Here is a 48,370-nt window from a genome sequence, read left to right on the forward strand (position 1 = left end):
ACATGGCGCTTTTGTCGACGGCTCCGGCTGGAAACCTGTATACGATATCCTGCAGCAAAAGGGCTACCATGTAAGCATCGTGCAGAACCCGCTGAGCTCGCTCGGCGATGATGTAACGGCCACCAATAGCGTACTGGATGCGCAGGATGGCCCGGCTATACTCGTAGGCCATTCCTGGGGCGGCATGGTCATTACCGAAGCAGGCCTACACCCCAAAGTGGCGGCACTCGTGTATATAGCGGCATTCGTTCCGGACAAAGGCGAATCGGCGGGACAATGGGTCAGCGCACGACCGGCCGCACCGGAAGCGGGGTTTACCCCACCCGATCGCTTTGGCTATCTCTATTTCGAACCGGCCAAATTTCACGGCGGCTTTGCTGCCGATCTCAGCCAGGCGCAAAGTGACTTTCTTAGTGCTGCACAGGCGCCGGTTAAAGCCACCTGCTTTACCCAAACAACGCAGCAGGTAGCCTGGAAAAGCAAACCCAGCTATGGCATTATAGCTACAGAGGACAAGGCACTGAACCCGCAAACCGAGCGCGAGATGTACCTAAGGGCCGGCGCGAAGATCACGGAGGTGCAGGCAAGTCACGCCCTGTTCCAGTCGCAACCCGAGGCAGTAGCCCGGGTGATTATAGAAGCCGCGGAAAATAACTGACCATACCTAACAACAAGTGCTCAATCTTAAAACATATAAAAATGGAAAACACCCAGGAACAACTGGTAACAGACAGCCAGGTTATTAGCATCGAAAAAGTACTTTATACCGGTAAAGTACACGTTACCGGCGGACGTGAAGGCAATGCCAGCAGCGACGACGGGCGCCTGCAAACCGCCCTTACCCCGCCCGGCGGCAAGGGTACCGGCACCAATCCCGAACAACTGTTTGCCGCCGGATGGTCGGCCTGCTTTATCGGCGCCATCAAACATAACGCGGCCACGCTGGGTCTGCGCGTACCGGATACCGCTTCGGTAGATGCCGAAGTAGACCTCGCCACCAACCAGGATGGCTTCCTGTTACAGGCCAGGTTACGGGTAGCCCTGCCCGGCCTTGAGCCGGAAGCGGCCCGTCAACTGGTTGTGGCAGCACACGATACCTGTCCCTATTCTAAAGCCACCCGTGGCAATATTAATGTACACATACAGGTTGCGGTATAAAACAAGCCGGCTTTATAACAGGAGTATCCCCATCGGGATACTCCTGTTTTGTTTAAAACAAAGCGTATCATTTCCCGGATATCCCTGTCTGCTTCAGCCCCCCGTTTGTCCGGTTAGCCTAATCCCTGCTATGCCGCGCCCTCACCGCCCGGTACCTTTACATTATATAACAGTTTATGAAACGATCTCAAAAGCGGCTCTGGATCTGGGCTACGCCCATCGTACTCTTTGCGGGCCTGCAATTTTTCCAACCCGGGCAAACCAACCCGCCGGTAACACATCCCATACAAGCACCGGCCGCGGTAACCAGCATCCTGAAACGGGCCTGTTACGATTGCCACTCCAACGAAACCAGGCTACACTGGTACAACCAGGTGGCGCCCGTATCCTGGCTGGTATCGGAACACGTCAATACGGGACGTTCCCGCTTCAACTTTTCCACCTGGGATACCCTGAGCCCTGTGCAGCAACAGGGCCTGTTATGGGAAATGGTCAATATGGTACTGGATGGTAAAATGCCTTTACCCTCCTACACGGCCATACACCCGGCCGCCAAACTATCGCAAGAAGACATCGCCGTATTAAAGGCTTATGTAAACGGGCTGAGCCCGGCACAATACCACGATACAACAATGATCAGACAGGCCGCACAACAATATACAACCGCCGGCGCCACCGCGCCAGGACAATCAAAACCTATCCCCGTTGCCGCCAATGGTGTGGCTTACCAGCCCGGTTTCCGCAGTTGGCAGGTGATCAGCACTACTAACCGGTTCGACAACAACCGCAGCATAAGGGTGCTGTATGGCAATGCTATAGCGGCTGCAGCCGTAAAAGACAACAAGATCAACCCCTGGCCGCAGGGCAGTGTCCTGGTTAAAGTGGTCTGGGATATCGTACAGGAAAAGAACGGCGATATACTGCCGGGCGCTTTCAACAATGTGCAGATCATGATCAAGGACAACAAAAAGTTTGGCGCAAGCGGCGGCTGGGGCTTTGCCAAATTCAACGGACTGGAGTTAAAACCCTATGGCAAGACCGCAGCTTTTAACACGGCCTGTTACAATTGCCACAAAGCGGCCAGTGACTACGACTATGTATTTAACCTGCCGGCCACCCAATAGCCTGCCGGTTAATTGCCGGGCAAAATTCTGCATTAGGATCAAATCCTTTTTTATAAAAATATATCATGAGAAAAATAATCCTGGCTTTACTGGTATCCACAACCACTGCGGGCTGCGTACCGGGGCCGCAACCGCAACACCGCACCTTATTCGATGCCGGCGGCATGCAGGTGATCAGTGTATTCGCCAACCGGACCGATAAAACCTTATCGATACTTTATGGCGACAGCGCCGCCCTGATCGCAGCCCGTTCGGAGTACAGGCAAAGCGATAAGGAAGGGCAACTGACCCTGGTTACCTATCACCAGGCCGACAACAGGTTCTGGTATGGCAGCCTGGTTAACGGGGCTATTAAAAGCGTGGAACACATCGGCATTACCCCCGAAGCTGGCGCCACACCGGCTTTTGCATACCGGCTCAGCCAGGGCCAGCCAACTGCCGATGCTTCCGGCCATATGATCAACGCAGACGAACGCGTCCGGCAAATCCTGGCCCACAGGCCGGTAGTATTTCCTTAAATCCATTAACTTGCCCCCATGAAAACAAGCGACCTGAAGATCTCCCCGGTTGTCATCTGGACCAGTTCCATTATCCTGGGCGTTCTATCGTCGGTGCCGCAGCTTGCCCAGCACAGCTTCAACCTGCCCGAAGCCATTGTCAACGCCGTACTCACTTCCTGTTTTGCCATTGTAATGTGGTATGTGAACCTCTACATGCTCTCCTGGTACGCACGTAAGACGCCCCGGCAAAGGCTTTCCTACCGCAGGTTGTTTATCACGCTGGCGGTAGGTATCGTGGTTATGTTTGCCCTCGCCTGGGTACAGCAACTCATCCTGTCGCATATCAACTTCGGACCGGTGATGCTGATGATCGAAGTACGGGGCTTGCTGATCAACCTGGTTTGTTATATGTTCCTGCACCTGTTGCAGCAGAACTACGAAAACCGGCATGTTACCATGCAACTCGAACAGTTAAAAAACGACAACCTCGCCGCCCAGTACGAATTGCTGAAACAACAGGTAAACCCGCATTTCCTCTTCAACAGTCTCAATACGCTCAAAGCCATGGTAGAGAGCGGGGAAAAGGAAGCCGTAGACTTTATCCTGAAATTATCCAACTTTTACCGTTATACCCTGGAAAGCCGGAAAGCAGACCTGATCAAGGTTTCAGAAGAAATGGAAATCGTAAAGGCCTATTTGTTCCTGCAACATGCCCGCTTCGAAGGCGGTTTTACCTTTAACGATAACCTGGACGCAGCTGTTTTACAGACCTTCATCCCGCCCTTCACCCTGCAGCTGCTTATCGAAAACTGTCTCAAACACAATATCGTTTCCCAGGACAAGCCTTTACATATCCGGCTGTATACGGAGCAGGACCGGCTCGTACTGGAGAACCCCATCCAGCTCAAAAGCGGCGATCATCATTCCATGGGCGTGGGCCTGGAAAACATCAACCTGCGGTACCGCCACCTGCTCGACAAACAAATAGACATTTCGGACCACCAAAACATCTTTACCATCAAACTGCCACTGATCTATGAATATACTCATCATTGAAGATGAACCCAGGACCGCCAAATCGCTGGAGAAAATAATTACCGAAGTGCGCACCGATGCGGCCATTACCGGCCTTTACCAGAGCGTTGAAAGTTCAGTTAAGGCGCTGGCGCAAAACCCGCCGGTAGACCTCATCTTTATGGATATACAGCTGGCAGATGGCCTGTCGTTCGAAATCTTCAAACAGGTTACCGTCAGTTGCCCGGTTATCTTTTGCACGGCCTTCGACGAATATGCCATAGAGGCTTTCCGGCAGAACGGTATCGATTATATCCTTAAACCGTTTTCGCAGCAGGATATCGCGGAAGCCTTCAGGAAGGCCGATGCGCTTAAAAGCTTCTACCAGCAAAAGGCTGCACCCGCACCCGACTTCAGCGAGCTGATCAGCCGCCTGGGCGGTCCTGCCGGCAAAACGAGCTTCCTGGTTTTCCACGACCAGAAATATATGACCGTTGCCACCGAAGAGATCGCCTTCTTTTATGTAAGCTACAATGCAACCTGTATCAAATGCTTCGATAAAAAAGAATATGTGATCAGCCAGTCGCTGGACCAGATTGCGGCACAGGTATCTGCAAAGCAGTTCTTCCGGGTCAACAGGCAATACCTGGTCAACTTTAAAGCCATTAAGGAAATAGAACATTACTTTATGCGTAAGCTCTATATAAAACTCGTGATCGATACCAAAGAAAAGTTACTGGTTAATAAAGAAAAGGCGCCGCGCTTCTTTGCCTGGATGGAAGACCGCTAGCCTGCAGCATGCTTTAGCGGGGTATGGAGTAAAATATATTCGGAGCGCCGGAGCAAGGGATCAGCACCCTTGCCCCGGCGCTTTCATTTTACACATGGATAAATACATATACTGTCGTAGCATCCCGCCACGAACAAAAACCCACCCACACTGTGTGTAGCGTCGCGCTACGAACAAACATAAAAGTGTTTATGGTTTTACATTGTTATGTGCAGTGGCGCTACGGTCCGGCGAAAGTATTCAAACAACGGTCGTAGCGGGCCCCCTACGACCAGACCATGGAAGCAGCGAAAATAGCTACCCAACTGTTCGTAGCGTTCTGATACGAACAAACATCAAAAGTATTTATGGTTTTACATTGTTGTGTCCAGTGTCACAACGGTCCGGCTAAAACATTCAAACAACGGTCGTAGCGTTCCGCTACGAACAAACATGCACCATAAAAAACAAATACAAAAAAACTGGCCGTAGTTGATAACTACGGCCAGGCAATCATTTCGACAGCATACAACATCAGATCATGATATAACATGCCGGCATGCAGTTTTACTATATCCTATTGTACCATATGATCCGCTTCTACAATTGCATCAGCAAAGGCTTCCGGCGCTTCTGCAGGCAGGTTATGCCCAATACCACCGTTTAAGGTATGATGACGATAAGGCCCGGTAAACTTACCGGCATAAGCAGCCGGATCGGGATGCGGGGCGCCGTTGGCATCGCCTTCCAGGGTGACAGAGGGCACCGTGATCACGGGAGCCGCTTCCAGCTTACGTTCCAGGTCCTGGTACTGTTTTTCGCCCTTTGCCAGCCCGATACGCCAGCGATAATTGCTGATAACGATCGCTACATGATCGGGATTATCGAGTGCAGCAGCCGCAGTAGCAAACTCCGCGTCACTAAAAGTCCACCTGGGTGAGGCGGTTTGCCAGATCAGCCGGGCAAAGTCGCGGGTATACGCTGCGTATCCCTGCCTGCCGCGTTCCGTAGCAAAGTAATACTGGTACCACCAGCCTTGTTCTGCCCGGGGAGACAAGGGCTTACGATTGGCCTGCTGGCTACCGACCAGGTACCCGCTTACCGATACCAGCGCCGTACTGCGCTCCGGCCATAAAGCCGCTACGATAGCGGCCGTACGGGCGCCCCAGTCAAAACCGCTGAGTAGGGCCTTTTGTATGTTCAGGGCGTCCATAAAGGCAATGACATCGACCGCAAATACTACCTGTTCCCCATTCCTGGGTGTAGCCGGCGACAGGAAACGCGTGCTGCCATAACCCCGCAGGTAAGGAACGAATACATGGTAACCTTTGGCGGCCAGTAAAGGTAATACCCGGTCATAACTATGGATATCATAAGGCCAGCCATGCAACAGGATTACGGGCTGCCCGGTTACCGGGCCTGCTTCGATATAACCGATATCCAATACGCCGGCTTTCACTTGTTTTACAGTACCGGCGACTGTGATACCGGGTTGCGGCGGAGCCGCAAAGACCGGCAGGTTACCGGCTAACAAGGCGGCTATAGCCAGGAGGAAAATCATAAAATAGCGTCCGTATTTTTTATATAATGCCTGGTTTTTCATAAGTCTGGATATTGATGTGTTGTTGGATAGAGGGAGTAAAATGCAGTGGTAGCCGACCGCTGTTTAGCTTAAGCCGGCAGCTTCACGATGGAAGCTGGCCGGGTAAAGTTTGCGGTACATCACATAGGTAACCGAGATAATACCGAGAGCAATGATCGCATCGACGGTAGCTGCAAAGCCCAGTACTGCCACCTTGGAGCAGAAGGCAAAAAGAATATCGAAGAAGATACCGGCGAATACCCATTCTTTAAGCCTCAGCAGGCGGTTGGGCAGTAAGAGCACGGCTACGCCCGAAAGTTTGGCCACACCCAGGATATAGATAAAATGCGGCGGGTAGCCCAGTTGCCGAGTAATACCCCATACCACCGGGTTGCCGGTGAGTTCGAAAATGCCGCTCGCGCCAAACCATAAGGAGATCAGTACAGCGCCGGTCCAGTAAATTGCTTTTGATGTTTTCAAGTTCATAATGTTTGTGTTTTTTGCGTTTATTAATGACCCAAAATTGCGGCAGTAAGCGCCCCCGGCCTAGCGGCAATAGGCCGGAGCAGACAGAATAGACCCGGAACCGGACAGGCGCATGCCCGACCGTTTTTTATGGCGATCGGCTGATAAGGCCTTACCACCGGTACCAGGCGGTTCCATACACGCACAAAACAATAACCTTCAATATAACAGGAAGACCTTGCAAGGGCAGTGCATACCCGGAAAGAATAATTTTGATTACCTGATACGTCCTTACCGGTATCGACAACAACTATGAAAAGAGATGAATTGAAAGGGTAAGGCGAAGCAAAAGCCGGCAGGCGCCGGCCAGGATCAGCACTAGTTCCTGTTTTCATACAAAAGCCATGCAGTAAACTGCATGGCTTTTGTTATACCCTCCAACTGTATGGGATCAGCAACAGATGCCGCCGGCTCTTGTTATCGTATAACAAGGTAATACCTCCGTAGCACATAAAGCCTGTGTCTGGCAAACGGCACCGCAACTGGGCGTATTGGAATGACAGGCGATACAAACCGATACCTCTACCGTAGCGCCACCCAGTACCCCGCCCTGCTGGGCGTTGTTCAGTTCAGAAATAATTGTTTTGCCCAGGAATAATTTTCTACCGAGATCGATCTTTTTCTTTTTCATGATAAAAATTATTTGGTGAAAGCCAAAGTTCCGATAGCAGGGGCGCAAAGAATGCGTCTGAATGCATAAAACAAGCACTCTATCAAACAAGACATAAGCTCCACTATTTCAGGCTGCTGGTGGCTTAGTTATTCACAGGCCATTTTTTTGCATATACAAAGCGCAATAAACAAAATGCAAAAGTTTAGCCGGCATGTGGGAAAAGGCTTTTGATTTGGGTAAATTCGTAGATCATCAAAATTTAAGCTCTTATGGAAATGAAATTTTTCGGCCCCCGGCTCAGGGCGACCCAAGAAGATCGGCTCGCAAAATTGCTTAATTTATCCCGTGATGAATACGCAGAGCTGAGCCATAGCGGTATCCGGAAGGTCAACGACCTTAATGGCGATCCCTTGTATTATTACATTAAGATCAGCCCCCTTAACCCGGAATACCTGCTGACCAAGATTAACATGGACCGGAAGAAAATGGTTTATTTTTCTCCGGACGCATTTGATCAACAGCGACAGCCCTTACCACCGCGTACCCACGCATTGCCACGAAGGTGATGCCGGTAGTAATAGAACGGCCTTCCACGCAGGAAGGCCGTTCTTTATAACGCTGGTACGCTGCAAGCATTACCCGCTTAATTAGGATCAAGCGTAAAAGTTGGGGTCAGATAAAGATGCCTTGTATTTCATCTTGTTTCTTCTATAAGGGAAGCTTTATACATTTGAGCCTTAAAGAATAGAATAGCCGATGACCTACGGCGACAGTGAACAAATATGTTGCGGGGAAGAAAGAGACAAAGAAGCATATGGGCCCCGATAATGTGATTCGGTTAATCTAACTATATTTTTTTCTCGCCGCGGCGCAGCGCTCGCTGCGAGAAAAAATGAAATTCGCAGCATCACATTCGCCGGCAAGGAACTGGTATTACGGTATATTTATCTATCCTGAATAACTAAAGCGCTCCCTATTAATTTCCCTTGAATAAAATAACATACGAACAGATCTGCAGACTTGATCTTTAATCCCCCCAGAAATTCCGTCTGATCCCTTAATTAAACGATTGCCGGTATTGTAAAGGCGACAGGTTGGTTTTGCGTTTAAACAATTTGTTGAACGATTGCGGATGTTCGAAACCCAACTGGTAGGCCACTTCCGCCACCGATAGTTTACTCACCGACAGGATCTCCTTCGCTTTATCGATAAGTTGATTATGAATATGCTGCTGGGCATTCTGCCCGGTCAGGGTACGCAGCATATCGCTCAGGTAATGCGGCGATACGCAAAGTTCGTCCGCCACATACTGTACTGTGGGCAAGCCTTTCATCAGCCCGCGTTCTTCTTTAAAATACTGGTCCAGCACGGTTTCCAGGCGTACCAGCAAATCGTGATGAGCCGCCTTGCGCGTATTGAACTGTCGCCGGTAAAAGCGGTTGCTGTAGTTCAGGATCAGCTCCGTTTGCGTTACGATCACATCCTGGCTAAAGTCGTCGATAGGCATTTGCAGTTCCTCGTCTATATTTTTAAAGATGCCGAGTATGATCGTTTTTTCGCGATCCGACAAGTGCAGCGCCTCATTGATGGCATAGGAAAAGAAGCCATAGTTGCGGATCTGCTTACCTAAGGGATAATTGCGGATAAAGTCGGGATGGATCAGCAGGGTATACCCCCTGTATTCGGTATCGTCTTCGGTGGCCAGGACCTGGTTGGGCGAAGTAAAGGTCATACCGCCCTCTTCGAAGTCGTAATAGCTTTGCCCGTACCGGATCTTACCCCGCAACCCTGTTTTATAGGAGATCTTATAGAAGTCCATCAGGAAGGAGGATGGCAGCTGTTCTTTACCCACCGATATCTTCGTATTGTCTACCAGGCTTACAAGCGGGTGTACCGGTGCGGGCAGGCCCAGCATACGATGCAGGTCGGTTATGGTATGAAATGCGTGTGGTGCTTGCTCTTCCTTTTTCATCTTACTAAGTTACGTAATTTAATTACCCAGGAAGGCCTGGCCGATCTGCCTGCGGAAGGCTTCGTCGCCCAGTTCCAGGCGTTGGGCATACAGGTGTTGCGCATCGGCCCCCGCTACATACCGCAACTGATCCTTGCCATCCGTAGCGGCTTCATAAACCACCTCGGCAATCTGTTCGGCTGTAGAAAAGTCGTCTTCACTAAAACCGGCGAACAGTTGCTGCATCCAGGGTTCATAAACCGGATGTGTGTTCACTTCGGCCGAGCGGCTTAGGAAATCGGTTTTTATACCGCCAGGGGAAACCGTTTTAATGCCCACCCCGATCTTGCCCAGTTCGAAGGCCATGCTTTCGCTCCAGCCTTCCAGCGCCCATTTGGTGGCATGATAAACCGAGGAGAAGGGAAAGGTGATCAGTCCGCCAATAGAGGTTGTGGCAATAAAAAGCCCTTTACCTTTTTCACGAAAATAAGGAATGAAAGCCTGTGTTACCCGGATAACACCCAGCAGGTTGGTTTCCATCTGCCGGGTAAGCTGCTCGTCGTTGATCGCCTCCAGCGGTCCCATCAGGCCGTAACCGGCATTGTTGAATACCACGTCGACGTCGTGCCCATCCAGCGCTGCTTGTACGGCTGCTGCAATCTGGCCGGGTTGCGTAACATCCAGGGGCAGCAGGGTAATATTATCGATCGTGTTCAGCTCCTGCTCTGCTTCGGGTTTGCGCATCGTGGCAATTACCTGCCAGCCTTTGGATGCAAACAGGCCGGCGGCGGCTTTTCCCAAACCGGTAGAGGCGCCCGTAATGAAAATTGTGTTCATTGTTTCTTTAGATTTTATACTGCAAATTTCCGCCGGGCATACCGTTTGCTTGTTGCCAAAACGGACCTTGCTGTAGCCAAAATGGAAAGGAGGGAAAATACCCTATATTAAATCTTGGATAATTATTTCCCCATACCCCGTTACGCGTAAAAGAGTGGCTACCTTTATTTTTGGTTTTGCCGGCATGCCCGGGAAACCGGGCCAGTCCTGGTGTATGCCATCAACATAACCGGGCAGTCTACTCCAATCAGCTATTAAAATTTCAACCGCATCCTGCCGGTTTACAGCCGGCGCCGTTGCGTGCTTCAAGTATGCTTAAAAGATCATTGCCCCTACTGCTCTTCTTTTGCCTGTTTTCTTTTATCTGTCCTGCCCAGGAAGACCGTGAACTCCGCATAGAGCGGCTGGAAAACAATCCCTATCCCGATCCTACCAATGCCTTTATCAGTCTTAAGGAACAACTGAAAGGCGAACTGATGCAGAAAGACCAGTTGAAAGCCGGCATTACCCTGCAGAAAATGGGTAATATGTGTTACCGGCTTGGGCATTTCGATCAATCGTTCGAATATTACCTGCAGGCGCAAAAAATATTCGAGGCTGAAAAGGCCTACCGGCACAGCGCTTCACTGGCCAATGAAATGGGCATTCTCTACTATTATAATAAAGATATAAAAGGCGCCAGGCAGCAATACGAACAGGCCCTCGACCTCTTTACCCGGCTTAAAGACCAGGCAGGCATTGCCGATACTTATGGACGCATGGGCCACCTTTTCGAAAAACAGCGCCAATACGACAGCGCCGCCCTTTACCAGAAGACCGCCCTGCAAGCCTACCAACGTATCAACGATGTACAGGGCATCGCCAAGATTTATGAGAACCTGGGCAGCATTAACGAAGACCTGGAGCAATATGACTCGGCCAGCTATTATTTCAAACAGGCCGATATACTGTACCAAAAGGCCGGCGTAGACATCGATCGCATCGAGGTTTTAAATAATATCGGCGATATCTACCGTAAAACAGGTTTTTACAGGGAGGGCCTTACCTATACCTTCCGCGCCATCGAACTGGCACAAAAGTACAGGGAACACTACCAGCTCTGTTCGGCTTACCGCGATGTGGGTAAAAGTTATAACCTGATGCACATGAACGACAGCGCGTTTTACTACCTGGAGCTCAGCCGTAAAAACCTGCTCGAGATTTACTCGGAAGAAAGCAACAAACAGATCGCCTTTTTACAGGTGCAATACGAGATCAATAAAAAAAACCAGGAAATAAGCCGGCTGCAGGTCGAAAAACGCGTCAACATCATTATCGGCATCTCCGTATTTATCGTTATCCTGCTCCTGGTCACTTTGGGCATTACCGTAATCAGCCGGCAAAAACTAAAGATCCGCAATGAACAGATCCAGCACGAAAACGAAAAACAAGTACTGGAAACACAGAACAAACTGGCTGAAGCGGAACTGAAAAGCCGCAGCCTGGAAGAAGAAAAACTCAAGACCGAGATCAAAAACAGGCAGCTCGAACAGGAAAAACTTTCAGCCGAGCTAAAATCGAGACACCTGGAGGAGGCTTCTCTAAAACAGGAAATCGAGATCAAGGCCAAAGAACTGAGCACCCATACCCTGCATATTATCCAGAAAAACCACCTGCTCGAAAACATGAGAGGCCGGCTCGAGTTTCTGGTAAAAGACGATAAAAGGGACCAGAAAAAACAGCTCAAAGAATTGATCCTGCAGATCAACCAGAGCTTCAATAACGATAAATACTGGGAAGAATTCCGGAATACCTTCGAACAGATACATGCTTCTTTTTTCAATAACCTGAAGCAGTATGCTTCCGATTTTACCGCCTCCGAAATGCGGCTGATCTCCCTGTTAAAGATGAACCTGAACTCGGGCGATATCGCCACGATCCTGGGTATCTCGCAGGATAGCCTGCGGGTAGCGCGGTACCGCCTGCGTAAAAAACTGAACCTGGAACAAGGCGAAAACTTAAGCGCCTTTTTCCAGTCGCTCGACTAGGTAACATACAGGCAATGTTATGGTCACAATTTCTTAATGAAGATTTCGTTACACTCATTACAATTGATTATCAATAATTTAAAACGTTAAAATTGCTATTGTTCACGCCTGGTTCACGGTTGATGTAACGCTGCTTCCTTTTTGTTCGCCCTCAAAATTTGCAAGCTGAGCGACGGCGGGCCACCTTTGCATCGTTAATCGAAACCAGCATACGATGCGCATTTTATTACTTCTTTTTATCGGCCTCCTGCCTACCGGTACCATCGCCCTGGCAGGCACTATTAAAGGCCGGGTTACTGAAAGCGAAAGCGGCGAAACAGCAGTAGGCGCCAGCATCAGCATTAAAGAAAATGCTATTTATAATACTGTTGCGGGGCTCGACGGTTCTTTCGAAATCAAAGGCATCCCGGCGGGTACTTATACCCTTCAGATCGCCTACCTGGGCACGCAACCTGCCGAACGCTCCATTACCCTTACCGAAGCCGGGCCACTGTCCCTTAACGTTACGATATCTCAACGCCAGGGCCAGCAGTTGAGCGAAGTAGTGATCGGCGATAAAAAAGACGGGGGTAGCGAAAATACCGCACGCAACCTGGAGCAGAAGGCCGACCAGGTTATGAATATCGTATCGGCCAAAGCCATCCAGATCTCTCCCGACATCACCGTGGCCAACGTGATCCAGCGCGTATCGGGTGTATCGATAGAACGCAACAGCAACGGCGATGGCCAGTTTGCGATCCTGCGCGGTATGGATAAACGCTATAACTATACGATGGTGAACGGCGTAAAAATTCCCAGTCCCGACGATAAGTACCGTTATGTACCACTCGATATCTTTCCCGCCGAGCTGCTGGACCGGCTCGAAGTCTATAAATCATTAACACCCGATATGGAAGGCGATGCCGTAGGCGGCGCCGTAAATATGGTGATGAAAGACGCCCCGGGACACCTTACCCTCAGCGCCAACCTTGCTACCGGTTACAGCGAGCTCTTTATGAACAGGGATTTCCAGGGTTATGCCTCCGGCAAAGTGAATAAAGAAAGCCCCTGGGAGGCCAATGGCAAAGCTTATAAAGCCACCATGAAGGATTTCCCGGCCACCACGCTCGACTATTCCAATAAAAAACCGATGCCCAATATCATCGGTGGCCTGGCCATCGGCAACCGCTTCTTCCGGAATAAACTGGGGGTGATCGTTGCGGGCAGCTACCAGAATACCTACCGCGGCGCCAACAGCACCCTGTTCGACCAGGAAACGGTGGGCACCTATTCGGTAGTAAGCCTTACGAAGAAAAAAGATCGCTTTTATTCAGAACAACAGGTACGCAGCGGCGTACACGTAAAATTGGATTACAACATAAACAGCCGGCACCAGATCCGCTGGTACAATGCCTATCTCGGTTTGAACAACGTACAGGTAAGAGACGAGGCGGGTAAAGCCCTGAACTACGGCCAAAGCGGCGATACGGCTACCCTCTCGCTCAGCACCAGGTCCAGGCTTACCCAACAGCGTATCTATAACAGTACCCTGCAGGGCAAACACCAGCTGGGCGAGCGTTTCAAGGCCGACTGGTCGGCGGTATATTCCAAAGCCACCAATGCAAGACCGGAGAACAACCTGGTAAGCCTGAATGGCTTCGAGGTATACGGCCGGCAATACACGACTTTCCCGAGCGGCATGTCGCGGCGCTGGGAGCACAATTCCGACCGGGACCTTGCCGGTTACCTCAACCTTACCTATAGCCATAACCTGGGCGGCCTGTCGCTGGAATGGAAGGCCGGCGGTCTTTATCGCGACAAAGCACGCGACAACTTCAGCATCAATTACGACTTTAAACCGGTTAATACTTTCGACCGGTACGGTACCGACTTCAACACCTATGATGAAATACAGTGGAATGCAGGCTCCTCGGCCGTGAACCCCGCTGCCACCTATACCGCTTACGAACGGGTAGCCGCCGGTTACCTGCAGTTCAGGATCAACAGCGACCGCATGGAACTGACCGGTGGCGCCAGGGCCGAACATACCAACCAGGGCTATCATATGACTTATCCGGTAATTACCGAACCGCATCCCGACGGCGAACAGCAGTATACCAACCTGCTGCCTTCGCTGAGTTTCAAATACAAGGCCGGCAGCAAAACCAATGTGCGCGCCTCTTATTTCAGGAGCATCAACCGTCCCGGCTTTTCGGAGATCGTACCTTATAAAATCGTAAACGAAGATTACCAGGAGCGCGGTAATTATTACCTGCAACATGCCGTAGCAGATAACGCAGATGTGCGGTACGAATGGTTTCCGCATGCAGGCGAATCGTTTATGGCCGGCGCCTTTTACAAACGTATCCAGAACCCGATTGAGTTTACCCTGCAACAGGACTCCACCCGCGGCCAGGATGTATACTATGGTCCACGCAACTGGGGCACTGCGCATAACTTCGGTATAGAGCTCGACTTTATAAAATACTTCAATAAGATCGGTATTAAGGGTAATTATACCTATACCCATTCCGCCATCACTACGCCCAAGGCGCAACGGGTAAACAATACAGACGGTTCGCCGGGCACCCATCTCGAATACCCCGACCAGACACGCCCGCTTTATGGACAGGCGGCGCATATCGCCAACCTGTCACTGTTGTACAAGGATGTGAAGCAAGGCTGGGATGCCCAGCTGGCGGGCAATTATACCGGAAAACGCATCGTGACTGTATCGCAGTTCCTCGACCGTGACATCTGGCAAAAGGCTTTTGTACAGCTCGATTTTTCAATAGAGAAAAAATTCAAACAACATTTCAGCGTGTTTGCCAAAGTGAACAATATCCTAAACACACCGATGGAAACATTCATCATCGGTAAAACCAACTACGATCCTGCCAAATCCAATATCAATACCGAAGGGCAGGACCTGAACAGCAATACCCTGATCCAACGTGACTATTTCCAGCGGTCCTACCTGCTGGGCGTACGATATGCTCTTTAAAAAATCCAATCCTTTACTTATTCTTTAAAAACCGACAAATGAAACCGTTACATTTCGTGCTGACTACTGCAACCGCAGCCACTTTACTGTTTGCAAGCTGCAGCAACAAAGACAAGACCCCAACGCCGGAGCCCGGCGTAAACCCGGTAGACACCGCACTTTCGGGCAGTGTGTCCGGAACATGGACCAAAAACGGCACCTACCACGTTACCGGCGATATCATTATCCCCGAAGGTAAAAGCCTGACCATCGAAGCCGGCGCCAAAGTAATTTTCGATGCCAATACCAAACCTGAATTCCTGGTAAAAGGCAACCTGTACGCCGTGGGAACCGATGCTGCACCTATCCAGTTTACCGTAGAAGACAACAAAAAAGCTGCCTTCGGTATGAACTGGGGTGGTATTATGGGCGGTCCTACCTGCGGCGAGATCATCCTGGACCATTGTATTATCGAGCAGGGCGGTAACGCCACCACTGAAGGTTCGGCCTCTGTAGCCGCCGGTTTCTACAAAGCCGCTGCGGGCAACCGCGTACCGGTATTATGGTATGGCAACCCTTCGGGCAAACTGGTCGTTACGCATTGCACCATACGCAATTTCGGCGAAGACGGGTTCTATATCGAGGGTGGTAACGTAATCGTAGATCATAACATGATCTATACGACCGGCGTGGATAACGGCGATGCGATCAATATCAAATCCGGTGTACATGCGGATGTGGCGTTCAATACCATATTCAGCCCCAATACCAATGCGCTGAAGCTGTCCAATTCCGGCGACCGTGCCGTTACCGCTTATGTATATGGTTATAACAATACCATTATCAATTGCGGCTGGAGAAGGGCTACCACCAAAGGCGGTTCTATCTGGGTAGAGAAAGGCGTTATCGTGGAACTGTATAACAACCTGCTGGTGAACGACCGCTTCGGTATCAAAAGAGATAAGACCAACACCGAAAACACGGCTTCTAAATTTGGTCATACGCTTTACTTCGGCTACAACCAGACCACAGTAACGCAGTTCCAGCCTTCCGACGAAATCATTGCCGGCGCCAACGATGTGATCTCCGCTGCCGTAGGTGCTAACGATCCTAAATTTGTAAACTTCCCGTTGAGTACCGACATGGCCAGCGCTACCTTCAACACCGCCTGGGACTTCCATATCCAGGCCGGATCGCCTGCCCAGAACCATGGCAAAACCGACTTCAACAGCCACTTCATGACCAATGCGATCAGCTTTGGCAACGGTGCATCGTATAAATCACCTGCAGCTGGCAGCTATATCGGCGCCTGGGATGTAAAATAATTTTTCGCGTACCCGCCCTGTTCCCGGCGCCTGCAAACCGGGAACAGGGTTCCTGAACAAATTCAATTGTAATTATGAAACATATTGTGACACTCTGTGTTGCGGCATCGATAGGGTTTACAGCCTGCAACAGCAGTCATGCCGAAAAAACAGGCAAGGACAAACTACAGCCTGTTGCACCGGATGCCCTGAAACCCGCGGTGGTGACCGAAGCGATAAACTATGATACCGATGATCCCTGTATCTGGATCAACAGTAAAGACACGGCACAAAGCCTGGTGATCGGCACCGACAAGGACTCGGACGGCGGCCTTTTTGTCTTCAACCTGCAAGGCAAGATCGTGAATAAAGTAACCGGCCTGAAACGGCCCAATAACGTAGACCTGGCTTATGGCCTGCAACTTGGCGGTACGGCTACCGACTTTGTAGCCACTACCGAACGGGAAACGAACAAGCTGCGCCTGTTCCGTGTACCTGATATGACTCCGATCGATAACGGTGGCATCCCTGTGTTTGACGACAGCGAAGAAAAAGCGCCGATGGGCATATCGCTGTATACCCGTGCTGCAGACCATGTTATATTCGCCATTGTGGGCCGCAAAACAGGACCTGCAGAAGGTTATCTCTACCAATACCGTCTGGAAGACGATGGCACCAGTCATGTAAAAGGCACGCTGGTACGTAAATTCGGCCGCTACAGCGGCAAGAAGGAGATCGAATCGATAGCGGTGGATAACGAACTGGGTTATGTTTATTATTCAGACGAAACCTATGGCGTGCATAAATACTATGCCGATCCTGCTAAAGGCAATGAAGAACTGGCCTTGTTTGCCCGTACCGGCTTTATTTCAGACCATGAAGGAATTTCGATCTATAAAACGGGCCCTGCTACCGGTTATATCCTGGTATCCAACCAACAGAAGAATACCTTTATGGTCTATTCGCGCGAAGGCAGCACCGACAACGCCCAGGACCATCCGCTCCTGGCGGAAGTACCGGTAAGCACTATCGAATCCGACGGATCGGATGTAACGAATGTGGCGCTGGGCGCGCGGTTTCCCAAGGGTATGTTTGTAGCCATGAGTAACGGTAAAGTATTCCATTATTACGATTGGCGCGACATACAACGGATCATTGACCGTAAACATTAATACAGTTACCAGGACCAACAACCATAACCAAATACCCGGGGCTTTAACAAGCCCCTTTTTCTATGCAGTTAAAAGTGCAGCAACCGTGGCTATAAAGTAACGACAAACAGGCGTCGTTACTGCTTTTTAGCGATAAAACTGATGCGACCATTCGTTTCGAGTATAACTTTGTCTATACCCTCGAACGACTCCTGTTTCATTTCCAGGTGCAGGCTCTCCAGTAGGTCCGACTTACTGAGGTTTACCTGTTTCATCGCCTCATCCAGTAGCTTACCGTTTTCGAATAAGACCACCGCATTGCCTTTCAGCAAGCGGTTCAGCTCGTTATTACGCTCGGAAGCCCAGGCCAGCAGGCGGTTTACAACCACCATGACCCCGGAGGCTGCTATCGCCGAAAACAAAGGCGAAGCGCCTACCACGCCCCTCGCGAGCACCGCACCCAGCATGATAACGATCACGTTATCGAGCGCCGACTTCTGCCCGAATATACGAATGCCACCGACACGCAGCAGGAGCAATGCCGCAAAAAAAACCAGGAGCGCCCTTAACATCATGGGTAAAGGGGCCAGCTGTTCGTCGGTATCCAGCAGTTGCGTAATAGTCATATAGTTTGTTTACGGATTTTCTTCATGGCCTGTTTCGCGGTGAGGTAGGCGTGGGGTTCGAATACCTTGCCTTCCGCTGCATTGTAGTTGATAAAAAAGTATTCCAACTCCTGTAACATCTTGGGAGGAACCTGTTTCCAGTCGCCCAGGCCGCGAAATACATCCGAGACCAGGGGAACGGCGACATAACGATCGTTTTCTTCCAAAGCCTGTCCCTTTTTACCCTGCCTCGCAGTAAAGCCGCCGATCAACCGGCATTGCATGGCAACACCCGGGAAACCAGGAAACTCGGATAGTACCAGGATATCCAGCGGATCGCCATCCTCGCCCCTGGTACCGGGTATAAAGCCAAAGTCATAAGGAAAGACCATACCGGCGGGCAGGATCTTTTTAATAAGAAAAAAACCGGTATCCTGCTGGTAAGCATATTTTTCACTGCTTCCCTTAGGTGTTTCGATCACCACATCGACCGGGTATAACTTATCGTTTTGTTTCATAGTATTATACTTTAAGAGAGAGATAACAGGTAGCCTGTCGCCCTGACCGGTACTCCGGCAAACACTTATGAGCATAACAAAAGACGATTGCCAAGGGGTCAGGCGTTACCATAGAGATAAACGCTCATCTCATCCATGGCCAGTACGCCATTAACACATAACTGCATGATTACCGAACGGATCCTGTCATGAGCAAAACCGAGCCGGGCAAGTTCTTCCTCCAGCGCAGCAATAGGCATGCTGACTTCATACTCCTGCGCAACACGCATCCCTTTGGCTTTAAGGATATCCAGTATGATTGTTTCTATTTCCATAATTCATTTTATTACTTGCAACAGCGCAGGTATGGTTATCGCGAATCACAATGCCGGGGACAGGCTACAGGGATATACACAAAAAGCATGCCCCTGCCCTATGCCTACTGGTAATCAAACCACTGAAAGGAAGTTGAAATGATTGCGTGTGCTGCATTACACGAAACAGGTATTTTTTTACACAAACAGCCACCTCATTACAGCAATGGTTCGGCACCCGGCACGCCGGGTTGAGCCGGGGAGAAAAATACGGATAGTGGGTAATATTCAGGATAGCATTACACACAGGGATTGTGGTACCCAACTGAAGATCAGCAACCATAGCGTACGGCACGTATTTTGGATGGTAACCATTATTGTTCATTTTCAAAATCTATAGTTATGCCAAGCAACAATCAGCACACACGTTCGCAAAGCCGCAATGCCGGCCGTTCGGGAAACAGCCGTAACCGCTCCGCCCAGTATGAATGGGACGAGCGCCAGGACAATGACTACGAAGAAGGTTACCGGGCCGGGTATGAGCAGGGCTACGAAGACGGGGATTCGGGTTACGATTATGACGACCAGTACGACGATGATTACGATAACGACGAGGACTATGACAACGACTATGACGAAGAGGACGAGGACGAGGACGACTATGAGGATCGCGGTGACCGCGGACGGTCCGGTGGCCGTGGATTTGCAAGTATGAGCCGGGAAGAACGGAGCCGCATTGCGCGTATGGGCGGCCAGGCCTCGCACGGCGGCAGAGGCAATTCCGGGAACAGGGACAGCGGTGATAACCGCTCCCGTCGCGGATCTTCCGGCCAGGGATCTTCCATGCGCAATACATCTTCGGGAAGCCGCAGCAACTCCTCCGGCAACAGGGGCTCGTCCGGCAGATCGTCCGCTAATAGCGGCAATGGCGGGCGTACGGCTAAAAGGGGGTTTGCAGCCATGAGTAAAGAACAGCGTACCCGGATCGCCCGTATGGGCGGCCAGGCTTCGCATGGAGGCGGTCGTTCCTCCGGCAGCGGAAACCGTTAACGATAATGGCAAAAACAACAGAACAGCGGAAGGCATTCCGCTGTTCTTTTTATTCTATACCGTAATAAAATGGGAGCTCTTTACCAGGCATCGCCATTGACTTTCAGATAACCCGACAGCAGGCCTAGGACCAGGTGCACCGTCTGCAGGATTATCTCCTCAGGCGTACCGCTAAACGTGCGCCTTTCGGCAAACACCGGCGTTGCGCCTTTAACTATGCCCTGTACAAACATAGTACCGACGGGCTTTTCTGGTGTTTCGCTGCCACCCGGCGTCGTCAGTCCCGTAATACCGATATGAATATCGGCAGGTATGATCCGGCTTAAGCCCCGTGTTATCGCCTCAGTTACCTCGGCCGACTCGGGCGTATAGGTATCAATCAGTCCGGCCGGCACACCCAGCACATCTTCTTTGATACAGGCATCGTAACACACGAGCCCGCCTTTGAGGAAACTGCCGGAATCGGGCGCCAGTGCAAACTCCGACATAATACGGCCGGCCGTAGCGCTCTCCGCAAAGGCTATCGTTACCTGCTGCTCCCGGAGCAATTGCGCACAATGTAAAAGATCTATATCCGCCATAATAATTTTATTTTATTGTCGATAAATGGTCCTGCCCGTTTACAAAAGCCGGGCCTGCTTCAGCCGCTCCAGCAATCGTTCCTGCAGCAGAAGTTTTACATCCTGGAAACCGTGGGCATTAACCCATACATTGATATGCACCATATAACTGTCGCCCTGTAACTCACCGATACCAATACGCTTCTTCGGTTCTCCCAGGGTACCTTCGGCCTGGTCTATGGTCTCTTCAATAATTGCCTTAACCTTGCTGAAATCAGCGCTGTTCGGGAATTTCAGGTTGATATCCAGCCGCCGGTCCCCTACCCGGCTGATGTTAACAATAACCTCGTTCGAGAGTTTGCTGTTGGGTAGAATAACCGTACGGTTATCGAACGTGGTAACTATGGTATAAAAGATCTGGATAGAAGTAACCGTGCCTTCAAAGCCCTGGGCAACAATATTGTCGCCTACTTCGAAAGGTTTCAGCAACAGGATCAGAATACCGCTGGCAAAGTTCTGCAGGGTGCCCGATAAGGCGAGGCCCGCAGCTACACCCATGGCTGCGACCAGGGCGGTAAAGAGGGTGATCGGTATACCTACAATCTGCATAACGGCGAGGATAAGCAATACCCTCAATACCGTGGAAAGCAGGCTGATGAGAAAAGGCCGCACCGAAGGATTGACATTATGTTTACTGATACGACGGCTCATGGACCGCGAAAGCAGGCCGATCAGCCAGAAGCCGGCAACCAGCACCAGTGCGCCCACAAGCATCCGCGGACCGTAATGCATTACCCAGGCATATAATTTATCATACCATAACTCCAAATTCATAAGCAGCTTATTTATCCGTATAACCAGCACGCAAAAGCGACCGATAATCTAACAACTAAGCCCGCAAAGAATTGTTCTGCAACCGGCCCTCTTTTAGGTTTTTTTTAAAGCTATGCGCAAGGGTAAATATTGCAGGAAAGCGTGCCTGAAGCTGCCCCGGCTATACGACAAAATAAAAAACGGACCCGTACAGCAAGCGCAACACTGTAACGGGCCCGTACCGGATATTCACCAATCCGAAGTTATTTTACGATCTTACGGATACTTTCGACATGTTCCAGGTGTTGTTTCAGTGCAGGCAGCGTTTTATCGATAAAAGCTTTCAGGTCGGCATCGGTAACCTTGCCGCTGGCATCCTCGAACATTTTGATGGTTCTTTTATGTTCATCCGTCATCAGTGCGATATATGCCTTGTCAAAATCGGCTCCCATACGTTTTTCCAGGCCGTTCCGGGTGTCCTTTTGTCCATCGGTCAGGTCGGCCGGCAGTACGATGTTTTTGCGTTGCGCGATAGCTTTCAGCTCATCATTGGCTTTGGTATGATCGGTAATCATCATGGTGGCAAAGTCCCGGACCTGCGTATTAGCGCCTTTCTGTTTGGCCAATTCTGCAAAATTCACTTCCGCCATACCGCCAGAAGCAGCGTCTACAGCGAATTTCGCATCATCCTCGCTCACCGGGGATGCCGGTGTACTGGGCGTAGCGGGCGGGTTATCCGTTCGCGCTTCGTTGATACTGTCTGCTGTTTCTTTACTGTCTTTACCGGTATCGCCGGCATTACCGCAGCTTTGTAATACCGCCAGCAGTAAACCCGAAACGATCAGAAAACGTAGCTTTTTCATAGTTGTGTTGTTTATGTGTTATATAAATACCAGGTGTTAAAAGAAAATTGAGTGCTGAAAAATCAGCCAGACAGCGCATTCAGACAGCAGTAGCACCGCCTTTGCGCAGTCGCTTTAAAAACAGCGTATTCTTGGTACCCGCTTTCTGCGGTTGTTCCGGCCTTATTACCTGCCGTTTTCTGAAAATGTACCTGAGCCTGCCCGTAAGGAGCATGTTTGCGGAAATAGGATGCATATTGTTTACCATTTTACGGCAACACCAACAGCATCCGGGTTAAAAAGTTGACGAAAGACAGTGTGGAACTTTCTCCACAATAACACTAAACGGAAAGGAGCTGATCGCTGAAACCCTTTACCCTAAGCGTTTACAGCGCATCCAAACACAACTAATGCTGAGGAACGGCTTTTACAATAAGCCCTGAGAAAGGCCTGCAGCTATTTTTTGCAAACTCTTTGTAAAGATAATGTGTTATGCTCGCGGCTGTCTGCCCTTGCCAGCCTGTTTATAACCTGTAAAGCAGTATTTATGTCGCTCAGTCAATACAAACATAAACGCAACAGCAAGACTACGCCGGAACCGTTTGGAGGCGCTACAGGCAAAGATGCCCTGCACTTCGTTATCCAAAAACACGCCGCATCACATCTGCATTATGACTTCCGGCTGGAAATGAACGGCGTGCTAAAAAGCTGGGCAGTGCCTAAAGGACCTTCGCTGAACCCGGCGGATAAACGGCTGGCCATGATGGTAGAAGACCATCCCTATGACTACAAAGACTTTGAAGGCATTATTCCCAAAGGCAATTATGGCGCAGGTACCGTGATCGTCTGGGATGAAGGTACTTATATCCCGATCGATGAATCGAAAGGCAAAAAGGCGCAGGAACGTTCACTGATGAAACAGTTAAAAGCGGGTTCGCTCAAGGTGCGCCTCTCGGGCAGTAAATTGAAGGGTGAATTTGCCCTTGTAAAAACAGGCATGGCAGAAAATTCCTGGTTACTGATCAAGCATAAGGATCAGCATGCCGCCACTACCGACGTTACACGCAAAGCCCGGTCGGTACTGAGCAATAAAACACTGGAAGAAATAAAACCGGGCACTCCGAAAGCCAAAGCAACCAAAGCCGCAGAGCCGGAGGCCGCAAATAAAAACCCGGCGCAGGCCAGGAAGGCTGCGAAAAAAACAAAGCGGGATGCAATACCTACGCAAAAAAAAGAAGAGCCGCCGGACAGTATCACTGCTACGCTGAAAGGCTTGCCCCACAAGCCTTTCCCACGACAGTTATCACCGATGCTGGCGACACTGGTTGATGCGCCTTTTGATGATGAAGACTGGGCATACGAAATAAAATGGGATGGGTACCGGGCGCTGGCTTTCCGGAAAGGGAAGACAGCAACAATACGGTCAAGGAATGATAAAGTGTTTGATGAAAAATTCTACCCGGTGCTCGATGCGCTTGAAGCCTGGGATGTGGAGGCCGTGATCGACGGGGAGATCGTAGCTGTGGATGAAAAAGGTATGGCCCGCTTTAACCAGCTGCAAAACTGGCGCAGCGAGGCCGACGGCCAGTTACAATATTATGTTTTCGATGTGCTCTGGTATACAGGCAAACAAACTACCGGTCTGCCCCTGAGCCAACGCATGGCATTGCTGAAAGCGATCGTACCGCCGGGCGACGGCATCATCAGGTTGGGTCTTTCGGTGACCGGCCGGGGACAGGATCTTTTTAAGGCGGCCCGGGATATGGGCCTCGAAGGCATTATGGCCAAGCGGCTCGACAGCCCGTACCTGCCCGGTATACGTACGCAGGATTGGCTTAAGATCAAAGTACAAAAACGGCAGGAGGTCGTTATCGCCGGTTATACCCGCAACACAGGTTCCCCCAAGCTATTCAGCGCATTGCTGCTGGGCGTATACGAACAAGGCAAGTTACAGTACGCGGGAAAAGTGGGGACGGGCTTCGATCAACAACAACAGGAAGCGCTGATGAAACGGTTTCGCCCGCTGGTATTGAAGAAGAGCCCATTTAAAGAGATACCGGACTATAACAAGCCATCACGCTTCAGACCCAAACCGCCTGATGCGACCGCAACCTGGCTGAAACCCCAACTGGTCTGCGAGATCACCTTTACCGAAATAACGGAAGACGGCGTATTCCGGCACCCTTCATTCCTGGCCCTACGCGAAGACAAAAAAGCAACCGGCGTTACCCGAGAAAAAGAAGCACCGGTGGCAGTAGCAGTAAAGCAACCGGCAGGCAACCGCACTGCCACAAAGAAAAGCAGCCCGGGCAAAGCGAAAACGGCCGCCAGGAAAGAAAAACAATCCATTATACGCCCTCCCGTAAAGCAACCTTATATGACACTGCTCAATCCCACAGACAAAACGCAGGTGCGGAAAATAGGCCGCAAAGAACTAACCTTCACCAACCTGGACAAACGCTTCTGGCCCCGTGAAAAGATTACCAAACGGGACCTGGTCAACTATTACCACCAGGTAGCGGATTATATTTTACCCTATATCAAAGATCGCCCGCAGTCGCTCAACCGCTACCCCGACGGTTATAAAGGCAAAAGCTTTTATCAGAAAGATGTTACCGGCAAGGTGCCCGGTTGGGCCACCACATACGGTTACCGTAGCGAAGGCGATAAAACAGATAAACACTTCCTGGTGGCCAAAGATGAAGCCAGCCTGCTCTATATGGTGAATGCGGGCTGCATCGAGATCAACCCCTGGAACAGTACGATAAAAAAACCCGATCACCCCGACTGGTGCCTGCTGGACCTGGATCCGGGTACCAGGACCACATTCAACCAGGTAATCGATGTCGCACAGGTTATTCATGACCTGCTCCAAAGCCTGGGTGTCGACTCCTACCCCAAGACCTCCGGTTCTACGGGGTTGCACATCTATATCCCGCTGGGCAGGAAGTACACCTATGAACAATCCAAAGAGTTTGCCCGCGTAATCGTAACCCTGGTACAGCAACAGACATCCGCTTATACCAGCCTGGAGCGCCAGGTACGGGCCCGGAAGGGTAAACTGTATCTCGATTTCCTGCAGAACCGGCCACAGGCAACACTTGCAGCGCCTTACTCCGTACGGCCCAAGCCCGGCGCAACAGTATCGATGCCCCTGCATTGGAACGAGGTAAAACATGGCTTGAAGATGAGCGACTTTACGCTCAGCAATGTACCCGCCTTGCTTAACGAACGGGGCGACCTGTTTAAAGGCGTACTCGGCAAAGGCATACTCATGAGCAGTATCTTAAAGAAGATAAAACAGGCAACAGCATCCTAATTTCTACTCCATACTAAAACCAGGAACGATATGCGATCAATATGGACGGGCTCTGTAGCCTTCGGGCTGGTCAACATTCCCATCAAGTTATATTCGGCAGTGCAGGACAGGGCACTCGATTTCGATATGCTGGATAAAAAAGACATGGCCAATATTCATTTCAAACGCGTAAATGCCAATACCGGGAAAGAAGTAGCCTGGGGTAATATCGTAAAAGGATATAACCTCGATGGCAAATACGTGGTGCTTACCGATAAAGACTTCGAGAGCGCCGCCCCGGAAAAAACGAAAACCATCGACCTGCACCTCTTTGTAGACGTAACAGAAGTGGATGTGATCCTGTACGACAGCGCCTACTACCTGGCGCCTGCAAAAGGCGGCGAACGGGCCTTTGGCCTGCTGGAAGAAGCACTGAACAAGACCGGCATGGCCGGTGTCGGCACTTTCGTATTAAGAAATAAAGAAAAGCCGGTACTGGTGCGCTCAGCACATGGTTTGCTGATCCTGCATACCCTGCGTTTCCTGAACGAGATCCGTGATCCTTCTGACTTTACGGTAAAAACACCCGCGCCCAAAAAGAACGAACTGACGATGGCCAAATCGTTGGTGACCTCGATGCAGTCCACGTTCAACATAGCCGACTTTAAAGATGGTTACACCGCTAAACTGATGAAAGTGATCCGGGCAAAGGCCAGCGGTAAAAAACTGCCGGCGCCTAAGGTAAGCGTTCCCAAATTTGCCGACGACCTCATCGAACAACTGCAACAAAGCCTTACCCGGCCTGCAAAAGCCACGAAGACGGTAAAGAAAAGCGCGAAGAAGGCCGCACCGAAAAAGAGAACGAAGTAACGTATGCGCAGACCTGGACTGCGTTTTAACAATATATAAAACCGGGAAGGACCTGGGGAAAAATACAGCAACATTGTACAGGCTATTCCCCAACAGTATACCTGGTATTTACTTTAATACACTCATAATAAGGGCAGTGAATTTTACGGTACATTATTTGGCATAGATAAAGGAAACTATAGGGCACTATTCATTTTTCAAAAAGAGCAATCATGAAGAACAGACAAAAAGCATTCCTTGCCACGATCGTCATCGGTATAGCTGTAATGGGCGCCTCCTGCAACAATACAACAGATCCTCATGAAATGAATGCCGCCGACACGATGACGATCCTGCCTCCCGGACCGCCGGCGCATATCGACACCGGCACACCGGCAATGCCACCCGCCGTGGTGGATACCAGCAAACATATGCGTGATACGCTACCTGCGCATTAGTACACAGCACACAAATCCCGCATGATTTTTTAACCTTCTAAATTGAATACTATGAACCGTTATATTTTCGGAGCATTCCTGGCCGGTTCGATGGCCTTTGCGACCTTGCTCCCCGCACAGGATATGAGACAAGACACCCAACGCAATAAGAGCGAGATGAACCAGCAAAAAAAGAAAAAGAAAGATCGCGATAAAAGCGATACGACATCCAACCGCAGGATGCATGACTACCACGCGCCCAATGGTGTAGACACACTACCGATGCACAGGCAAGCGCCCACCCCGATACCCGACACAATTCATAACATGCATTAAAAAATTTAACCAAAAAAACATCAGCTATGCAAGATCAAACCATGGATCATGTGAATAAGATCATCCAGACCAATTTAGACCGCCGTGAAGGCTATGACAAAGCCATAGAACAGACCGAGGATCCACAACTCAAGGACTTATTCCAGGACTGTAAAAATCAAAGCGAAGGTTACCTGAGCGAATTACGGGAAATTGCCGGCAGGAACGGCGAAGAACCGGTTTCCGATACTTCGGCCGCGGGCGACCTGTACCGCGTGTGGATGGATATCAAACAGGCCCTGTCGGTGAACAATACCAAAGCGGTATTGCAAAGCTGCGAACGTGGCGAAGACGTGGCCCTGAACGCCTATCGTAAAGCGACAGATCCGGAAGAAAGCGATGCTGTGACCGATGGCCCGGTACTCAGCACGCTCAACAAACAAAAAGACGGTATCCTTACCATGCATAACCGCGTGAAAGCACTACGCGACATGCAATAACACCTTAGTTTACATCCCGTACCCGTTGTGCGACACCAGTGATCCGCAGCAAAGCCTTCCTGGGCCCGGGCCCCGGCCTTTGGGCTACAGGAGCGCTTTAGCGTTTTAAAAAAACTGATCTTAGGCTGTGCCGTGACTATTGTTTGATTATTAGTACTGCCTCCGTGAACTCTTATCCCCCTAATGCTGTTTTACTGGACTAAGCGGCGTCGAAAGAAGCGATCCTGAACTTTACCACAAACCGGGTACAAGAAGGCAGTTATATCCCCGGTGCTACCTAAGCGGTAACCGGTGGTAAAATAGCCATGGAACGTGAAGAAGCGAAAAGCAATGATTGGAGCCGATAACCAGATAGTCTAAAACCGAACAGCATGTTACCCTACGAGCCCCCCGTTTCTATTATGATCACAGGCGCTTCTGCCCCTGAACTGGCCGATATCCGTACCTGGCTGTCCGATTATAAGATCCATACAACACCAGGACAGCACGCAGACCTCATCATTGCTTTCACCACTGACCCAGCAGCGGGAACACGGCATTTACAAATAAGCGCGGGTGGCGGCTCGGGTGACGATGAAACCGGCAAACATACGGCCGGCAATACCCACAACCTGCCCATACAAAGTTTCAACCAAGATACTTTACGCCTGGTGCTTGAGCTCCTGGCCCGCAAAGGACAGGAAATTTATAAAAACCGCTATTACGAATATGCCTTCCTCCATGCCAACGATGCCTTCCTGATCGCAGACTGCGATCACCGCATACTCAATGTCAATCCCACGGCAGTGAATAAGTTTGGCTATAAGCCCGAAGACTTTTTAAGTATGGACATCCGCAACCTTTTTCTCCACGAAAAAGACAGCAAAGACCTGCTCAAAAACATCTGCGGTGATGATGAATACAAAAACGACTATGTGCTGCAAAAGAAGAATGGTGACGAATTTCCGGCCACGGTAGCGGCGTTCATGATGAATGAAGACCAGGGACTGTTCCTGGTGGTGATCCGGGACATTTCGAAACGCAGGGAGCTGGAACATATAAAAGGCAAACAAAACCAGTTGACCGCAACGGGTAAGATGGCAAGGATCATAGCCCACGAATTACGCAATCCGCTCTACAACATCGTCCTGGCCTCGCAATTGCTACATGACACCGAAGCCGGTCTGGCAAGCGAAGAACAGGCGATCATACAACGTAACTGTCAGCGTATCGACGATCTGATCCGGCAATTGCTTGAACCCGGGCAGTGGAACCAACTGTCCGTTGCGCCCGTACGGGTTGCCGGGATTGTCGACCAGGCGCTCAAACAGGTGCAGGACCGGCAACAGCTGAAGCAGGTAGCTATAATGGCCAGTATCGACCCGGAACTGACGATTATGGCCGATACGCAAAAAATGGAAACGGCATTGGTCAACCTGGTTGTCAATGCGATCGAAGCGATAGAGGGGGAAGAACGCGGCGAGATTGCCATAGAGGCTGGTGTAACCGGCGACAGCGCTTTTATCAGGGTTAGCGACAATGGCCGGGGAATGAGCATCGGTGCGCAACAGGAACTCTTTTCGCCCTATTACACCACAAAACCCCAGGGCATGGGGCTCGGATTGGTGAATACCCTGCAGATCATAGAAGCACACGGAGGCTCATTAAAATTCGAAAGCCGCGAGGGGCACGGATCCGTGTTCTCTATAACGTTTCCGCACCAGTAACCGCGCTTGCAGCGGGTCAGGCTTCTATCAGTTTCAGTTTATTGTACAGTGTCTTACGGTCGATGTTCAACAACAGCGCCGCTTTTGTTTTATTGTATTTTACTTTTTTGAGCACCTCTAATATCTTCACATATTCGGCACGCAGGGCTACATTCTTCAGATCGTAGTCTCCTGTTGTTCCATCCGCCACCATATCACCCAGTAAGCCTTCCATACCGGAGTAGTTAAGGATTTCGGGTGGCAATGTCTTCCGGGATATCATATGGCCGGGCGCTGTCAGCAGGCAGGCACGGCGCATCACATTCTTCATCTCGCGGATATTACCCGGCCAGTTGTACTGGAGCAACAGCGCCATCGCCTGGTCCTCTACACCCGGTATGTTTCGCTTCAACTCGGCAGCAGACGTTTGTAAAAAGTGATCGATAAATACGGGAAGGTCGCCTTCTCTTTCCCGTAGGGGTGGTACAAAAAGCTCGAATTCGTTGAGCCGGTGATAGAGGTCTTCGCGGAAATGGCCGTCCTTAACCGCTTCCGCAAGGTTTTCGTTGGAAGCAACAACGATACGTGTATTCACTTCGATCTCTTTGGTACCGCCCAGGCGGCGGATCACCTTTTGCTGCAGGGCACGCAACAGGAATGTCTGTACCTCGTAGTTAAGGTTACCTATTTCGTCGAGGAACAAAGTACCATTGTGCGCCAGTTCGAAAGCACCTGCCTGGCCTTGCAAAGCCCCGGTATAGGCGCCTTTCTCATGGCCGAACAGTTCACTTACGGCCAACTCTTTCGAAAGGCAGCCGCAGTCTATAGCAATAAAGGCGCCATCGCGGTATGCACTGCCTTCGTGGAGCAGCCTGGCCAGCGACTCTTTGCCTGTACCGGTTTCGCCGTAGATAATTACGCTGAAATTGGTAGGCGCCACGATCGTCACATTATCATAAAGTTCTTTAGCGTATTTACTGGTCCCCATTACATAGGCCTTGTTCGCAGCAATTGCTTTTACAGGAGTTGCGGGTTCTACAACGGCATCCTGCAGGTCAAATATCTCTCCCATCAACTCCAGCAGCCGCTCGGGGTAAAGCGGTTTGCTCAGGTAATTGTAGGCGCCGGCCTTCACCAGGTCTACGGCAATCTGCAACTCTGCATTGCCGGTTATAAAAACAACCGGGACTCCCGGTTGCAGAATCTTGATCTTCTCGAGCAATTCTGCCCCGTTCATATCTCCCAGCCGGTAGTCACAAAAAATAAGATTAAAGGGTTCATTTCGTAAAAGTGCAATAGCCGCAGTCCCGGAGGTACAACTTTTTGCGTCATAGTGATGCCTGTCCAGGAACTTCGTCAACAGGGAGCAGACAGCAACTTCATCGTCTATAATCAGGATTTTTTTCATAAAAAGTATAAAGCGGATTGGTTCAGTGTGTGAGTAGCTTGTAAGTTAAGCATAAAAAAGGACAAAAGGTTCGATACCCGCTATGTTAATTCCTGGGGATTTAACGCGATATTAAATCCAACCCTAAAAACTATTAACAACTATTCTCGTATTATATGCGCGGTTAAATAACGGGCGTCTGCCGCAACTTTTGCAGACTAGGAGGCTGTTACTGTTGATTTCACAAAGTACCTGTATGTACAAGGCCGGCAAGTACTTGTTTACATGCCGGCAGGTATTCGAAATATGTAGCCATGAATTATTAGCGTTTACTACCGATGATTTAACAGCCGCCCAATTTATTGTTAAAGACAGCAATATAACCGGAATCCGTATTAGAGCCAGCCGTAAACGCTCAACATTTTTACCCCCTGAACTGTAATTGAATAAAGACCAAAATTGTTCCCTATGAGAAAAGTAACCATAGTAATCACAGCTTTATTGCTTGGCGCAGGTATAACCGGTTGTAAGGGTAACAGCGAAGAGCAGGTACCCGAACAACCCCGCAGTACCAATGTAGACAGCACCAATATTTACGGCACTGCGCCGGCACAATATGGTCATGATAACCCGGCAGACACTACCCCCCGTTTCCCCGAAGAGGATGATACAGGCCGCAGGGCCAATACGGATCAACGCTAATGGCTTAGCTAAAGTGTTGTAATTACCCGGTAAAGCAGGGGAACAGGGTATAAAGCACCGGGTTCCCTGCATATCCCCCCATCCCGTTCCATGCCTGTGAGTTCGTCATTGGGGAATTGCAGATACAGTTCGTGTACATAAATATCCACAGCCGGAGCCTGGTGTGCTGTCAAGCTATTGGTTATGAAGATGCAGCAAGATTGGTACCGCTTTTGTACCCGTACCGGTAAAGCACAATGCTCATTTCATTTTAACCCTCCTCAAAAAAACTGTATGAAAAACACAACAGGCACAACTGCCAGGACCGGGAATACACAAGGTACCAGCAACAGCAAAGCAGCAGGCAACACCAATAAAACTGCAAAGGGATCGTTGCTCGCAAAGTTTTTTACCGATATGCTCAAGGATATCTACTGGGCCGAAAATCATCTTGTAGAAAAACTCCAGGTCATGATGAAAGCAGCGACTACCGACGAACTGCAGGAAGCATTCGAGGATCATATGCATGCTACGCAAAAACATAAAAGGCGCCTGCAAAAGGTATTCGAGATGATCGGGGAGAAAGCAGAAGCCAAGAAATGCGAAGCCATGGACGGGCTGACCAAAGAAGCGGAAACCATTATCAAAGAAACGGAAGAAGGCACGATGACCCGCGACGCAGCGCTGATCATTGCCGCCCAGAAAATCGAACATTACGAGATCGCATCCTATGGCAGCCTGGTACAGGTAGCCCGCACCCTGGGTTATGACCGCGCTGCCACCCTGCTCGAAAAAACGCTTTGGGAAGAAGAAGATACCGATCAGTTGCTTACTGATATTGCAGAATCGGATATCAACCCTATGGCCGATGAAGAAGAGGAAGAAGACGAAGCTAAAGCCGGCAAAGAGCCGGAAACATCAGGCATGGAAGCATAAGTTCCATAAAAAAGCCGCGTATCCATAACCAACATAAGTTGCAGAACCAACTCAGCTATGGAGCACCGGAGTGAGACAGTATAGGCAACTATGCTGTCTTTTTTTATTGAAGTTGTTCCCCCTGGCATCTCCAGGACAGCAAAAAGCCTCATGTTCTTACGGGAACATGAGGCTCGGATATAAGCAGGGTGTTACTTATCCCCGGTTTCTGCCGCCGTTATTGCGGTGTGCGGCGCGACCGCCTTTAGCCGCGTTACGGCGCACTTCTGTTTTATCCATAGCGGCAAAACCACGGCGGCTTCTCCTGCCGTTCGTCGCATACCGGTCGGTATCATATTCCTGGCCGTTATATTCGCGGTCCCGGTTGCTGTACTCGCGGTCATTGCCTTCGTTATTACGATAGCTACGATCGTTACCATAGTTACGATTACCCCATCCTGAAGTATTGTAGTCATCATCGTTGCGCCGGGTACGCCGCTCTGTGCCGGTATTAGCACCCTGGCTCGTCCTGCTCCTGTCGGAGAAAGCCTGCTGGCCATAACGGCGATTACGGTTTTCGCCATCGTTATAGTCATTGCGTTCATTACGACGGTCTTCATCCCCGCGGTAGTTACGACGGTTGTTGTCCTGGTTGCGCCATTGCTCCGAATCCTGTCCCCAGCCTGTATCCTGGTTCATGCCGGTATTCCTGCGTTGACGCTCGTTATTCCTGCTGCCGTATTCGGCGTAGCCGTAGCGGGTATCCTTATTGCGGCTGCCATAGTCGTCGTCATCATAATCGTCGTCATAGTCGTCCATATCTTCCTGTTGGTATCGGTTCGACGCATAACCACGGCTTCCGCGGTCTTCGTCATAATCATCTTCATCATCATAACCCGCGTCGTAGTTGCCATAGCGGTCACGGTCGTAACCATAGTTTTCATTATAGGTGTCCTGGCCGTATTGCTGGCCGTATTCATTCTGGCCGTACTGCTGCCCGTATTCATTACGGCGGTTCTCATTGGCCGTATTATAGCGACGTTCCTCTTCCATAGATGAGGAGCCGCGGCGTTGCCGGCCACCGGTCCTGTAGTCTGTGTTGTAATCATCATCGTAGCGTCGTTCGCGACGGTTGCCACTGTTACTATACTTTTGGTTCTGTGCACACATAGCTGAGGTTTTTTTAAAGTTGAGAGAATAGTAGTAAACACGCAAAGGCCATGCCAGCGGGCATTGGCGGCGGCATGCACTTCCAGGCCCAAAAGGCAATCCACTCATGTTGAAATGCTTACCCCGGTAATCGGTAATGTGTGGCCCGCCGCCGCACTGCCCGCAATGCAAACAGCCGGGTACTCTTTTGCGGAAAGAGGGTATACAAATCCCCGAACCGGTGCAGCAGCAAAGCACAACAGGTCAACCGCATATCCAGGTGCAGTTAATGTACAGCCGGCAGGGCAATGTTTCCGGCACAGGAATGCCTTGCAGGAAAAGCAATAGGAGGGTTGGGCATAACTTTATAAAATCCTTATAAACATTAGGGCTTCAAAGCAGTTTAAACTGCAGGAACCACAAGGTTAAACACCCTGGCTACAGGCATTTTAAACCGCAAAAAACAGGAATCATGAAAAAGTTCAAAGTATTGATCGGGAGAAACTATGAATTACTCTCCCTTACAGAAACCGACAATAGTATGCCCGATGACAAAGACCTGTATTACGACTGGGGATCGGACATGAAAATGCCCGACTTCGTACTGATACGGGCAGCTGATAAAGAAGAGGCCTATAATAAAGGACTCGCCTTTATTGAAGAATGGAAAGCCAAACACCAAAGCGAACGCAATGCCGGCGCCGCATAAGCACCGTGCGGATACGCGTGTCACAACCATTCCCCGCATACCTTCTTAAAGCCGGCAGCAGCCGGCTCCGCCCTGAACGTAACCTTTGCCTGGTCCTGACCCGGTAAAGGTTATTTTGTTTTACCCCCTACCCCATTGCAGTCCCGCTCTGGAATTTTTTTTTGTTAAATCCCGGAAAAAATTTTGTGTAGTCAAATAACTACACTTAAATTTGTAGTCAAATAGCTACACAATGAATCTGAGAAGAGATGTATTCCAGGCCCTGGCCGATCCGACCCGCAGAGCAATACTGCTGCTGGTGGCCTCGCAATCGATGACTGCAGGCGCCATCGCCGCCAATTTCGATACTGCCCGTCCCACGGTATCCAAACACCTGCAGATCCTTACCGAATGCGATCTGCTGCAACAGGAACAAAACGGCCGGGAAATATATTATCACTTTAATCCGCAAAAAATGAAAGAAGTAGCAGACTTTATCGAACCCTTCCGCAAACTCTGGGACGACCGCTTTAATAAGCTGGAAGCGATTATGAAACAACGCATGAATAAATCGTCCGATAAAAAACAGTAACTCCGTTCTCATTATTTTTTCAACACAACAAACCAATTGATATGGAACAGAAAACCAGGATACATGCCGAAGACGGCAAACAGGAAATGATCATTACCCGCAGCTTCGACCTGCCGGTAGACCTGCTCTTTAAGGCCTATGAAGAAGCAGAGATCATAGAACAATGGATGGGCACCAAAGTACGGAAGCTCGAGAACCGGAAATACGGCGGTTACCTGTTCGAGACCCACGATCCCAAAGGCAACCTGGCATTTGAAGCCAGTGGCACCATCCACGATTTTGTGCCCGATAAGCGCATCGTACGCACCTTCGAGATGAGCAATGCCCCTTTTGATGTACAACTGGAATTCCTGGATTTCGAACCGCTTTCCGATACCACCAGCAAACTAACCATGCACGTTGTATACCGTTCCGCCACCATCCGGGACCAGGTATTGAAACTGCCTTTTGCCCAGGGCATCAATATGGCGCATAACCGGCTGCAGGACATTGTCAACAAATTAAAATAGCCCATCATGAGCAAAAGAAACAAGATCATCTATTGGATCGCAACAGCCTGGCTGTCGCTGGGTATGGTATCGACCGGCATCGTACAGCTGCTGCACCACGAAGCGGAAGTCAACATGATGGCGCACCTGGGCTACCCGGCCTACCTGCTTACCCTCTTGGGTATCTGGAAGATGCTGGGTGTTATCGCCATACTCGTACCCAGGGCCGCGCTGCTTAAGGAATGGGCCTATGCCGGTTTCTTCTTCGCAATGTCTGGCGCCGTATTTTCGCACCTGGCCATCGGCGACAGCGCCAAAGAGCTGTTCGGACCGGTATTGCTGCTCGTGCTGACCGCCTTATCCTGGTACTACAGGCCTGCCGACCGCAAGAAAATTTCCGCTAATTTCACCGCGTAAAACAGGACCGCAACCCTGCGGATCCGGCAACTAAAAAAACTTGTTATGAACGGCGCTAATCCTAAAGCAGACTGGTACTTCGAAAAAGAAGAACAATGGAAGGACGAGATCGCGGAGCTACGCAAAATCGTACTGGACTGCGGTCTTACCGAAGAACTCAAATGGGGTTGTCCCTGTTATACCCACGGGCAGGGCAACATCGTATTGATCCATGTGTTTAAAACCTATTGTGCCTTATTGTTCTTTAAAGGCGCCCTGTTGCAGGATGGCAAACAGATCCTGATACAACAGACCGCTAATGTACAATCGGCGCGCCAGGCGCGGTTTACCAGTGTTCGTGAAGTAACCGGTAAAGCTGCCGTACTTAAAAAGTATATTTATGAAGCCATTGCTGTTGAAGAGGCCGGTCTGAAAGTGGCCCTGAAAAAGACCGAAGATTACCCGGTACCCGAAGAGTTTCAGCAAGCCCTGCAGGAGCATGCCGGTTTGAAAACAGCATTTGAAGCCCTGACGCCCGGCCGGCAGAAAGCTTACCTGTTTTATTTTGCACAGGCCAAACAAGCCAAGACAAGAATGGCCAGGATCGAAAAGTACCTGCCCCTGATCCTGGCCGGCAAAGGACTGAATGATTAAACCCCTTGCTGCATTTGTTCCGGATCATACCTTGCCCAAAGGACTACCAATAACCAGTCCTGCATACCCACCTTTCCCTGTCATTGCTAAAAATTACCGCGCTATTTTTCCGGCGTAACGGATTTTCGTATATTTATGGATCAACACGAATATGGAACAGCAGGTACCCGGTACAGAAGGATATGCAGCGGCAGGACAAAGATTTGTCGCTGCCACGCTTGCCCTGGACTTCCGGGAGCTGCACCAGGACTTCATGCCTTTCTTTCCGCAGACACCGGGTTATATCCTGGATATCGGAGCCGGTATCGGCAGGGATGCAGCCACCTTTGCCGGTATGGGACATTCGGTAATCGCGGTTGAACCGCTGGTCAGTTTCCGTCATACCGGAATGAACATGTACCCCGCTTCGGGTGTTGAATGGATAGATGATGCCCTGCCCGCATTGCGTATGCTCGAGGGCATGGAAGACCGGTTCGACTTTATCCTGGTCTCCGGCGTATGGCATCATATCTGCCCGGAAGAGCAGCAGGCCGCAGTAGCAAGAACGGCGACGCTGCTGAAACCCGGCGGTATATTGGCACTGTCGTTGCGCAACGGGCCGGCCGGTGTAGGCGGCCATGTGTTTCCGACCAATGGCAGGCAAACGATTGCCACTGCAGGCCAATACGGGTTGACGCCCCTGTTGTGGCTGGAACACCAACCCAGTATGATGCCTGGCAAACAGGCTGTATACTGGACCAAACTGGTTTTAAAGAAACAGGGCGATAAGGAATGAATACCTAACCGAACATTCAATCAAGGAGCGCATATGAACACCGTAAACCATGACCTTGCCGGCAGGACACTGCACATTACGAAAACGCTGGACGCTACCCCCGAAATGGTATGGACTGCATGGTCCAAGCCGGAACATTTGGTACATTGGTGGGGTCCCGAAGGCTTTACCTGTACCATACAATCGATGGACTTCAACCCCGGCGGCGAATGGCTGCTTACCCTGCAGGGACCCGATGGCAAAAGATACCCGAACAAAAGTATCTTCCGCGAGATCATCCCCCTGCAGCAGATCAGCTTCCGGCACTATAACCCGGCCTATATGGCCACTGTCCTTTTCCAGCCAGAAGCGCAGGGCACGCGTATCGACTGGACAGTAGCGTTCGAAACTGCGGCACTTTTCGACACCATCGTGAAAACGTTTAAGGCAGACGAAGGCCTGGTGCAGAACATACACAAGCTAGAACGTTACCTGGAGCGTAGCCGCTGATCCGCAGACAAGCCGGCTGGTACCTATTCTTCAATCCCCCGAACTTATGACGGTAACAGAAACTCTCGAACAACTTAAGGCGCTAAGCAATGAGAAAATGCTGGCACACAACCGCAAACACGGAGCCGGCGATAACCAGTTTGGCGTTAAGCTGGGTGATATCCGCAACCTCGCCAAAAAGATAAAAACAAACCATGAGCTGGGCCTTGAACTCTGGAATACCGGCATCGCAGACGCCAGGCTGCTGGCCACCCTGATCCTGCAACCCACGCTATTGCCTTATAAGCAACTCGACAATATGGTAAAGGCCGAAACCTTTGTACCCGTAGCCGACTGGTTATACAGCAATGTGATCAAAAACCACCCGAACAAGGAACAACTGCGTAAGGACTGGATGACGACGAAAGATCCGATGCGTGCGCGTGCCGGCTGGAGCCTTACAGCCGGCTGCGTGGTCAGAACACCGGAACTGCTCGACCTGCCAGCCCTGCTGGACAGGATCGAAAAAGAAATGCCCGTTGCAAAACCTGAGGTACAATGGACCATGAACACAACCCTGGCCCAGATCGGCATTCATCATCCCGAATACCGCGACCGCGCTGTCGCCATCGGCCAAGCCCTGGGTATCTATCGCGACTACCCGGTATCCAAAGATTGTACCTCGCCCTTTGCCCCGGTTTGGATCGCAGAAATGGTACGCAGGCAGGGATAAGCTTACCTACAAATAATAATTACCACACATGACTAAAAGCAAACTTTCATCCGCACAACAGGAAGAACTGATCGGCATATTGAAAACCCGCTTCAGCAAACATACCCCACGCCACAAAGGTATAGACTGGGACAAAGTAGAGACCAGGCTGCAAGCCGCACCTGCAGTGCTCTGGAGCTTAAACGAAATGGAACTGACCGGTGGCGAGCCCGATGTAACCGGCTTCGATAAAAAGACCGGCACCTACATCTTCTGCGATTGCTCGGCCGAGAGCCCCAAAGGCCGGCGCAGCGTATGTTACGACCATGAAGCACTGGCCTCGCGCAAAGAACATAAACCCCAGGACAGCGCCGTTAATATGGCCGGGGAAATGGGTATTGAATTACTGACCGAAGCCCAATACCGCGAGTTGCAGCAATTGTTCCCTTTCGACCTCAAAACATCGAGCTGGATCGTTACCCCCGATGCCGTCCGCGAACGGGGAGGCGCACTTTTCTGCGATCGCCGTTACGATCATGTATTCACCTATCACAACGGTGCAGAATCCTATTATGCCGCCCGTGGTTTCCGCGGCACGCTCCGGGTATAACCGGGACTAAAGCCCGGGAACAAAACAGGTTTTTTTACGGTAAATAAAATTTCCATAAAAGTTCACCATAATGCATCGGCGAACAAAGCAGAGCTTTGTTCCCATAAAAACAAATGTATTATGGCACGTAACGATGTAAAAGGTAAAACAGTTTTAATTACCGGGGGCGCCAAGAACCTGGGCGGCCTGCTGAGCCGCGACTTCGCGGCTAATGGAGCTAAACTGGCGATTCACTACAACAGCGAAAGCGCAGGTGACGAAGCCCGGAAAACCCTGGAAGAGGTTCAGGCCGCGGGCGCAGAAGCCTTTTTGTTCCAGGCCGACCTGACCGATATCCGGAATATCGCCCGGCTGTTCGATGAGACCAAAGCCCGCTTCGGCGGTATCGATATTGCCATCAATACCGTAGGCAAGGTTTTAAAGAAACCCTTTACCGATACCACCGAAGCAGAGTACGACAGCATGAGCGATATCAATGCCAAGATTGCTTACTTCTTTATCCAGGAAGCGGGCAGGAAGCTGAACGATAACGGCAAGATCTGTACCATCGTAACCTCGCTGCTGGCTGCATACACCGGTCTGTACTCTACTTACGAAGGTTTGAAAGCGCCCGTAGAACACTTTACCCGTGCGGCCTCTAAAGAATTCGGGCCTAGAGGTATTTCGGTAACGGCAGTAGCCCCCGGCCCTATGGATACCCCGTTCTTCTATGGCCAGGAAAGCCCCGATGCCGTGGCCTATCATAAGTCGGCAGCGGCCCTGGGCGGCCTGACCAATATCGCCGACATCGCGCCATTGGTCAGCTTCCTGGTAACCGACGGCTGGTGGATAACCGGACAAACCATTTTTGCCAACGGCGGTTATACAACCCGCTAACACAGCAACAGGCTGTGCAGTAGCTGCACAGCCTGTTCTTTTTCCCACGCTCGTATTATGCTAAATATGTACTAGCTTTACGGCATTAAAATTGTTTTATAAATACGGCTACCCACTGCAGAAGCGATCGAAAGCTTTTGCCCCGGCGCCCGGAATTCCGGGTGTTGTGTTATAGTATTATCCTTATTTTATAAAACAAGATCCCATGGCATCTTTTCCTAAAATCGCTGTAATCGGCGGAACCGGTAAATCCGGGCAATTCCTGACCCGCGAACTGATCAGGCAACAAATTCCCTTCCGCATCCTGTTGCGTCACCCAGAACGTTTTACTATCAACGACCCGCTTATCGAAATCGTACCCGGCGATGCCCGGGACGGTAGTGCCGTACAACGGCTATTGCAAGGCTGCCATGCCGTAATCAGCATGCTGGGCCAACCTGCCGGCGAATCGCCGGTCTTTAGCCAGGCTACCCGGAACATACTGGCGGCTATGGCATTTTATGATATCCGGCGTTATATCGTTACCACGGGTTTAAGTGTCGATGCACCTGGCGATAAAAAAAGCGAACGCGTTAAAGCCGGTACCGAATGGATGAAAAGCCATTACCCGCAAACTACCGCCGATAAACAGGTTGAGTATGAGACCCTGCGCAGCAGCAGCATCGACTGGACCATGATACGCTTGCCCATGATCGGGCAAAGCGACGAAGAAGGAGCATTACAGGTAAGTCTTACCGATTGCTCGGGCGACAAGATCAGCGCTGGCCGCCTGGCCCGTTTTGCTATCGGTTGTCTTACCGGCAACCAATACCTGCAACAGGCTCCCTTTATTGCTAATGGCTGAACCCGCGGCATAAAAAAATAAATTTCGTGTACATTAAAAAGCCCGGCTATACTATAGCCGGGTTTCTCTTTCGGAACCAGCTTACATTGTAGCTCGTCGGGCCCAAACCGGCTATGGCAAATACTTCCAGGCGCCACCTTCTTATTCCTGTCAATAGCTAAGCGCCCGACAACCTGCGCATTAACAGCTCCAGGGGCCCGTTTCCAAACCTGCGGCCCCATACCTTACTGAACCAGCAACTCAATACAAAGTAAACCGTGGAAAACGCCAGGATAACCCAGGGACTTAAGAGCGAAGGGTAGCTATGTGCATCGATATAAGAGCGACCGGTAATCCAGGCCAGCAGCAGCATACCCAGGGTCAGGTGCGCCACATAATGGGTCAGGGTCATACGGCCGGTACCGGCAAGCGCCTCTAAAAAAGGAAGACCGGTAAAACGCCGGCTCAGCGCCACTGATGCAGCGATCAGCATCAAACCGAAACCCGTTGTAGACAGGATAAAGGGCAGGAAAGGCGGCAGGTAATCGGCCTGCATAAAAAAGAGCAGGTCTGCATTCCCGGAATAATGGCTAACCAGGGTTTCGGCCAGGTTTATGGAGAGGAACAGGCATAACCCTGTGATGCCCACCTGGAGCAGGGTACGGCGTTCTGTCCAGTTCAGCCGTCCCAGGTACATACCCGTTGCAAAATACGCAAACCAGGGCAGTACGGCATTCCAGCCATTGTAGAACAGGTTACGTAAAAAGCCGGTTATCGTCCAGAAGTCCTGGTACACCAGCGTTTCAAAATGCCAACCCTTTTCAAAAGGCAATAAGGGCAACAAGGCATGAAAACATACGACGCTCAACACCGCTACCCATATATAATACCGGCGGGGCATAAATAACATTACTATTGCCAGCAGCATATACACTGCGTAGAAATGCAGAATATCGGCCGGCCACCACAGCGACAGCAATAACCCGAGCACAAAAAGAAAAGCCGCTCTTTTAAGGATCACGGACCGCAATTTTAGCCGCGCGGTTATATCGTATCCCGCTGCCCTACCCGACATCAATGCAACGCCCAGCCCGGCAAGCATAACAAATACTGTACTGGAATTACCGCTGAATAAAGCGAGTAGTTTACCCGCGGTGCTGGTATCGGTATAACTGCCCATTACCATATTGAAGTTAACGATGAACATACCGAATATCGCGTATGCCCTTGCCAGGTCGAAACCTTGGATCCTTGTTTTCATATTGTTACGAATTGGATCCAAAATTCCGGCAAGCGTTAACAACAATATTTGACCTGGATCAAATATTATATCCGGGCTCTTATGCGGCTCAGGGTTTCGAGCGAAATGCCAAGATAGGAGGCGATGTATTTCAACGGCACCTGCAATACGATATGCGGGTCTTTATCCAGCAATGTGCGGTAACGCTGTTCGGCGTTGCAGGTATGAAATTCAAACAGCCGCTCTTCAAGCCATACCGCGTATAGTTCGGTAAGCAAGAGATCGAAACGCAGCAGGTCGGGGTATTTTTGCTTAGCGGCTTCGAAGGCCTGGTAATCGGTAACTGATGCCGTAACTTCGGTGATGCACTGTACAAATTCGCGGCCGGGCCGTTGCAGGATATAACTATCAAAAGCGAGTGCGAGGTCATCGGCAAAAAAGAAGGCGGTGGTAATTTCCCGGTCGCCATCGAGGTAGTATCTGCGGGCAATCCCATCAAGGATATGATAACTCTTGCGGGCCGTCTCGTCCTGGCGCAACAGGAAGCTGCCTTTAGCAAAGGTGCGGGTAACGGAAATGTTTTCCAGGGCGGCCAGGGCGCCGGGCGCCATATGTGCGATCAGTTCATCTACTTTATCGGAGCCAGGGATCATCATCAGGAATTTATGTAGTCTGCAAAATTAAGTTGTGTGGTTTAATCTTCCTACCGGGTAAAGTATACCTGTAACGCATCCGGGATTTGTGGATCGGGGCATGCTGTGCCGTCCCGGCTAAAGCGGCAGACATCGCCTGCTTACTGCTAATCCACCCTAAAGCCTGATAAAACCTGTCTCCTGTTTATAACCGCTCCTGCTACGGCTGGTCTTATACCCTTGTTCTAAAGTTGTAGACCGGCGTTCTGCACTGAGCCGGCCAGCAGGCTCCAGGTATCCGGGTACGCGCGCGCTATCCAGTTTTACAGGGGCATTTTATACCCCTACGACGCTGGATCTTTGAGTCTCACAAAACCAAACCCAATGAAAAAATTTTTGCTTTCGCTGAGTCTCGTAGCCGGGACGTTTTTTGCACAGGCTAATTCGCTGACCGTCCAAAGTCTTATACCCGGCAATGTGACGCTCCGGTTTTATGGCGTAAACCCCGATGGATCGGGTTTTACCACGCTGCCTATAACCTTTTCGACCGGCTCTCATCCTTATGCCAACCCGACCTTGCTTCCCGGCGTTATAGGCGCGCAGGCTGCCGGACGGGTAACCGAAGCGTTCGGCGTTTGTAATCCCTACGATCTCGCCCTGGGTTCTCCTAATATCGGGACGGTACAATCCTCACAAGTGGTGGGTTCGCTTAATGACTGCAATAATCATAGCGTCTTTACCATGAGCTGGAATGAACAAGCCGCTTCGCCCTACAACGCGGTAATCCTGATCTTTTAAATAGTACGGTGCTTTGTATCGTAACAACTGTCTTGCCGGTGTACGGCAAGACAGTTGTTTTTCCGGCATACCTAAAACACCACTGTTCGTAACGAGACGCCACGAACAGTGTCTTAGCAACAGGAATAATAATCAAAGCCAAGCCTGTATCCCTTGCCCGGCTGTCACCGGTACAACGTTATCGGCAGTATCAGTTCCTTTTGATGTCCCCGTCTTCAGTTAATATTGTTTTACCATCTTTTAGCACCTCTAATATAGCGTCGGGAGTATCCGTAGATCCAATTTCGATAATAGAAACTGCGTATGTGTAAGCATTGTTTTTAAAAGTTATCGTATGATTGCCGCCGCTTCCATGAAATTCTAAAACTCCATTTTCTACTATTATGTCCGGCTCACTTTTGGCCTGCCGTATTTTCCATGCCGCATACCTGTAAATGCCATCCGCCTTTTTGTCGATTCTTATTTTATAGTGCTTTGTAAAAATTAAATAAAGCGGCTTATTAAACTGCTGCAATGATTTTGGCAATTGGTTTCTATTATCCTGAATTGCATGAACAAGCAACTGTTTTTCCCGAGGAGATTGATAGTTAACGGTCATGATTTTTCCTTCATCGCTAATCCAAAGTATTCCATTCTCTAACATAATTCCTCGCCAACCCACTTCAGACCAGTCGTCTATTTTTGATTTCGCAACAAGGTCTATCAACGCTCTATCAAAGATGTCGTCAAAGCGCCGGATAAAATCATTTTTATGCTTCACATCCTTTAAAGGATACTCCCTCCTTAAGGGATAATAAACCAGGTCAGCGATTTTTCTTTTGCTTTTTGTTTTAAATACCCTGATCAGTTTTTCGATAGATTGTATTTGTTCTTCTTTCAGTGTGCTATCCTGTCCAAATACAGTTGTACCCGTTATGATCAAAATTGATAATAAAACAAGAATTGACTTCATGGTCATAGTGATACAATATTAGAATTACAGCCAACCCGAATATAGATACAAGTGTTCAGGTTTCAAAATCCTCACATTAAGTCATGAAAAATTATTCATCAATCAATTGCAATAATAGCGCGCTTTAGGTGTTTGAGGTATGCCGTGTAGCTAGGCCAGGGATCGCACCGGGGTGATGGCTACAAAAGCGGCTACTATTTAAGTGCGTCCCCAGGCCTGCACTCCTATGAGTATTAATAATACACGAATGAATTCGCACGTCACCAAACAATACTCCAATAGATTATCTTACGATTCTTTCTACTTATAGCAACTCCTTTAGAAAAACCATTTTTCCAGTTTTCAGGCATTTGAATGAAAGGCTTAAGAGATTTGTATTCGTCAAAAAATTGCCCAGCTTTGGCTTCTAGGACAAAGAGATCGAAAGTACTATCCAAGCCGCAGTCCGTGAGATTATGACCTTTATATTTGATGAAATTCGGTACTGGTTTCATATCTGCATAGCAGTCTCTATTAATTAGAAGACTGTCTGTTTCAGAAAGCCGAACGCCGTTTTCAACAGTATACTTATCCAGGAACCGATTAACGACAAGTAGACATGTATCAGAGGATTTGTACTTTACGGTTTTCTTCTCCTCCAAGTGAATGACCATAGAGTCTAAATCCTGTAAAGGCACTCCATTTTCATATAAATAAAGCCCGATCCTGTTTTGTCCAATATCGGTATTAGCAACGGTAGAAGAAACTATAGTTGTTATTTTTTCAGGGAATTGACTAGTGAAGCTTCGATCAAACTCCGATTTTAATCTAAGATAATTTTCATTAGCTTCTTCATCAGCCCTATAAGTACTATTGCAACCTAAAATGCTTAGTCCCACGCCCAATAATAATGATGTAAAATGTTTCATTTATTTTTTTTGCAAAAATGGTTTTGATGAGTTTAACTAACGCACCTCCGATACCTGAACCCGTTGAAATATTTGAATTATTAATCCTTAACGTTGTTTTTGGGTGCTGCCCGGTTTGCTGGACCGCACATCGGGCATATTGCTGAATAATAAAATTTACGATTTTCAACTACAAATCGTGACAACAAAAACAACCGGTGCCTATCGTATCCGCTGTTTTTATAGCGACACAGGGAAGGGTTATCTTCGTTGAGCTTGTTCCTCGATCAGCAATGAGATACGGCTTAAAATGTACCTCTCCCGAAAAGCAGCTAGGACGTCTAATAAGCCGTGACTATTGTGGTAGGTCACAACCAGGTGCTACGACCAGAAGAGAGCCTATCCTAAAACTCGTGTTTTCTGTCAATAATAAATGATTGCAACCTTAAAGTAGAAAAGAGAAACTAATCTATTCCTTTTTTCTCGAGCTCCAATAAGATTTATTAAGGGTGATATACAAGATCAAAACCAGGAATATTCTTATTTCTATTCTAGGTGTGCGAAATTCGAATTTACCAATCTGCAGAGAAAAGCCGGGCATTATTAAAGCAGGCAGGAATTTAGCTGCAACAAATGTTCCAAGTACCAAAACCACCCCCGTAAACATTACGCCGTATTTAGAACTAAAACAATAAATTAAAATATTAACTCCAAACAATACCAATCCTATCCAATCTCTAAATTCTAAAATATGGACTCCCCACACATATGTAGCCCATGAATATATCAACATCACTCCAAGAATTAAAACTGGCAAGTACTTAATATGTTTATATATCATAGATTAAAATCAAATTGTTACATTAGTCATTAGCTCCAACTTAAGCAGAAGCGCCAAACCCAAAAGTTCTTGTACCTACTTTCTGCTCAACTCCAAAGCCGCTAACCAAGCCTACAGCATTTTGCTTATTCACAACCGATGCTTCGGCTTTTACGGTTGCGCTGCCCATCTCAACTGATATATTTCCAGACACTGTTGTTGTTCCATTGCTTGATTGCGAAACTGACGCTCCTAAATTTCCTCCAGGTGTTTTTATTGACGCTTCTGCGGTTACTGTTGTTTCTCCTTTTTGATTGATTTGTACCCCTCCAGCAGCGCTACCAATAAGAGTTTTTACTTCCGCTTTTTTCTCCACACTAGATTCCACACTGAAATCAAATTTAAAAAATGAAGGCCCACCCTGATTCGTATTAGTATGAGTTAAGTAATTCATCCAATCTCCCGCATTTGTTTTTACAGTTACTGTTGGCTTTATGGATTTTCCATCTTCCTTCATTTCAACATATGCACTTCCACCTATATTAACAGAATTTGCTAAATTTTGAAAATTTGCTTTTAATTCTCTCCAGGCTTGATTTATTTCCGGTTGTATTGAGAAGGACTCCAGTCCCTCCAACTCAATATGAGAAGTTACCTTATTCTCAGAAAATGCGTAGGTACTATTGTGTACATATTTTTCCGATAACGGATCAACCTGCCAGAACCTGCCTATAGTTGGGTCATGTTCGCGGTATTTGAAGCTATAGATATTAATGCCGAAGTCATTATCATGTCGCTGTCCCTGGAATTTAATATCGTTCCTGGGTAGATTGGACTGCCCTGCCTGCTCGAGATGGATCGTCAATCCAAACGGATAATAATGATCCTCTTCGAGCAGTTTGCTGGTATAATGTTCTACACGCATATTGTCGAACCATACGTTTTTGCCGATCGTCTGGTTGTCGATATAGATGATTACATAGGACGGTTGGATAACGTTGTTGCCCACCGTACCTGGACCGATCGTTACCGAGCCGCTGTTGTGCCAGCCGGAGGGGCCTCCGCCCTGTACCTGGATCGATCCGCTCAGTCCGGTTACCAGTTGCATTTTGCTATCAAAGAACAAGTAGTTGATGTGCGCCTTGGGCACCATCGGGTTGTCGTTGCTCTGCAGGCCCCGCAGCTGTTCCGGCAGTACCGGGTTGGACAACAGTCCGCTAATGGTCTTCAGGTTGTCGGGCAGCTCGCTTACCGGTGTGCCCGCATAGGTGCCGCCGCCCATCAGCGCATTCATTAACGAACTGATGATCGGGCCTGCTCCACTCTCTTCCTGCGTCTGGTTCTCGCCTTCGTAATAGCTGTCGGCACTGATCTCGAACTTATCGCCCGGCATCACTTTCAGCATGATGGCCGTGCCTACCTGCGTATTGGGATTGCCACCTTCCAGCCGTGCCGCCATGCCATCGTCAGGGTTGGTGCTGCCCGGTTTGCTCTCCCGCACATTGGGTATGTTGTCGAATACCAGTTGCTCTACACCGGCTGTGGCCATTTCGTGGCGCGCCAGGTAATCCCGGTTGATGGGCTCGGCTGTTACGGTGCTGCGCACATTACCCAGGTGATCTTTTACGAAGTAGTCATATACAAAACGCGTCAGGTGTGCTGTGGTGTCGTTGGCTATGGGTCTTGCACGGCCCTCTTCGTTGGTGATGTACTGCAGCACATCGCTCTTGTACACGAAATTACCGAAATAATCATATAAGGTGATCACGCCGGCACTGTCCAGTTTTTTGCGTAGCAGGTTACCACCTGCATCGTAGGTGTAGTAGATGCTGCCTTTGCCGGTGACGGTGATGGCCGCCGGTTTGTTGAGGTGGTTGTAGCTTACGGTAAGGCCTTTGTTGTCGTCCCGCGTCATGTTACCATTCTGGTCGTAGGTGTATTCGATGGCCTGGCTCACCCCGTTGCGGAAGTCGGGCAGCCCGTTGATGGCCGTGCCGGCGTCTTCTACGCTTTGTAACTGGTTGCTGTTGCTGCCGTATTGGTAGCTGAGTATATCCATGTTTTGAGCGGCTCCCGGGTAGCTGCCGCCTTTCTGGTTCATGGTTTTGATATTGCCGTTGAGGTCGTAGCTGATGTTGGAGGCGGTATAGTTCCAGTCGGTATTGACCCAGTTACCACCCGACAGGTGCCGGTGCTCGGCATGGGTAAGCCGGTCCAGGCTATCGTACGTATAGCCATAGGCATGTTTTTTGCCATCGCCCCCGCTCCAGGTGATGCCCGCTATATTGCCATTGTAGTGTTTGTCGCGGAAGCCCCATTCGTAACGCAACCGTTCGTCGAAGAAGCGGCTGATGGTGGGCTGGCTATGGTCCTCGGCGGCGATATGGGTCAGAAAGCCGCGGATGTTGTACTCGTTGAGGGTCATACAGGCACGGCCATCTTTTACCACTACCCGGTTCAGGTGGTCGTAGCTGTAGTTGGCGATGTTGAAGGGGTTGCCATTGATCTTTTGTTCCAGTTTGCCCACCAGGGTGTTGCCGCCACC

The 48,370-nt window shown here is 49.7% G+C and carries 50 protein-coding genes (1 of these 50 cut by a window edge); 32 read left to right on the forward strand and 18 right to left on the reverse strand.

The genetic code is table 11. From position 1 onward, the window contains the following. The 6 genes from B0I18_RS15000 to B0I18_RS15025 all read left to right on the forward strand — a co-directional run. Positions 1–658, forward strand: partial view of an alpha/beta fold hydrolase gene (locus tag B0I18_RS15000; protein ID WP_106523540.1) — the 3' portion only. Its footprint begins 116 nt before the window's first position; 658 of the gene's 774 nt are visible here — the last part of the coding sequence; its start codon lies off the left edge, out of view; it ends in the stop codon at positions 656–658. A gap of 41 nt (positions 659–699) precedes the next feature. Continuing rightward, positions 700–1,158, forward strand: a complete 459-nt coding sequence (locus B0I18_RS15005; protein WP_106523541.1) for an organic hydroperoxide resistance protein — start codon at positions 700–702, stop codon at positions 1,156–1,158. 176 nt (positions 1,159–1,334) lie between these two features. Continuing rightward, positions 1,335–2,282 (forward strand): heme-binding domain-containing protein, encoded by a 948-nt coding sequence (locus B0I18_RS15010; RefSeq protein WP_106523542.1) that lies wholly within the window; start codon positions 1,335–1,337, stop codon positions 2,280–2,282. Between the two features lie 65 nt (positions 2,283–2,347). Further along, the gene (locus tag B0I18_RS15015) at positions 2,348–2,800 is read left to right on the forward strand and encodes a hypothetical protein (protein WP_106523543.1); all 453 of its coding nucleotides are present in this window, start codon (positions 2,348–2,350) and stop codon (positions 2,798–2,800) included. A gap of 18 nt (positions 2,801–2,818) precedes the next feature. After that, positions 2,819–3,838: a sensor histidine kinase gene (locus B0I18_RS15020; protein ID WP_106523544.1), complete on the forward strand. Its 1,020-nt coding sequence runs from the start codon at positions 2,819–2,821 to the stop codon at positions 3,836–3,838. Beyond that, complete coding sequence (locus B0I18_RS15025; RefSeq protein WP_106523545.1) at positions 3,819–4,586, forward strand: LytR/AlgR family response regulator transcription factor; 768 nt, start codon at positions 3,819–3,821, stop codon at positions 4,584–4,586. The genes B0I18_RS15020 and B0I18_RS15025 overlap by 20 nt, the downstream gene beginning before the upstream one ends. A gap of 556 nt (positions 4,587–5,142) precedes the next feature. On the opposite strand, the gene B0I18_RS15030 is transcribed toward B0I18_RS15025, so the two are convergent. From B0I18_RS15030 to B0I18_RS15040, 3 genes are all read right to left on the reverse strand, one after another. Continuing rightward, positions 5,143–6,126: an alpha/beta fold hydrolase gene (locus B0I18_RS15030; protein WP_219905984.1), complete on the reverse strand. Its 984-nt coding sequence runs from the start codon at positions 6,124–6,126 to the stop codon at positions 5,143–5,145. Positions 6,127–6,231: 105 nt separating this feature from the next. After that, positions 6,232–6,633: a DoxX family protein gene (locus B0I18_RS15035; protein ID WP_106523547.1), complete on the reverse strand. Its 402-nt coding sequence runs from the start codon at positions 6,631–6,633 to the stop codon at positions 6,232–6,234. Between the two features lie 430 nt (positions 6,634–7,063). Then, entirely contained in the window at positions 7,064–7,303 is a 240-nt protein-coding gene (locus tag B0I18_RS15040; protein WP_106523548.1) for a class I lanthipeptide, read from the reverse strand. A gap of 251 nt (positions 7,304–7,554) precedes the next feature. Here B0I18_RS15040 and B0I18_RS15045 point away from each other — a divergent pair, with 251 nt between their 5' ends. Then, the gene (locus B0I18_RS15045) at positions 7,555–7,851 is read left to right on the forward strand and encodes a hypothetical protein (protein WP_106523549.1); all 297 of its coding nucleotides are present in this window, start codon (positions 7,555–7,557) and stop codon (positions 7,849–7,851) included. Positions 7,852–8,342: 491 nt separating this feature from the next. Here B0I18_RS15045 and B0I18_RS15050 read toward each other — a convergent pair whose 3' ends face one another. Both B0I18_RS15050 and B0I18_RS15055 read right to left on the reverse strand, forming a co-directional pair. Further along, positions 8,343–9,257, reverse strand: a complete 915-nt coding sequence (locus B0I18_RS15050; protein ID WP_106523550.1) for a helix-turn-helix domain-containing protein — start codon at positions 9,255–9,257, stop codon at positions 8,343–8,345. A gap of 18 nt (positions 9,258–9,275) precedes the next feature. Next, complete coding sequence (locus B0I18_RS15055) at positions 9,276–10,073, reverse strand: SDR family oxidoreductase (protein WP_106523551.1); 798 nt, start codon at positions 10,071–10,073, stop codon at positions 9,276–9,278. 326 nt (positions 10,074–10,399) lie between these two features. On the opposite strand from B0I18_RS15055, the gene B0I18_RS15065 reads away from it, so the two are divergent. From B0I18_RS15065 to B0I18_RS15080, 4 genes are all read left to right on the forward strand, one after another. Further along, positions 10,400–12,100 carry a tetratricopeptide repeat protein gene (locus tag B0I18_RS15065; protein WP_245882103.1) on the forward strand — a complete coding sequence of 567 codons (1,701 nt, stop codon included), beginning with the start codon at positions 10,400–10,402 and terminating at the stop codon, positions 12,098–12,100. Positions 12,101–12,314: 214 nt separating this feature from the next. After that, positions 12,315–15,083, forward strand: a complete 2,769-nt coding sequence (locus tag B0I18_RS15070; protein ID WP_106523554.1) for a TonB-dependent receptor — start codon at positions 12,315–12,317, stop codon at positions 15,081–15,083. A 38-nt stretch (positions 15,084–15,121) separates the two neighbouring features. Continuing rightward, positions 15,122–16,387, forward strand: coding sequence for a hypothetical protein (locus B0I18_RS15075; RefSeq protein WP_106523555.1), 1,266 nt, complete (start codon positions 15,122–15,124; stop codon positions 16,385–16,387). 74 nt (positions 16,388–16,461) lie between these two features. Then, positions 16,462–17,538: a phytase gene (locus B0I18_RS15080; RefSeq protein ID WP_106523556.1), complete on the forward strand. Its 1,077-nt coding sequence runs from the start codon at positions 16,462–16,464 to the stop codon at positions 17,536–17,538. A gap of 116 nt (positions 17,539–17,654) precedes the next feature. Here the strand turns inward: B0I18_RS15080 and B0I18_RS15085 are convergent, their stop codons facing one another. The 3 genes from B0I18_RS15085 to B0I18_RS15095 all read right to left on the reverse strand — a co-directional run bounded on the left by B0I18_RS15085 (position 17,655) and on the right by B0I18_RS15095 (position 18,954). Continuing rightward, a complete protein-coding gene (locus B0I18_RS15085; protein WP_106523557.1) occupies positions 17,655–18,143 on the reverse strand; it encodes a DUF421 domain-containing protein in 489 nt (162 codons plus the stop codon). Continuing rightward, positions 18,140–18,640, reverse strand: coding sequence for an inorganic diphosphatase (locus B0I18_RS15090; RefSeq protein ID WP_181358486.1), 501 nt, complete (start codon positions 18,638–18,640; stop codon positions 18,140–18,142). The genes B0I18_RS15085 and B0I18_RS15090 overlap by 4 nt, the downstream gene beginning before the upstream one ends. A gap of 98 nt (positions 18,641–18,738) precedes the next feature. Continuing rightward, the gene (locus B0I18_RS15095) at positions 18,739–18,954 is read right to left on the reverse strand and encodes a hypothetical protein (RefSeq protein WP_106523559.1); all 216 of its coding nucleotides are present in this window, start codon (positions 18,952–18,954) and stop codon (positions 18,739–18,741) included. 381 nt (positions 18,955–19,335) lie between these two features. On the opposite strand from B0I18_RS15095, the gene B0I18_RS15100 reads away from it, so the two are divergent. Continuing rightward, on the forward strand, positions 19,336–19,983 hold the full coding sequence (locus B0I18_RS15100; protein WP_106523560.1) for a KGG domain-containing protein: 648 nt from the start codon (positions 19,336–19,338) through the stop codon (positions 19,981–19,983). A gap of 80 nt (positions 19,984–20,063) precedes the next feature. Here the strand turns inward: B0I18_RS15100 and B0I18_RS15105 are convergent, their stop codons facing one another. The 3 genes from B0I18_RS15105 to B0I18_RS15115 form a co-directional block, all read right to left on the reverse strand. Next, positions 20,064–20,564, reverse strand: a complete 501-nt coding sequence (locus B0I18_RS15105) for a CinA family protein (RefSeq protein WP_106523561.1) — start codon at positions 20,562–20,564, stop codon at positions 20,064–20,066. A gap of 39 nt (positions 20,565–20,603) precedes the next feature. Beyond that, on the reverse strand, positions 20,604–21,377 hold the full coding sequence (locus B0I18_RS15110) for a mechanosensitive ion channel family protein (protein ID WP_106523562.1): 774 nt from the start codon (positions 21,375–21,377) through the stop codon (positions 20,604–20,606). A gap of 242 nt (positions 21,378–21,619) precedes the next feature. Further along, positions 21,620–22,219: a DUF4142 domain-containing protein gene (locus tag B0I18_RS15115; RefSeq protein WP_106523563.1), complete on the reverse strand. Its 600-nt coding sequence runs from the start codon at positions 22,217–22,219 to the stop codon at positions 21,620–21,622. 526 nt (positions 22,220–22,745) lie between these two features. On the opposite strand from B0I18_RS15115, the gene ligD reads away from it, so the two are divergent. The 6 genes from ligD to B0I18_RS15145 all read left to right on the forward strand — a co-directional run bounded on the left by ligD (position 22,746) and on the right by B0I18_RS15145 (position 29,303). Beyond that, positions 22,746–25,517 (forward strand): DNA ligase D, encoded by a 2,772-nt coding sequence (ligD, locus tag B0I18_RS15120; protein WP_106523603.1) that lies wholly within the window; start codon positions 22,746–22,748, stop codon positions 25,515–25,517. A 30-nt stretch (positions 25,518–25,547) separates the two neighbouring features. Beyond that, on the forward strand, positions 25,548–26,366 hold the full coding sequence (gene ku / locus B0I18_RS15125; RefSeq protein WP_106523564.1) for a non-homologous end joining protein Ku: 819 nt from the start codon (positions 25,548–25,550) through the stop codon (positions 26,364–26,366). Positions 26,367–26,578: 212 nt separating this feature from the next. Beyond that, on the forward strand, positions 26,579–26,803 hold the full coding sequence (locus tag B0I18_RS15130) for a hypothetical protein (protein WP_106523565.1): 225 nt from the start codon (positions 26,579–26,581) through the stop codon (positions 26,801–26,803). A gap of 51 nt (positions 26,804–26,854) precedes the next feature. After that, positions 26,855–27,118, forward strand: a complete 264-nt coding sequence (locus B0I18_RS15135) for a hypothetical protein (protein ID WP_106523566.1) — start codon at positions 26,855–26,857, stop codon at positions 27,116–27,118. Between the two features lie 26 nt (positions 27,119–27,144). Continuing rightward, the gene (locus B0I18_RS15140; protein WP_106523567.1) at positions 27,145–27,597 is read left to right on the forward strand and encodes a ferritin-like domain-containing protein; all 453 of its coding nucleotides are present in this window, start codon (positions 27,145–27,147) and stop codon (positions 27,595–27,597) included. A 371-nt stretch (positions 27,598–27,968) separates the two neighbouring features. Continuing rightward, positions 27,969–29,303 (forward strand): two-component system sensor histidine kinase NtrB, encoded by a 1,335-nt coding sequence (locus B0I18_RS15145; protein WP_106523568.1) that lies wholly within the window; start codon positions 27,969–27,971, stop codon positions 29,301–29,303. Positions 29,304–29,319: 16 nt separating this feature from the next. Here B0I18_RS15145 and B0I18_RS15150 read toward each other — a convergent pair whose 3' ends face one another. After that, complete coding sequence (locus B0I18_RS15150) at positions 29,320–30,690, reverse strand: sigma-54-dependent transcriptional regulator (RefSeq protein ID WP_106523569.1); 1,371 nt, start codon at positions 30,688–30,690, stop codon at positions 29,320–29,322. Between the two features lie 447 nt (positions 30,691–31,137). On the opposite strand from B0I18_RS15150, the gene B0I18_RS15155 reads away from it, so the two are divergent. After that, on the forward strand, positions 31,138–31,371 hold the full coding sequence (locus tag B0I18_RS15155) for a hypothetical protein (protein WP_106523570.1): 234 nt from the start codon (positions 31,138–31,140) through the stop codon (positions 31,369–31,371). 273 nt (positions 31,372–31,644) lie between these two features. Continuing rightward, positions 31,645–32,286 (forward strand): ferritin-like domain-containing protein, encoded by a 642-nt coding sequence (locus tag B0I18_RS15160; protein WP_106523571.1) that lies wholly within the window; start codon positions 31,645–31,647, stop codon positions 32,284–32,286. Positions 32,287–32,481: 195 nt separating this feature from the next. On the opposite strand, the gene B0I18_RS15165 is transcribed toward B0I18_RS15160, so the two are convergent. Next, complete coding sequence (locus B0I18_RS15165) at positions 32,482–33,435, reverse strand: hypothetical protein (protein ID WP_106523572.1); 954 nt, start codon at positions 33,433–33,435, stop codon at positions 32,482–32,484. Positions 33,436–33,886: 451 nt separating this feature from the next. On the opposite strand from B0I18_RS15165, the gene B0I18_RS15170 reads away from it, so the two are divergent. From B0I18_RS15170 to B0I18_RS15220, 11 genes are all read left to right on the forward strand, one after another. Continuing rightward, the gene (locus B0I18_RS15170) at positions 33,887–34,123 is read left to right on the forward strand and encodes a hypothetical protein (RefSeq protein ID WP_106523573.1); all 237 of its coding nucleotides are present in this window, start codon (positions 33,887–33,889) and stop codon (positions 34,121–34,123) included. Between the two features lie 232 nt (positions 34,124–34,355). After that, entirely contained in the window at positions 34,356–34,694 is a 339-nt protein-coding gene (locus B0I18_RS15175; RefSeq protein WP_106523574.1) for an ArsR/SmtB family transcription factor, read from the forward strand. Positions 34,695–34,735: 41 nt separating this feature from the next. Next, a complete protein-coding gene (locus B0I18_RS15180; RefSeq protein ID WP_106523575.1) occupies positions 34,736–35,203 on the forward strand; it encodes an SRPBCC family protein in 468 nt (155 codons plus the stop codon). 6 nt (positions 35,204–35,209) lie between these two features. Next, positions 35,210–35,599: a DoxX family protein gene (locus tag B0I18_RS15185; RefSeq protein WP_106523576.1), complete on the forward strand. Its 390-nt coding sequence runs from the start codon at positions 35,210–35,212 to the stop codon at positions 35,597–35,599. A 45-nt stretch (positions 35,600–35,644) separates the two neighbouring features. Next, positions 35,645–36,232 carry a YdeI/OmpD-associated family protein gene (locus B0I18_RS15190; protein WP_106523577.1) on the forward strand — a complete coding sequence of 196 codons (588 nt, stop codon included), beginning with the start codon at positions 35,645–35,647 and terminating at the stop codon, positions 36,230–36,232. A 151-nt stretch (positions 36,233–36,383) separates the two neighbouring features. Beyond that, the gene (locus B0I18_RS15195; protein ID WP_106523578.1) at positions 36,384–37,007 is read left to right on the forward strand and encodes a class I SAM-dependent methyltransferase; all 624 of its coding nucleotides are present in this window, start codon (positions 36,384–36,386) and stop codon (positions 37,005–37,007) included. 33 nt (positions 37,008–37,040) lie between these two features. Then, entirely contained in the window at positions 37,041–37,496 is a 456-nt protein-coding gene (locus tag B0I18_RS15200; protein ID WP_106523579.1) for an SRPBCC domain-containing protein, read from the forward strand. A 46-nt stretch (positions 37,497–37,542) separates the two neighbouring features. Beyond that, positions 37,543–38,208 carry a DNA alkylation repair protein gene (locus B0I18_RS15205; protein WP_106523580.1) on the forward strand — a complete coding sequence of 222 codons (666 nt, stop codon included), beginning with the start codon at positions 37,543–37,545 and terminating at the stop codon, positions 38,206–38,208. Positions 38,209–38,236: 28 nt separating this feature from the next. Further along, the gene (locus B0I18_RS15210; protein WP_106523581.1) at positions 38,237–38,797 is read left to right on the forward strand and encodes a DUF4256 domain-containing protein; all 561 of its coding nucleotides are present in this window, start codon (positions 38,237–38,239) and stop codon (positions 38,795–38,797) included. 120 nt (positions 38,798–38,917) lie between these two features. Next, entirely contained in the window at positions 38,918–39,673 is a 756-nt protein-coding gene (locus B0I18_RS15215; protein ID WP_106523582.1) for an SDR family oxidoreductase, read from the forward strand. Positions 39,674–39,878: 205 nt separating this feature from the next. Continuing rightward, positions 39,879–40,517: an NAD(P)-dependent oxidoreductase gene (locus B0I18_RS15220; RefSeq protein WP_106523583.1), complete on the forward strand. Its 639-nt coding sequence runs from the start codon at positions 39,879–39,881 to the stop codon at positions 40,515–40,517. A gap of 157 nt (positions 40,518–40,674) precedes the next feature. Here B0I18_RS15220 and B0I18_RS15225 read toward each other — a convergent pair whose 3' ends face one another. Then, positions 40,675–41,757, reverse strand: a complete 1,083-nt coding sequence (locus tag B0I18_RS15225; RefSeq protein ID WP_106523584.1) for a DUF418 domain-containing protein — start codon at positions 41,755–41,757, stop codon at positions 40,675–40,677. Between the two features lie 65 nt (positions 41,758–41,822). Beyond that, complete coding sequence (locus B0I18_RS15230; protein WP_219905985.1) at positions 41,823–42,392, reverse strand: Crp/Fnr family transcriptional regulator; 570 nt, start codon at positions 42,390–42,392, stop codon at positions 41,823–41,825. Positions 42,393–42,752: 360 nt separating this feature from the next. Here B0I18_RS15230 and B0I18_RS15235 point away from each other — a divergent pair, with 360 nt between their 5' ends. Further along, a complete protein-coding gene (locus tag B0I18_RS15235) occupies positions 42,753–43,166 on the forward strand; it encodes a hypothetical protein (protein ID WP_106523586.1) in 414 nt (137 codons plus the stop codon). Between the two features lie 190 nt (positions 43,167–43,356). On the opposite strand, the gene B0I18_RS15240 is transcribed toward B0I18_RS15235, so the two are convergent. From B0I18_RS15240 to B0I18_RS15255, 3 genes are all read right to left on the reverse strand, one after another. Continuing rightward, the gene (locus tag B0I18_RS15240) at positions 43,357–44,124 is read right to left on the reverse strand and encodes a hypothetical protein (protein ID WP_106523587.1); all 768 of its coding nucleotides are present in this window, start codon (positions 44,122–44,124) and stop codon (positions 43,357–43,359) included. Positions 44,125–44,378: 254 nt separating this feature from the next. Further along, complete coding sequence (locus tag B0I18_RS15245; protein WP_106523588.1) at positions 44,379–45,026, reverse strand: hypothetical protein; 648 nt, start codon at positions 45,024–45,026, stop codon at positions 44,379–44,381. A gap of 860 nt (positions 45,027–45,886) precedes the next feature. Then, the coding region (locus B0I18_RS15255) for an RHS repeat protein (protein ID WP_281257995.1) at positions 45,887–48,370 on the reverse strand (2,484 nt) is incomplete at its 5' end.

The sequence above is a fragment of the Taibaiella chishuiensis genome (genome assembly GCF_003014535.1).
GTDB classification, from domain to species: domain Bacteria; phylum Bacteroidota; class Bacteroidia; order Chitinophagales; family Chitinophagaceae; genus Taibaiella; species Taibaiella chishuiensis.

Bases quoted from the DNA above. Each gene is read 5' to 3' on its own strand.
- ligD (WP_106523603.1), top strand. From the start codon at position 22,746: ATGTCGCTCAGTCAATACAAACATAAACGCAACAGCAAGACTACGCCG.
- B0I18_RS15210 (WP_106523581.1), top strand. From the start codon at position 38,237: ATGACTAAAAGCAAACTTTCATCCGCACAACAGGAAGAACTGATCGGC.
- B0I18_RS15015 (WP_106523543.1), top strand. From the start codon at position 2,348: ATGAGAAAAATAATCCTGGCTTTACTGGTATCCACAACCACTGCGGGC.
- B0I18_RS15105 (WP_106523561.1), bottom strand. From the start codon at position 20,564: ATGGCGGATATAGATCTTTTACATTGTGCGCAATTGCTCCGGGAGCAG.
- B0I18_RS15110 (WP_106523562.1), bottom strand. From the start codon at position 21,377: ATGAATTTGGAGTTATGGTATGATAAATTATATGCCTGGGTAATGCAT.
- B0I18_RS15180 (WP_106523575.1), top strand. From the start codon at position 34,736: ATGGAACAGAAAACCAGGATACATGCCGAAGACGGCAAACAGGAAATG.
- B0I18_RS15025 (WP_106523545.1), top strand. From the start codon at position 3,819: ATGAATATACTCATCATTGAAGATGAACCCAGGACCGCCAAATCGCTG.
- B0I18_RS15240 (WP_106523587.1), bottom strand. From the start codon at position 44,124: ATGACCATGAAGTCAATTCTTGTTTTATTATCAATTTTGATCATAACG.
- B0I18_RS15135 (WP_106523566.1), top strand. From the start codon at position 26,855: ATGAACCGTTATATTTTCGGAGCATTCCTGGCCGGTTCGATGGCCTTT.
- B0I18_RS15075 (WP_106523555.1), top strand. From the start codon at position 15,122: ATGAAACCGTTACATTTCGTGCTGACTACTGCAACCGCAGCCACTTTA.
- B0I18_RS15230 (WP_219905985.1), bottom strand. From the start codon at position 42,392: ATGATGATCCCTGGCTCCGATAAAGTAGATGAACTGATCGCACATATG.
- B0I18_RS15085 (WP_106523557.1), bottom strand. From the start codon at position 18,143: ATGACTATTACGCAACTGCTGGATACCGACGAACAGCTGGCCCCTTTA.
- B0I18_RS15165 (WP_106523572.1), bottom strand. From the start codon at position 33,435: ATGTGTGCACAGAACCAAAAGTATAGTAACAGTGGCAACCGTCGCGAA.
- B0I18_RS15220 (WP_106523583.1), top strand. From the start codon at position 39,879: ATGGCATCTTTTCCTAAAATCGCTGTAATCGGCGGAACCGGTAAATCC.
- B0I18_RS15030 (WP_219905984.1), bottom strand. From the start codon at position 6,126: ATGATTTTCCTCCTGGCTATAGCCGCCTTGTTAGCCGGTAACCTGCCG.
- B0I18_RS15080 (WP_106523556.1), top strand. From the start codon at position 16,462: ATGAAACATATTGTGACACTCTGTGTTGCGGCATCGATAGGGTTTACA.
- B0I18_RS15185 (WP_106523576.1), top strand. From the start codon at position 35,210: ATGAGCAAAAGAAACAAGATCATCTATTGGATCGCAACAGCCTGGCTG.
- B0I18_RS15035 (WP_106523547.1), bottom strand. From the start codon at position 6,633: ATGAACTTGAAAACATCAAAAGCAATTTACTGGACCGGCGCTGTACTG.
- B0I18_RS15020 (WP_106523544.1), top strand. From the start codon at position 2,819: ATGAAAACAAGCGACCTGAAGATCTCCCCGGTTGTCATCTGGACCAGT.
- B0I18_RS15175 (WP_106523574.1), top strand. From the start codon at position 34,356: ATGAATCTGAGAAGAGATGTATTCCAGGCCCTGGCCGATCCGACCCGC.
- B0I18_RS15115 (WP_106523563.1), bottom strand. From the start codon at position 22,219: ATGAAAAAGCTACGTTTTCTGATCGTTTCGGGTTTACTGCTGGCGGTA.
- B0I18_RS15160 (WP_106523571.1), top strand. From the start codon at position 31,645: ATGAAAAACACAACAGGCACAACTGCCAGGACCGGGAATACACAAGGT.
- B0I18_RS15050 (WP_106523550.1), bottom strand. From the start codon at position 9,257: ATGAAAAAGGAAGAGCAAGCACCACACGCATTTCATACCATAACCGAC.
- B0I18_RS15130 (WP_106523565.1), top strand. From the start codon at position 26,579: ATGAAGAACAGACAAAAAGCATTCCTTGCCACGATCGTCATCGGTATA.
- B0I18_RS15190 (WP_106523577.1), top strand. From the start codon at position 35,645: ATGAACGGCGCTAATCCTAAAGCAGACTGGTACTTCGAAAAAGAAGAA.
- B0I18_RS15040 (WP_106523548.1), bottom strand. From the start codon at position 7,303: ATGAAAAAGAAAAAGATCGATCTCGGTAGAAAATTATTCCTGGGCAAA.
- B0I18_RS15195 (WP_106523578.1), top strand. From the start codon at position 36,384: ATGGAACAGCAGGTACCCGGTACAGAAGGATATGCAGCGGCAGGACAA.
- B0I18_RS15235 (WP_106523586.1), top strand. From the start codon at position 42,753: ATGAAAAAATTTTTGCTTTCGCTGAGTCTCGTAGCCGGGACGTTTTTT.
- B0I18_RS15140 (WP_106523567.1), top strand. From the start codon at position 27,145: ATGCAAGATCAAACCATGGATCATGTGAATAAGATCATCCAGACCAAT.
- B0I18_RS15010 (WP_106523542.1), top strand. From the start codon at position 1,335: ATGAAACGATCTCAAAAGCGGCTCTGGATCTGGGCTACGCCCATCGTA.
- B0I18_RS15215 (WP_106523582.1), top strand. From the start codon at position 38,918: ATGGCACGTAACGATGTAAAAGGTAAAACAGTTTTAATTACCGGGGGC.
- B0I18_RS15245 (WP_106523588.1), bottom strand. From the start codon at position 45,026: ATGAAACATTTTACATCATTATTATTGGGCGTGGGACTAAGCATTTTA.
- B0I18_RS15045 (WP_106523549.1), top strand. From the start codon at position 7,555: ATGGAAATGAAATTTTTCGGCCCCCGGCTCAGGGCGACCCAAGAAGAT.
- B0I18_RS15205 (WP_106523580.1), top strand. From the start codon at position 37,543: ATGACGGTAACAGAAACTCTCGAACAACTTAAGGCGCTAAGCAATGAG.
- B0I18_RS15225 (WP_106523584.1), bottom strand. From the start codon at position 41,757: ATGAAAACAAGGATCCAAGGTTTCGACCTGGCAAGGGCATACGCGATA.
- B0I18_RS15200 (WP_106523579.1), top strand. From the start codon at position 37,041: ATGAACACCGTAAACCATGACCTTGCCGGCAGGACACTGCACATTACG.
- B0I18_RS15100 (WP_106523560.1), top strand. From the start codon at position 19,336: ATGCCAAGCAACAATCAGCACACACGTTCGCAAAGCCGCAATGCCGGC.
- B0I18_RS15095 (WP_106523559.1), bottom strand. From the start codon at position 18,954: ATGGAAATAGAAACAATCATACTGGATATCCTTAAAGCCAAAGGGATG.
- B0I18_RS15005 (WP_106523541.1), top strand. From the start codon at position 700: ATGGAAAACACCCAGGAACAACTGGTAACAGACAGCCAGGTTATTAGC.
- B0I18_RS15145 (WP_106523568.1), top strand. From the start codon at position 27,969: ATGTTACCCTACGAGCCCCCCGTTTCTATTATGATCACAGGCGCTTCT.
- ku (WP_106523564.1), top strand. From the start codon at position 25,548: ATGCGATCAATATGGACGGGCTCTGTAGCCTTCGGGCTGGTCAACATT.
- B0I18_RS15170 (WP_106523573.1), top strand. From the start codon at position 33,887: ATGAAAAAGTTCAAAGTATTGATCGGGAGAAACTATGAATTACTCTCC.
- B0I18_RS15155 (WP_106523570.1), top strand. From the start codon at position 31,138: ATGAGAAAAGTAACCATAGTAATCACAGCTTTATTGCTTGGCGCAGGT.
- B0I18_RS15150 (WP_106523569.1), bottom strand. From the start codon at position 30,690: ATGAAAAAAATCCTGATTATAGACGATGAAGTTGCTGTCTGCTCCCTG.
- B0I18_RS15070 (WP_106523554.1), top strand. From the start codon at position 12,315: ATGCGCATTTTATTACTTCTTTTTATCGGCCTCCTGCCTACCGGTACC.
- B0I18_RS15055 (WP_106523551.1), bottom strand. From the start codon at position 10,073: ATGAACACAATTTTCATTACGGGCGCCTCTACCGGTTTGGGAAAAGCC.
- B0I18_RS15090 (WP_181358486.1), bottom strand. From the start codon at position 18,640: ATGAAACAAAACGATAAGTTATACCCGGTCGATGTGGTGATCGAAACA.